This window comes from Parapedobacter brassicae, assembly GCF_051400755.1.
GTDB lineage: Bacteria > Bacteroidota > Bacteroidia > Sphingobacteriales > Sphingobacteriaceae > Parapedobacter.
Window position 1 is genome coordinate 576,714 of the sequence record NZ_JBLFFL010000001.1, and the last position, 57,671, is coordinate 634,384.

Annotated in this window: 46 protein-coding genes and 1 tRNA gene (1 of these 47 only partly in view); 24 read left to right on the top strand and 23 right to left on the bottom strand. The window is 50.5% G+C overall.

Annotated elements, in window-relative coordinates:
- Positions 1–385: 385 nt before the first annotated feature.
- Positions 386–1,105, bottom strand: coding sequence for a hypothetical protein (locus ACMGDE_RS02320; RefSeq protein WP_436831142.1), 720 nt, complete (start codon positions 1,103–1,105; stop codon positions 386–388).
- 172 nt (positions 1,106–1,277) lie between these two features.
- Here ACMGDE_RS02320 and ACMGDE_RS02325 point away from each other — a divergent pair, with 172 nt between their 5' ends.
- Genes ACMGDE_RS02325 through bcp form a run of 3 tightly spaced genes read left to right on the top strand, consistent with a single transcriptional unit; the run spans position 1,278 to position 4,084 of the window.
- Positions 1,278–1,889, top strand: a complete 612-nt coding sequence (locus ACMGDE_RS02325; protein WP_436831143.1) for a fumarylacetoacetate hydrolase family protein — start codon at positions 1,278–1,280, stop codon at positions 1,887–1,889.
- A 7-nt stretch (positions 1,890–1,896) separates the two neighbouring features.
- A complete protein-coding gene (locus tag ACMGDE_RS02330; RefSeq protein WP_436831144.1) occupies positions 1,897–3,597 on the top strand; it encodes a M23 family metallopeptidase in 1,701 nt (566 codons plus the stop codon).
- A 19-nt stretch (positions 3,598–3,616) separates the two neighbouring features.
- On the top strand, positions 3,617–4,084 hold the full coding sequence (bcp, locus tag ACMGDE_RS02335) for a thioredoxin-dependent thiol peroxidase (protein ID WP_436831145.1): 468 nt from the start codon (positions 3,617–3,619) through the stop codon (positions 4,082–4,084).
- Here the strand turns inward: bcp and ACMGDE_RS02340 are convergent.
- Positions 4,071–4,709 (bottom strand): 4'-phosphopantetheinyl transferase family protein, encoded by a 639-nt coding sequence (locus ACMGDE_RS02340; protein ID WP_436831146.1) that lies wholly within the window; start codon positions 4,707–4,709, stop codon positions 4,071–4,073. The genes bcp and ACMGDE_RS02340 overlap by 14 nt on opposite strands.
- Before the next feature lie 141 nt (positions 4,710–4,850).
- On the opposite strand from ACMGDE_RS02340, the gene dcd reads away from it, so the two are divergent.
- Entirely contained in the window at positions 4,851–5,387 is a 537-nt protein-coding gene (dcd, locus tag ACMGDE_RS02345) for a dCTP deaminase (protein WP_436831147.1), read from the top strand.
- Here the strand turns inward: dcd and prfB are convergent.
- Positions 5,384–6,470, bottom strand: a protein-coding gene (prfB, locus tag ACMGDE_RS02350; RefSeq protein ID WP_436831148.1) for a peptide chain release factor 2 whose coding sequence is annotated in 2 segments (ribosomal slippage) — positions 5,384–6,409 and positions 6,411–6,470 — 1,086 coding nt in all. Because the reading frame shifts where the segments join, the coding sequence is not laid out codon by codon here. The genes dcd and prfB overlap by 4 nt on opposite strands.
- A gap of 71 nt (positions 6,471–6,541) precedes the next feature.
- Between prfB and pgi the strand changes: the two genes are divergently transcribed.
- Positions 6,542–8,188, top strand: a complete 1,647-nt coding sequence (pgi, locus tag ACMGDE_RS02355; RefSeq protein WP_436831149.1) for a glucose-6-phosphate isomerase — start codon at positions 6,542–6,544, stop codon at positions 8,186–8,188.
- A 51-nt stretch (positions 8,189–8,239) separates the two neighbouring features.
- On the opposite strand, the gene tpx is transcribed toward pgi, so the two are convergent.
- The 9 genes from tpx to ACMGDE_RS02400 all read right to left on the bottom strand — a co-directional run bounded on the left by tpx (position 8,240) and on the right by ACMGDE_RS02400 (position 24,770).
- Positions 8,240–8,740 carry a thiol peroxidase gene (gene tpx, locus ACMGDE_RS02360; RefSeq protein ID WP_436831150.1) on the bottom strand — a complete coding sequence of 167 codons (501 nt, stop codon included), beginning with the start codon at positions 8,738–8,740 and terminating at the stop codon, positions 8,240–8,242.
- Positions 8,741–8,820: 80 nt separating this feature from the next.
- A complete protein-coding gene (locus tag ACMGDE_RS02365; protein WP_436831151.1) occupies positions 8,821–10,473 on the bottom strand; it encodes a sodium:solute symporter family protein in 1,653 nt (550 codons plus the stop codon).
- Positions 10,470–12,761 (bottom strand): FAD-dependent oxidoreductase, encoded by a 2,292-nt coding sequence (locus tag ACMGDE_RS02370; RefSeq protein WP_436831152.1) that lies wholly within the window; start codon positions 12,759–12,761, stop codon positions 10,470–10,472. The genes ACMGDE_RS02365 and ACMGDE_RS02370 overlap by 4 nt, the downstream gene beginning before the upstream one ends.
- 32 nt (positions 12,762–12,793) lie before the next feature.
- A complete protein-coding gene (locus tag ACMGDE_RS02375) occupies positions 12,794–14,821 on the bottom strand; it encodes a glycoside hydrolase family 2 protein (RefSeq protein WP_436831153.1) in 2,028 nt (675 codons plus the stop codon).
- A gap of 28 nt (positions 14,822–14,849) precedes the next feature.
- Positions 14,850–17,441 (bottom strand): GIY-YIG nuclease family protein, encoded by a 2,592-nt coding sequence (locus tag ACMGDE_RS02380; protein WP_436831154.1) that lies wholly within the window; start codon positions 17,439–17,441, stop codon positions 14,850–14,852.
- Between the two features lie 36 nt (positions 17,442–17,477).
- Complete coding sequence (locus tag ACMGDE_RS02385; RefSeq protein ID WP_436831155.1) at positions 17,478–19,280, bottom strand: FAD-dependent oxidoreductase; 1,803 nt, start codon at positions 19,278–19,280, stop codon at positions 17,478–17,480.
- A complete protein-coding gene (locus ACMGDE_RS02390; protein WP_436831156.1) occupies positions 19,277–20,230 on the bottom strand; it encodes a hypothetical protein in 954 nt (317 codons plus the stop codon). The genes ACMGDE_RS02385 and ACMGDE_RS02390 overlap by 4 nt, the downstream gene beginning before the upstream one ends.
- Positions 20,231–20,233: 3 nt before the next feature.
- Positions 20,234–21,727 carry a RagB/SusD family nutrient uptake outer membrane protein gene (locus ACMGDE_RS02395; RefSeq protein ID WP_436831157.1) on the bottom strand — a complete coding sequence of 498 codons (1,494 nt, stop codon included), beginning with the start codon at positions 21,725–21,727 and terminating at the stop codon, positions 20,234–20,236.
- 28 nt (positions 21,728–21,755) lie between these two features.
- The gene (locus tag ACMGDE_RS02400) at positions 21,756–24,770 is read right to left on the bottom strand and encodes a SusC/RagA family TonB-linked outer membrane protein (RefSeq protein ID WP_436831158.1); all 3,015 of its coding nucleotides are present in this window, start codon (positions 24,768–24,770) and stop codon (positions 21,756–21,758) included.
- A gap of 291 nt (positions 24,771–25,061) precedes the next feature.
- Here ACMGDE_RS02400 and ACMGDE_RS02405 point away from each other — a divergent pair, with 291 nt between their 5' ends.
- Entirely contained in the window at positions 25,062–26,036 is a 975-nt protein-coding gene (locus ACMGDE_RS02405) for a GntR family transcriptional regulator (RefSeq protein ID WP_436831159.1), read from the top strand.
- 8 nt (positions 26,037–26,044) lie between these two features.
- On the opposite strand, the gene ACMGDE_RS02410 is transcribed toward ACMGDE_RS02405, so the two are convergent.
- Both ACMGDE_RS02410 and ACMGDE_RS02415 read right to left on the bottom strand, forming a co-directional pair.
- The gene (locus tag ACMGDE_RS02410; RefSeq protein WP_436831160.1) at positions 26,045–28,180 is read right to left on the bottom strand and encodes a carboxy terminal-processing peptidase; all 2,136 of its coding nucleotides are present in this window, start codon (positions 28,178–28,180) and stop codon (positions 26,045–26,047) included.
- Positions 28,181–28,330: 150 nt separating this feature from the next.
- Positions 28,331–29,467, bottom strand: a complete 1,137-nt coding sequence (locus ACMGDE_RS02415; protein ID WP_436831161.1) for a tetratricopeptide repeat protein — start codon at positions 29,465–29,467, stop codon at positions 28,331–28,333.
- A gap of 88 nt (positions 29,468–29,555) precedes the next feature.
- Here ACMGDE_RS02415 and ACMGDE_RS02420 point away from each other — a divergent pair, with 88 nt between their 5' ends.
- A complete protein-coding gene (locus ACMGDE_RS02420) occupies positions 29,556–30,836 on the top strand; it encodes a replication-associated recombination protein A (protein WP_436831162.1) in 1,281 nt (426 codons plus the stop codon).
- Between the two features lie 32 nt (positions 30,837–30,868).
- On the opposite strand, the gene ACMGDE_RS02425 is transcribed toward ACMGDE_RS02420, so the two are convergent.
- From ACMGDE_RS02425 to ACMGDE_RS02435, 3 genes are all read right to left on the bottom strand, one after another.
- On the bottom strand, positions 30,869–31,714 hold the full coding sequence (locus ACMGDE_RS02425) for a glutamate--tRNA ligase family protein (protein ID WP_436831163.1): 846 nt from the start codon (positions 31,712–31,714) through the stop codon (positions 30,869–30,871).
- Positions 31,715–32,000: 286 nt separating this feature from the next.
- The gene (locus ACMGDE_RS02430; RefSeq protein ID WP_436831164.1) at positions 32,001–32,912 is read right to left on the bottom strand and encodes an alpha/beta hydrolase; all 912 of its coding nucleotides are present in this window, start codon (positions 32,910–32,912) and stop codon (positions 32,001–32,003) included.
- A 14-nt stretch (positions 32,913–32,926) separates the two neighbouring features.
- Positions 32,927–34,138, bottom strand: coding sequence for an alanine dehydrogenase (locus ACMGDE_RS02435; RefSeq protein ID WP_436831165.1), 1,212 nt, complete (start codon positions 34,136–34,138; stop codon positions 32,927–32,929).
- Between the two features lie 225 nt (positions 34,139–34,363).
- On the opposite strand from ACMGDE_RS02435, the gene ACMGDE_RS02440 reads away from it, so the two are divergent.
- From ACMGDE_RS02440 to ACMGDE_RS02455, 4 genes are all read left to right on the top strand, one after another.
- Positions 34,364–36,271 carry a polysaccharide biosynthesis protein gene (locus ACMGDE_RS02440; RefSeq protein ID WP_436831166.1) on the top strand — a complete coding sequence of 636 codons (1,908 nt, stop codon included), beginning with the start codon at positions 34,364–34,366 and terminating at the stop codon, positions 36,269–36,271.
- A gap of 76 nt (positions 36,272–36,347) precedes the next feature.
- Complete coding sequence (locus tag ACMGDE_RS02445; RefSeq protein ID WP_436831167.1) at positions 36,348–37,028, top strand: tetratricopeptide repeat protein; 681 nt, start codon at positions 36,348–36,350, stop codon at positions 37,026–37,028.
- Positions 37,029–37,090: 62 nt separating this feature from the next.
- On the top strand, positions 37,091–37,585 hold the full coding sequence (ribH, locus tag ACMGDE_RS02450; protein ID WP_436831168.1) for a 6,7-dimethyl-8-ribityllumazine synthase: 495 nt from the start codon (positions 37,091–37,093) through the stop codon (positions 37,583–37,585).
- Positions 37,586–37,874: 289 nt separating this feature from the next.
- On the top strand, positions 37,875–38,624 hold the full coding sequence (locus tag ACMGDE_RS02455) for a hypothetical protein (RefSeq protein WP_436831169.1): 750 nt from the start codon (positions 37,875–37,877) through the stop codon (positions 38,622–38,624).
- On the opposite strand, the gene ACMGDE_RS02460 is transcribed toward ACMGDE_RS02455, so the two are convergent.
- Positions 38,621–39,025: an RNA-binding S4 domain-containing protein gene (locus ACMGDE_RS02460; protein ID WP_436831170.1), complete on the bottom strand. Its 405-nt coding sequence runs from the start codon at positions 39,023–39,025 to the stop codon at positions 38,621–38,623. The genes ACMGDE_RS02455 and ACMGDE_RS02460 overlap by 4 nt on opposite strands.
- A 92-nt stretch (positions 39,026–39,117) precedes the next feature.
- Between ACMGDE_RS02460 and ACMGDE_RS02465 the strand changes: the two genes are divergently transcribed.
- The 4 genes from ACMGDE_RS02465 (at position 39,118) to folP (ending at position 41,914) form a co-directional block, all read left to right on the top strand.
- A complete protein-coding gene (locus ACMGDE_RS02465; RefSeq protein ID WP_436831171.1) occupies positions 39,118–39,936 on the top strand; it encodes a 2,3,4,5-tetrahydropyridine-2,6-dicarboxylate N-succinyltransferase in 819 nt (272 codons plus the stop codon).
- Positions 39,937–39,948: 12 nt separating this feature from the next.
- On the top strand, positions 39,949–40,545 hold the full coding sequence (locus ACMGDE_RS02470) for an L-threonylcarbamoyladenylate synthase (RefSeq protein ID WP_436831172.1): 597 nt from the start codon (positions 39,949–39,951) through the stop codon (positions 40,543–40,545).
- 81 nt (positions 40,546–40,626) lie between these two features.
- Positions 40,627–41,106, top strand: a complete 480-nt coding sequence (locus ACMGDE_RS02475; protein ID WP_436831173.1) for a DUF4920 domain-containing protein — start codon at positions 40,627–40,629, stop codon at positions 41,104–41,106.
- Position 41,107: 1 nt separating this feature from the next.
- A complete protein-coding gene (gene folP, locus ACMGDE_RS02480; RefSeq protein WP_436831174.1) occupies positions 41,108–41,914 on the top strand; it encodes a dihydropteroate synthase in 807 nt (268 codons plus the stop codon).
- A gap of 19 nt (positions 41,915–41,933) precedes the next feature.
- On the opposite strand, the gene metG is transcribed toward folP, so the two are convergent.
- Positions 41,934–44,015 carry a methionine--tRNA ligase gene (gene metG / locus ACMGDE_RS02485; protein ID WP_436831175.1) on the bottom strand — a complete coding sequence of 694 codons (2,082 nt, stop codon included), beginning with the start codon at positions 44,013–44,015 and terminating at the stop codon, positions 41,934–41,936.
- Positions 44,016–44,127: 112 nt separating this feature from the next.
- Here metG and ACMGDE_RS02490 point away from each other — a divergent pair, with 112 nt between their 5' ends.
- Both ACMGDE_RS02490 and ACMGDE_RS02495 read left to right on the top strand, forming a co-directional pair.
- Entirely contained in the window at positions 44,128–44,535 is a 408-nt protein-coding gene (locus ACMGDE_RS02490; protein ID WP_436831176.1) for a DoxX family protein, read from the top strand.
- A 102-nt stretch (positions 44,536–44,637) separates the two neighbouring features.
- Positions 44,638–44,709: transfer RNA gene (locus ACMGDE_RS02495), tRNA-Glu, on the top strand.
- Between the two features lie 114 nt (positions 44,710–44,823).
- Here ACMGDE_RS02495 and ACMGDE_RS02500 read toward each other — a convergent pair.
- Genes ACMGDE_RS02500 through ACMGDE_RS02510 form a run of 3 tightly spaced genes read right to left on the bottom strand, consistent with a single transcriptional unit; the run spans position 44,824 to position 46,626 of the window.
- Positions 44,824–45,480, bottom strand: a complete 657-nt coding sequence (locus tag ACMGDE_RS02500; RefSeq protein ID WP_436831177.1) for a hypothetical protein — start codon at positions 45,478–45,480, stop codon at positions 44,824–44,826.
- A gap of 13 nt (positions 45,481–45,493) precedes the next feature.
- Positions 45,494–46,147 carry a GIN domain-containing protein gene (locus ACMGDE_RS02505; protein ID WP_436831178.1) on the bottom strand — a complete coding sequence of 218 codons (654 nt, stop codon included), beginning with the start codon at positions 46,145–46,147 and terminating at the stop codon, positions 45,494–45,496.
- Between the two features lie 11 nt (positions 46,148–46,158).
- On the bottom strand, positions 46,159–46,626 hold the full coding sequence (locus ACMGDE_RS02510) for a hypothetical protein (RefSeq protein ID WP_436831179.1): 468 nt from the start codon (positions 46,624–46,626) through the stop codon (positions 46,159–46,161).
- Between the two features lie 171 nt (positions 46,627–46,797).
- Here ACMGDE_RS02510 and ACMGDE_RS02515 point away from each other — a divergent pair, with 171 nt between their 5' ends.
- Entirely contained in the window at positions 46,798–47,220 is a 423-nt protein-coding gene (locus ACMGDE_RS02515; RefSeq protein WP_436831180.1) for a helix-turn-helix transcriptional regulator, read from the top strand.
- 477 nt (positions 47,221–47,697) lie between these two features.
- A complete protein-coding gene (locus ACMGDE_RS02520) occupies positions 47,698–47,880 on the top strand; it encodes a hypothetical protein (protein WP_436831181.1) in 183 nt (60 codons plus the stop codon).
- Positions 47,881–48,054: 174 nt separating this feature from the next.
- On the opposite strand, the gene ACMGDE_RS02525 is transcribed toward ACMGDE_RS02520, so the two are convergent.
- Positions 48,055–48,219 (bottom strand): hypothetical protein, encoded by a 165-nt coding sequence (locus tag ACMGDE_RS02525; protein WP_436831182.1) that lies wholly within the window; start codon positions 48,217–48,219, stop codon positions 48,055–48,057.
- Between the two features lie 326 nt (positions 48,220–48,545).
- On the opposite strand from ACMGDE_RS02525, the gene ACMGDE_RS02530 reads away from it, so the two are divergent.
- The 5 genes from ACMGDE_RS02530 to ACMGDE_RS02550 form a co-directional block, all read left to right on the top strand.
- Positions 48,546–49,373 (top strand): sugar phosphate isomerase/epimerase family protein, encoded by an 828-nt coding sequence (locus tag ACMGDE_RS02530; protein WP_436831183.1) that lies wholly within the window; start codon positions 48,546–48,548, stop codon positions 49,371–49,373.
- Between the two features lie 125 nt (positions 49,374–49,498).
- The gene (locus tag ACMGDE_RS02535; RefSeq protein ID WP_436831184.1) at positions 49,499–50,674 is read left to right on the top strand and encodes a FecR family protein; all 1,176 of its coding nucleotides are present in this window, start codon (positions 49,499–49,501) and stop codon (positions 50,672–50,674) included.
- Positions 50,675–50,805: 131 nt separating this feature from the next.
- Positions 50,806–54,276: a TonB-dependent receptor gene (locus tag ACMGDE_RS02540; protein ID WP_436831185.1), complete on the top strand. Its 3,471-nt coding sequence runs from the start codon at positions 50,806–50,808 to the stop codon at positions 54,274–54,276.
- 25 nt (positions 54,277–54,301) lie between these two features.
- Positions 54,302–56,092 carry a RagB/SusD family nutrient uptake outer membrane protein gene (locus ACMGDE_RS02545; RefSeq protein WP_436831186.1) on the top strand — a complete coding sequence of 597 codons (1,791 nt, stop codon included), beginning with the start codon at positions 54,302–54,304 and terminating at the stop codon, positions 56,090–56,092.
- Between the two features lie 67 nt (positions 56,093–56,159).
- Positions 56,160–57,671: the 5' portion of a glycerophosphodiester phosphodiesterase gene (locus tag ACMGDE_RS02550; protein ID WP_436831187.1), read on the top strand. The gene runs 117 nt beyond the window's last position; 1,512 of the gene's 1,629 nt are visible here — the first part of the coding sequence; its start codon is at positions 56,160–56,162; its stop codon lies beyond the right edge, outside the window.

Consider the following 57,671-nt stretch of genomic DNA (forward strand, 5'->3'; position numbering starts at 1 on the left):
TAATCCTTAGCTCGTAATCAGTTCTTTGGTAATCGGCTTCTAAAATGTCAAACGCGTACCTCGGCAAAGCGGGTCGGAGTCGTCAACTCAAACCGCTCTCCCAATGACCGGCGATAGTCAATATTGGAGCCGAATCAATAATAAAATGTGAATACTAAATCATTTTAGCTAACAGCCGATGGCTTTGTGTTCTTGGGCATAATTGTGTGTGTTTTAACAGGTGAATAAATATTAGCTTGCTTTAACTTTTGGTTTGTTTATAAAGCACAACTAAGTGATTAACGGGGCTAAGGTATATAATAATTGATTTAGTTGCAAACAAAAATCCCCCGATCACCCCATCGGATGAGCTCATTTAAGCAAAATACTTCTGAATTCCGCTCCGTCAATTCACCGCTGAGATGGCTCTGATCAGCGTTTTCTTAGCCAGCGGCAGCAACGTGTTTTCCAGCGGGAAGGTGATGTCACTTTCTACTTGATAAACCGCGGGGTTGGGCAATTCCCGGCGGGTATGGATGAGATCCTTCCGGATCGCCTCGGGCGTGTTGTAGACAAAATGACGTTCATATTTGGTGATATACGTGGTGTGGATACCCCGATATTTCTCCTGGTGACTTTCAAAAAGGGTCACTTGATACTCATACACGCGTACGCCTTTTTCATCGCCGTTGCGCAGCAAAAGATAACCCTGAAAGGGATACAGCGGGCGCATACCGACTTCGGAAATGGCCAGGTGGCGCGTCACAAAATCATGGATCTCCTGCCCCTCTTTAATGGCGGGTTTGATCTTGCCTGCGGCATAGGCGATAATCTGTTCGATTTCCTGCATCATGGCATCGTCATTCAAGATCTTCTCATACGTGACTTTCACGGCCGCGACATCCAGGTTGCTCAGCCGCACGGGAAAGCCGGATTCCAGCATGGTTTTGTCCTGCTTGAATTTTTTTAGGTTATTGTAATGGAAAATCAAATCGTTGAGGTTGGGATAAAGCCGCCTCTTGTTAAAATGGACGTTGATCTGCTGCAAATAAGCCAGCAACTGATATTGTTTGTGTTCGAAATCGATGGGGCCTTCAATAAACCAATTGGCATTTAACGTCTGCATAGCCTATCTCCTTATTTTACCTTAGGGTGAATATAACGAAAAATCTATCGGCTTACCGTAAACTGGTATGTAAAAAATTTTAAACATTCCACAATTACTCCCTTGCATATGATGATTATCCTTCCTTACCCGGTTAATCTTTCTATTTTTGTGCGTACAAGTACGTTAAACCATGAAGATCATCGCCATCGGCCGCAATTATGTCGAACACGCCAAAGAACTGCATAATCCCGTGCCTGAAAAGCCTGTTATTTTCCTCAAACCCGATACGGCCGTATTGAAAGACAACCGTGACTTTTATTATCCGGAGTTTTCGAAGAATATCCACTACGAAGTGGAAGTCGTGCTCCGGATCTGCAAAGAGGGCAAACACATCGGCGCGAAATTTGCACATTCCTATTACGATGCCATTGGCCTGGGGGTGGATTTCACGGCGCGGGATATCCAGCAGCTGCACAAGGAGAAGTCCCTGCCGTGGGAATTGGCGAAGGCATTCGACGGCTCGGCTCCGGTGAGCGAGCTGCGCCCGAAAGCGGCTTTCGATGATGTATATAACATCGCATTCCGGTTGGATAAAAACGGCGAGACCGTACAATCGGGTAATACCAAGGACCTGATATTTTCGTTTGAGGATATCCTGGTCTTCGTGTCCCAATACATCACCCTGCGCAAGGGCGACCTGATTTTTACGGGTACCCCGGCAGGCGTTGGACCGGTAGCCATCGGCGATTACTTAGCAGGCTTTATCGGCGACCAGCAGATGTTTCATTTTTATGTGAAATAGTAGGTATATGAAGTTTATCCACATTTCTATTGTTTTTATTAGCTGTTTCTTTACCACCCACTACCTCAAGGCACAAAACCCGGTCATCAAAAAGAGGGAATATCCCCGGGGCTATTTCAGGAGTCCGTTGGCTATTCCTTCGCAGGCCTCCGGCACGTTTGGGGAGCTGCGTTCCACGCATTTCCACGCTGGCGACGACTATCGCACACAGCAACGGGTAGGGCTGCCCCTCTTTGCGGTCGCCGACGGCTATGTCTCCCGCGTACGGGTGCAAATCGGCGGAGGGGGAAATTCGGTCTATATCAACCATCCCAACGGGTTCACAAGCGTCTACCTGCATATGCTCGAATTCAACCCACAGCTGGCGGCCATCGTGAAAGCCAAGCAATACGAGCTGAAGCGCTTCGATGTGGATATTGCACTCGGCAACGCTACGGTGCCTATCAAGAAAAGTGACCGGATAGGGTTGACAGGCAATACAGGCAGCTCCCAAGGGCCTCACCTGCACTTTGAAATCCGTGATACCAAGACCGAAACCCCGTTGAACCCGCAACTGTTCGGCGTGGTGTTTCCGGACAACCTGGCTCCGCTGATTCGGGGCATCACCGTGTATGACCTGGCACAAGAGCCCTTCAGCGAGCATACGCCAAGAAGACACCTGGCGCTAAACGATGCGCAAATCATCCCGGTCAACGGCCGTTTCGGCGTGGGCATTAACACGGTCGATCGGCATAATGGCACCTCCTTCAACACCGGGGTGTATTCCATTGAACTATCGCTCGACAATAAACCCATCAGCACGGTCTTGTTCGAGGCATTATCATTCGAAACATCGGGGGCTATTCATTCCTACATCGACTACCCGTATTATGTGCTCAAAAAGGTAAGGGTCCAGAAGAGTTTTAAGGACCCGAACAACCCCATCAACATCTTCCATTTCCTTAGCGGCGACGGAAGCATCACCTTGCCTGATAATCAAGTGCATACACTCACGTACCGCGTGCGCGACGTGCATGGCAACACCAGCACGCATGCTTTGAAGGTCAGGAATACCTCCGCTTATACGCCCGCTTGGCCCCAGATAAGCAGCACCATCATGTTTCGCTACGACCGCGAAAACCGGTTTGCAGCCGAAAACATCGAAGTGACCGTGCCTACAGGCGCCTTATACGACCACCTGCACTTCAACTACAGGCAAAGCGCACGCCCCGATGGCGGGTATTCGATGGTGCAGCATGTGCATAACCGCTTCATCCCGCTCTTTAAGAGTTATGAACTGAAAATCAAGCCCGATGCAACACTGCCGGAGCAGCTAACATCCAAAGCCATCATCGTGGATGCCGAAGGCGATTCTCACGGGGGAAGCTTCGATAGTGGCTGGGTACGCACGGAAACCCGTTCGTTTGGCAGCTTCCATATCCGGGTAGATACCATCGCCCCGACGATACAGCCGCAGAACATCAGCCCCGGGAAGGACATGGGCGCTACCAGCCGCATGAACCTCAAGATTTTTGATGACCTATCCGGCATACAATCATTCAATGGGTATATGGATGACAAGTGGGTGCTCATGGAGTACGACTCCAAATCCCGTTCGCTGTGGCATGTGTTTGACAGCGATCTGCCGAAAGGCAAACACCGTTTGCGGCTGGAGGTGGTCGACTGGAAAGACAACAAACGCGTGTACGACGTGAATTTCATCAGGTAATCAGGAACAATTACGTTATATGGCAACATTGAAAGTGGGTGACCAAGCTCCGGCAATCACCGCGAAAAACCAGCACGGCGAAACCGTATCGCTTAGTGACTTCAAGGGCAAAAACGTCATCCTTTATTTTTATCCCAACGACAACACACCCGGCTGCACGACAGAAGCCTGTAATTTCCGCGACAACTACCAGTCGCTCCGGGCCGAGGGGTTCGAGGTCGTCGGCGTTAGCGTAAACACCGAGCGCTCCCACCGCAATTTCGCCAAGAAATTCAGCCTTCCGTTCAACCTATTGGTGGATACCGACCATACCATCGTAAACGATTATGGCGTGTGGGGAGAGAAAATGTTGTTCGGAAGAAACTATATGGGCACACTGCGTACTACCTTTGTAATCGATGAGCAGGGCACGATCACCCATATTATCGACAAGGTGGATAACGAGCAGGCCTCACAGCAAGTGCGGGAATTGCTCAGTTCTCCATGACATATGCCAGCATGTATTCCTGAAATTTCTCGTAATATACCTTGAATGGTTGTTGGCAGTGCGGAGCGTCCAACGCCAGGAATAACACGCCCTGATCTTGGAAATCAAACGGCCGGATCGTCATGTTGTCCTTGAATGACACACCTCTGTTTCCTTGCAATTTGTATACGGCTTCCTTGGCAGACCAACAGGCGTAAAGCTTTTCAATATTGTTCTTACCGATCGATTCCAGTTCGTCCGGTTTCATGAACTTGTCCGCTATACGCAGGATCTTCGGTTTCACCAGTTCCAGATCGATGCCCACTTCGCCATTGTCGCTCATCATTACTGCGGCGTAGTCAAAGGAATGGGTCAGTGAAATCCGCTGAGGAAAATTCGCCAAATAAGGCTTACCATTTTCATCCGATGGGCAATCGATGAAACCGTCTGTATTCAGCATTTTACGGAGCAACACCCGCGTGGCCAGCCAGTGCAGGGTCCGTTTGCCTTTGTTGAGGCGGCCTAAGGTGGCTCGTTCACGCGCGTTGAGCTGCAATCGGCTGATCAGCTCCTCGGCTGATTCTTCGATACGCCAGATGGCAAACCGTACGTTATTATCCAACTCGCGCAAATATGCTAACGCCATACAGCCAAACTTAGCTATTTGCTTTTTATATACAAAGCAATTTCACTGATTTCTCATCGCTGCGGGCCTATTTAATAAGGTGGAAAATAACAATTATTACCCTATCTTTGGCGGCATAGTTTTTAAAATCGCATATACATCATGATCCTATCCGACAAGCGCATACTGGAAGAAATTGAACGCGGATCTATCATTATCGAACCGTTCCGGCGGGAATGCTTGGGCACCAACTCATATGATGTCCACTTAGGCAAGTACCTAGCCACCTATCAGGATCGGGTGCTGGATGCCAAAAAACACAACGAGATCATTCACTTTGAAATTCCCCAAACGGGGTTCGTGCTGGAGCCCAATACCTTATACCTCGGCGTAACGCTCGAATATACCGAAACACATAACCATGTCCCCTTCCTCGAGGGTAAGTCAAGCACCGGCCGCCTCGGTATCGACATCCACGCGACCGCAGGCAAAGGCGATGTAGGATTCTGCAATACCTGGACACTGGAGATATCGGTGGCCCAGCCTGTAAAAATATACGCCGGCATGCCCATCGGACAGTTGATCTACTTTGCCGTTGAAGGCGAGATTGAGACGTTCTACAACAGTAAATCCAATGCCAAGTACAACAACAAGACCACGCGGCCGGTAGAAAGCATGATGTGGAAGAATGAGTTTTAGTTTCCTCCGAACTCCATCAAATACGCTTTCAAAAATTCGTCGATTTCTCCATCGAGCACCGCCTGGGTATTGGAGGTTTCCACGTTGGTGCGCAGATCCTTCACCAATTTGTACGGGTGCAGCACATAGTTGCGGATCTGCGAGCCCCATTCGATTTTCTTCTTATTGCCTTCTATGGCCGCCGATGCTTCCTGCCGCTTTCGCATTTCGATTTCATACAGCTGCGATTTCAACAGGCGCAACGCGTTTTCCTTGTTTTGCAGTTGCGAGCGTGATTCCTGGTTTTTGATCACAATGCCTGTGGGCTTGTGGTGCAGGCGCACGGCCGTTTCCACCTTGTTCACATTTTGTCCGCCGGCACCGCCTGAGCGGAAGGTATCCCATTCCAATTCAGCGTCCTTTACGTCGATCTCGATATTGTCATCCACCAACGGATACACGTATACCGAGGCAAAGGACGTATGGCGCTTGGCGTTGGAATCGAACGGCGATATCCGCACCAACCGGTGCACACCGTTTTCCCCTTTGAGGTAACCATAGGCAAAGTCGCCCGAAAATTGTAACGTCACGCTCTTGATGCCGGCCACATCGCCTTCCTGATAATCCTGCTCGGTCACCTTATAGCCATTGCTTTCGCCCCACATGATGTACATCCGCATCAGCATGCCGGCCCAGTCGCAGCTTTCGGTGCCCCCTGCACCGGCTGTAATCTGCAATACGGCATCCAGCTGGTCTTCTTCGGCGCTGAGCATGTTCTTGAACTCCAACGCCTCCACCTTGGTCAATGCCGCCTCATACTGTTCTTTCAGGTCCGTGTCGGACGCATCGCCCGCTTGGAAAAACTCATACATCACCACCGCATCATCCACAGCAGCGGCTACCTCATCGAAGTGGTCTGTCCACACTTTCTTGCTTTTGATGGATTGCAGCATCTTTTCAGCCGCTTTGGAATCCTCCCAGAAATCGGGTTGTAGGGTAGTCGCTTGTTCTTTTTCTATCTCTTCTTTGCGCGCATCGATGTCAAAGATGCCTCCTTAGGGAAGTTGTTCTATCCCTCAAGTCTTGTATCTGTTCTTTGGTCATGGGACAAAGGTAATGATTTTTATGTTGGTCTTTTTTCTTAAATTAGCCCACGCAATTTAATACGCTACACCATGCTACCCCGTACAGATTTTACCAAAACACCCGCATACAACTACCTCAGCAACCACTATATCGATCTGGCTCCGAAGCATCTCCGGGAATTGTTTGCGGCAGACCCCGACCGGTTCGGGAAATTCTCCATCACATTCGGGGATATGCTGTTCGATTATTCCAAAAACCGCATCGACGAAACGACCAAGGCGCTGCTGATCCAGCTGGCCCGGGAGTGCAAACTGGAAGATGCGATCAGCGCCATGTTTTCCGGAGCGCCCATCAATGAAACGGAAGACCGGGCGGTACTGCACACCGCACTGCGCAACCAACGCGATGAGCCGGTACACGTAGAGGGCAACGATGTGATGCCCGATGTACGGGGTGTGCTGGCTAAGATGAAAAGCTTTTCGGAGCGCGTGATCAGCGGGGCGTGGAAGGGCTATACCGGGAAACCCATCGCGGACGTGGTCAATATCGGTATCGGCGGGTCCGACTTGGGACCGGTGATGGTCACCGAAGCACTGAAGCCTTACAAAAATCACCTCAATGTACACTTTGTATCCAATGTAGACGGCACCCATATCGCCGAAACACTCAAGAAGCTCAATCCCGAGACCACGCTGTTTCTAATCGCTTCCAAGACGTTTACCACGCAGGAAACCATGGCCAATGCCCATACGGCCCGGCAGTGGTTTTTGGCGGGCGGGGCCGCCGAGGATGATGTGGCCAAGCATTTTGCCGCATTATCGACCAATGGCAAGGCCGTGGCCGCTTTCGGTATTGACACGCAGAACATGTTTGAATTTTGGGATTGGGTCGGCGGACGTTACTCCTTGTGGAGCGCGATCGGATTGTCCATCGTGCTGAGCGTCGGCTTCGAAAACTTCGAGCAATTGCTACAGGGAGCGTATGCGACCGATGAGCATTTCCGCCATACCCCTTTTGAAGACAACGTACCCGTAATCATGGCATTGCTCGGCATCTGGTACAATAACTTCTTCGATGCGGAGACACAGGCTATCCTGCCGTATGACCAATACCTCCACCGGTTTGCTGCCTACTTCCAGCAGGGCGACATGGAAAGCAACGGCAAATATGTCGACCGCGACGGCCAGCCCGTGGAATATGAGACGGGGCCAATTATTTGGGGCGAGCCGGGTACCAACGGCCAGCACGCTTTTTATCAGCTCATCCATCAAGGGACTAAACTCATTCCCTGCGATTTCATTGCCCCTGCCCAAACGCATAATCCCATCGGCGAGCACCATACGCTGCTGCTGTCGAATTTCTTTGCACAGACCGAAGCGCTCATGAACGGCAAGGATGAAGCAGCAGTCGTCGCCGAGCTGAAAGCGGCCGGCAAATCCGACACCGAGATCGATCGGCTGAAGACCTTCAAGGTATTTGAGGGCAACCGGCCGAGTAACTCTTTCCTGATCAAGAAAATCACACCCTATACCCTCGGGTCGCTCATCGCGCTTTATGAGCACAAGATATTCGTGCAGGGGGTCATTTGGAACATCTTTAGCTTCGACCAATGGGGTGTGGAACTCGGCAAGCAGCTGGCTGGAAAGATCCTTCCCGAGTTGCGGAATGACGAGCCGGTCGCCACGCATGATGCGTCGACCAACGGCCTCATCAACCAATATAAGGCATGGCGATAAAAGCGCTTAGGGGTCGGCGATGATGCCGACTCCTAAGCTTACACGATCGTGTTATGCCAGCGCCGCCAGGGCGTTATCGTAATTCGGCTCATTTGCAATTTCGGAAACCTGCTCGGTATAGTTGACCGTGCCGTCTTCGTCAACCACCACTACTGCCCGACTCAACAGGCCCGCCAACGGACCATCGGCAATTTTTAATTGGTAGGCATCGGAAAAATTGTTGTCTTTGTATTCTGACAAGGTTTCCACGTTGCTAATGCCTTCAGCGGCACAGAACCGTCCTTGCGCAAAGGGCAGATCCTTGGAAATGCAAAGCACTACCGTGTTATCCAGTCCCGCCGCTTTCTCATTGAACGCTCTCACGGAAGCTGCGCAGGTACCCGTATCAATACTCGGGAAAATATTGAGGATTACCTTTTTGCCTTTGTAGTCGGCCAGGGTCTTATCAGAAAGGTTGCCAGCTGTCAATTTGAAATCGGGCGCTTGGCTTCCCACAGCCGGCAGTGTTCCTCCGGTATGTATTTCGGTTCCTTTGAATGTGATTGTTGCCATAACTTGTTTATTTGGGGTAATGATAACAAATTATGATGGTATGTAAAAGGATTTATGCAATTGATGACAACTGGGTGATATTAACTTTTGTGCCGCTTTTTACGTATCATGACCAGTAAACCAATACCCAATGTGATAATCAACAGGGAAATTACCAATACCGATGTCCGGCCGTGCCCCGCCATTAACCCCAACACAAAAATCATCAACCCAACCCCCAGCAACGCGAACGCCACCGTCTTGACGGCCATGGCACTTTGCTGTTTACCGTGTGAGCGCACAGCTGTTGCGGCCGTCTCGTCCGGCACGGTGTTTATAGGTACCCGGTAAGGGTTATTTCGGTACAATATTTCGAATATAGCCAGCAGCACAATGGGTAACGACACCCCTAGCACCGTCTCCTGCATCCTCGTCAAGGTCATATCCAGCAGTGAGGGTGCAAGAAACTTGAAGGACACGTTTACGGCCAAACTGGCAATCGTGGTAAACAGAATTGAAAAAGCCGTCTGGCGCCGAGAAAACAGCGCCCACACCGCAGGACCATATAGCGGCACGCCCGTAAGTGCCCCGATGCTGAGGACCACCGCAACAATCCCGCCCATAGTCGGCACCATCAAGGCCACCAATACCGTGACCACGCCAAACGCCAGGGTGGAAAGCCGTGCCACCCACATCAGCGAGCGGTTGGTTGCATTCGGGTAGAGTCGCTTATATACATCATTGGTAAAAACAGCAGACGACACATTCAGCGAGGCATTTACGGAATCGGTCGTCGCGAAGATCATCCCCGTGATCATCAGGCCCATGATACCCGCAGGCAGTACTTCCTTGCACATCATGAGATACGCCCCTTCGTTCTCGAGGCCTGCCAAATCAGCGTTGAGCATACGATAGAGCATGGGTGGCAGCATCCACACCACCGGACTGAGCAAGTAAAGCCATCCGAATAGGTAGCCCACTTTTTTGGCATCTCGCTTGGTTGGCACGCTGGTATACCGTTGCACATACGCCCAGTTTCCGCCGATGAACACCATGTTATAGAAACCGAACGCCACCATGAACCAGATGGTGTACTCGCCACCCGTGAGGCTGAAGAAACCCTCGGGTGCGGCTTGTGCAAATTGGCTGATGCCGCCCACCTGGTCAAATGCCAGCGGTACGACGATCAGCACAGCGGCGGTGAGCACCACGAATTGCAGCACGTTGGTGACAATAACCGCCCAGAGGCCGCCCGATGTGGTATATAATACCGCCATCAACCCAAACAGCATGATCGCGTAGTGCGAAGGCAGCCCAGTGGATACATTCACCAACTTGGCGACAGGATACAAGAATGCGCCGTTGTAAGCAAAGCTCATCAACAGAAAAATGTAGGTATAAAATTTATGAACGCCACTGCCGAAGCGTTGTTGCATGAATTCGGCTGCGGTGAGCACGCCCGTTTGCCGCCAGCGAGGCGCAATAAACCGGCCAATCAGAAAACCAGCGGTGGCCATGGTCCATTGGATGGTGACCGCCACCCATCCCTGTTCATACGCGATGGCGCCCCATACCACAAAGGTACCGGCCGAGAAAAAGCCCATGTACAACGATAGGCCACTCATCCACCAAGGCAGCGCACCGCTGGCCCCGAAGTACGATTTCATGTCCGCCTTGCGGTCGCTCATCGACAGTCCCGCAGCGAGGATGCCGACGGAGAAGATCGCAATTACCCAATAATCAAGTGTAGTCATCGATCCCCTCCGTAACACCTGATGGCAAACAACGCCGCCGGGACATGATGGGATGGATGTTCCGCATAAACGGTCAACCGATCTGTCCGCAACGGTGGGTCAAACGTAATGGTATTGAGGGTTTGATAGTTGCCTTCTTTCTGATAGATTACTCGGCCCGAAGCATCTTCAATCCGGTAGTTGCGCACACAAAAAGGCATCACCCGCTCCGGATGGGTCATCAGCACGGATTCCATGGCGTGGTCGCTATCTGTATCGAATATGAGTTGGATACGGTCTATGGATTGGGGGGCGGGCCAACTCAACGTCACGTGCGGATCGGTATCCGCCGGGTCGGCCACCCACGCGTTGGGCTGCAGCACGGGCCTGTCGATCCCATTGCATAGGTTTTCCGGCCCGAATTGCCGTAGCGGCTCGGATAGTTTCAAGGCGATGTTTTGTCCCTCCGGCCGTCGTTGCGGACACCAAAATTCGAAATCATCTACCCCTAATCCTGCCGGGGGCTGTTGTCGGCCATTGTTCGATACCTTCTTATTTACCCCATTGTAAACCGAAAGCAACCCCGTAATCCGCTGCTGCGTAAACGGAAGACTTATCCGAGCGTTTTTGAGAAACGTCAGGAATACGTACTGCGTTTCTTCCAGCGACACCTTAAAATCAAGTTTGATGTCATGCATACCTGTCGAAAGAGAAAGCGTTTGCCGCGCAAGCAACGTATCTGGCGTGAATCCCCCTTTGCGGGCGCTGCAACGGAGTTCCACGTCTAACACCGTATCTGCTGAGGCGTGTATGGATAATGCGAACACGGGTACCTGGCCACTGTTAAGCGGCAACAGTTGTGCGGCGGAGATGTCGAGCGGCTTCCAAATGGTTTCGCTAACATCAAACTCCCGAAAGTGGAGTACACTGGATGCCGCTAAACTGGCTTGGCCCGCCAGGTCACGCTCGTCATCCGCCGCCACCTCCGGAATATAATGTCCCGATTTAAGCAGTTCGCGTTGAAGCAGGTCCATATGCCCTTGCTCACAAATATCGCGGGGCAGAAGCCCTTTCGCTTTGCATACCGAGGCGGCCATGGCCACTGCCTGCCCGGTGTAAGCGCTGGTTGCCATCACGCGCGTAGCCCCAAAGGCCACGTGGCTCACACTGACGATGCGCCCCGCCAGAAACAGGTTCTTGATATTCCGGCTGTATAGGCACCGGTAAGGGATCTGGAATATCCCTTTGCTATGCCATTGATTACACGGTTGGAGTTCGCTGAATACCCCGTCGGCTGGATGGAGGTCGATGGACCAGCCCCCATATGCCACCGCATCGGGGTGGGTGCGCTGCTCGATGAGGTCACGCTGCGATAGCATGTAATCCCCTTCAAAACGGCGACTTTCCCGTTTACCCGGGATCATCCCTACCCACTCCAGCGTCATCGTCTCCGCTTCCGGGAATTTTCCGGAGTTCTTGATGTAATCCCAGATGCCATATACCACCCGCCAAAGCTCCCATTTGATGCGCTCCGTATCGTGCACCGTATCCAGCCTTCCGCCATGCTCCACCCACCAAAGCTGGCAGCCGTGTTCATTCGCCTTGAAATTGCGGAACCGCGGAATCTCCTTAGAGACATCCAATGCAAATGAGGGGGCCGTAAACTTCACCGGCACCCCCGTATCCTTGCTATAAAAATAGAGCGAGTGCCCCAGCAGCTCGCCATAATCAGTATCCGGCGCCATGGGTTCATCAAATTCCGCCGCGTGCTCTGCCCCCATCCGGAACGCCGCTCCGGCCAGGAACCCAACAATGCCATCGCCAGAAGCATCGCAAAATAGGGGCGCTTCGAGGTGATATGCCGTCGAGTTCTGGCTGCAGAATGCTTTCAGTCTACGGATGCTGTCCGGTCCATTTTTTTCCACCTCGTATACCGCCGTATTGAGCAACAAAGTGATGTTCGTTTCGCTGGTTACCTTATCCAACAGGATCATGTCCAAAATGATCGGGTTCCCTTCCGGATTCTGGTACATATTTTCCACAAGCAGTTCGTCGATGACACCCCCCTCCCGGCTCCACCGGTTATTGTTGCCCATGTGGGAGGTCGCGCCCAGCACCCATAGGCGCACCTCGCTGGACGCGTTACCGCCCAACACCGGGCGGTCCTGTACCAGTACCACCTTCAGTCCCTGCCGGGCGGCGGTGATGGCAGCACAGGTGCCGGAGAGCCCGCCGCCCGTAATGATGAGGTCTGCTGTTAAGGCTACTGTCCGGGGATATCTTCTATCGGTGTCGTTTTCTTGAATCATGTTTTTGCAAAGGTCGTATAAAATCTATTCGTTTAGTTGAGTGCTATGGTTTGTTCTAAGGTTATATAACCAGTAGGTTTTACGATCTTCAATGCAAGGTCTTTCCCGAATCCGCTGACGGGCACGGAAATTTCTTTGCTTTCGCCGGGCCGCAAATCTGGCAGGGTTATTTTAGCATCAGGCGTTTCCAGCACGTATCCCTTCACTATATAAGCCGGAAAATCCTCCCGGGCAGTTACCTTCAGCCGGAGCGCATGCACGCCTTGTCCACCCAACTGGTAATGAACTTTTTCTACGGTTACAGGAGACATTTCCCGTTGATAAACTGCATAAGCCGGGCGCACCGAGCGGTCGGGACCGACCAACCCCCACGGCCGGTAACCATCGGCATTGCTGCCGTAGTAGCGGCTTTGGTAATCGTTGTAGGTCCACCAGGCCGCCCCGATCACGTAGGGCCGCTTCCGGATTTCGCTTATTACCTCGGTGATGTGCGCTGCTTGTCCGGCATCGCCTTTGTCGTTGTCCGCCCGCACACCCCATTCGCTGATCAGGATGGGTTTATCAGGGTAGAGTTTGTGAATGTGGTCCAGGGCTTTCGCGTGGTTGCCGTAGATGTTGGCACACACAAAATCCACGTATTGGCTGGCTTCATCTTCCGGTTTTTCGGGCATTGCATTGAGCCGCATGGTTGCGAATGTATACATCCGGGTAGGATCTAGCTCCCGAGCATAAGCGATCATGTCTTTGGTCCAGCGCTGACCCTCGGGCTGATCAGATAGGTACTCATTGCCCACGCTATAGGCAATCACGCTGGGATGATTCCAGTCACGCTCCACCATTTCCTGGAATTGCTGCTTGAACTTCGTCCGGATCGTATCGTTATCAAGCTGTTTCGGCGTAAGCTGCCAGTTGCCTGCTTCCGTAATGATCAGCATGCCATATCGGTCGGCCAAATCGTAGAAGTACGCTGACGGCGTGTAGTGTGTCAAGCGCTGAAATTCCATCCCGGCTTCCTTCATGCGCTTGAAATCTTGTTCAATGAGCCAGTCAGGCTCCATTGAACCCAAACCCGGGTAGTCTAGTACACGGTTGCCCCCTCCCATCCGCAGGGGCTGTCCGTTAAGTAAAAGCTGGGCATCACGGACTTCCACTTTCCGAATTCCAAAATGCGTGGCCAGCGTATCGTCCCCTACTGCCACTTTCAGTTCATAGCGCGTAGGCGAATCCACTCCCCAGAGCGTGGTCTGTGCCGCTGTCAGGTCACTTTCGGACTCCAGTATCCTCGTCTGGCCGGCCGGTATGCTGACCGATGTAGTTTTCCAACTTAACGACAGTATTTGTTCTCCCAGCTGCACCACGTAGTTGGCGCTGGGCGACGCAGCCTGCTTAGCGGCGTTGCGTACGCGTACTTTGGTTTTCAATACCGAAGTACCTGTCGCCAAATCGGGCATTGCCTCCACCTTCAGATTCTCTATGTATACTTCGGGCTCGATGGTGAGGTACACCGGTCTAACCAATCCGCCGTAGTTAATCCAAGCCGGGTATGAACCGTTGATGTCGTTGTTATCCTTCACTGCCGGCACGGTAGTCAGTTTCCAGGTATCGTTGTTTACTGACACCGCCAACAGATTATCTCCTTCTCGCAAATAGTCGGTAACATCAAAATGAAATGGCGTGTAGCCACCTTCGTGGGTACCCACCGGCTCGCCATTTAGCCAAACCTGCGTCAGGTAATAGGCGGCGTCAAAGTGCAGAATCACCCGTTTACCCGACACGGGCTTCCAGGCAAACGACTTGCGATACCAGGCCGTACCCGTATAGAATAGGTAACGGGGGTCGGCAGAGAAGCAGTGTGGTACCGTTACCTTATCCTGCCTGCCAGCTCGGGTTATGCTATCAAGGTACCACTCCCCGCTTATCCCTTGATCGGCCAAATCAAGCGCAAATGTCCACTCGCCGTGCAACGGGATTGCATCCGGATGCTGAATAGTATATTGAGCTGACACGCTGTTTGAAAAAACGCCAGCAAACACCACAATGGCTAATCTTATTCCGTTCATTTTAAAGCGAAGTTATGTCCTGAATCCCTTAGTTACCTAATTTCACTACCCTCAGCCCCAATGCTGGGATATCCACCCGAAAAACCCCTTCTTCCAATGGCAGCGCTTGGAGCTTATCTCCTTTTTCATCCAGCAATGCTGCCTGCGAAGACAGCTCCCGTGCCTGAAGACCCCCAAGCGAAACCGAACTTTGCTGATCCCGGGTACTGTTATTTAATAAAATAAGGTACACATCCTTTCTATGTGTTGCTTTTGCCGCCATAAAATCAACCCGCGGGTTACTGACTGACACCAAGTCTTCTGGCAAATACAAATCTGCCGATGCACCGAAGATTTCCCCCGCGGCAAACCCATAAGGCTGATGGGGGCCTACTTTTGGTGTGATAAAACCCTTCGGGAAACTTATCTGTCCGTTGGATCTGGAAGTAATTTCTGCCATCAGGTAATCGGTGATCCACCCTACCTGCCACCATGCATGATGAGGAAACGGCCCCGGGCCTTCGTCCATACGCGTCCAGTAATACGATGCCACATGCGTGGCCGAATCCACAAAAGCATCCCGCCCCCAAGCGGCCGCACGGGCCATATCCAAAAAGAGTTTTTCTCCAGTCAAATCAGCCATCCGTACGAAAAGTCCGGCATGGCTCGCCAACGGTATCGGGCCGCCACCGTTCGCCGATCCCAAGGTGCCCCCATGTTCAAAACTAAGGCCGACCTGGGTAATTTCCCAATCCTCTTTCTGTTTTCCATTTACTTCCTTCAACCGTTGTGACGTGATGGGGTGCGTATAGATGGAACCCGTGTAGATCTTAGCGGCATCAATCGCCGCTTGAAGATAGGTCTTGTCAGTGGTCAATTCATATAGGTCGAGCAACGCCTGTGCACTTTGCGCGGTAGCAAAATCCGGCACAAACCGGACATCACCGCATACACCGAGAAAATGCCCCTGATCTACGGCGTTCTCAACATACCAATTTGCCCCTTTGATAGCGCCTTGAAGGTATTTTTCATCCCCTAATAGACGGTAGGCCACCAGCAACCCGTAGAACGTGGGGCGCAGATCCAGTTGATCAGTAAATACAGGTTGCTCGGTATGCCGGTCATAGGCTACCACCCAGCTTCCGTCCGTTTGCTGCCAATCCAGCAATTTGTCCGCCCCGCTCCGTAAGCGGTCTTTCAGTTCCTCATCATCCGGCTCAAAAAGCAGGATGTTGCCGATGTCAAGCATGGTGTAATAGGTGAGCGCTATGGGTTCCACATGGTCGCCCCATTCTTCGGTAAAGCGTTCGCTTTTCCACAGGTAATACTGCCCCATGGCGGCCCCCTTAAAGAAACCCCCTTCCGTTTGCTGCTGCGTCAGCTTAAAATTTCTTGCGGGCAATAACCGCGTTGCGTTCAACAGGGAATCCCCGGTAAGCCGCGCCAACATCCACATCGCACCGTAATCTGCATTTTTCATGGCGTCTTTGTCGGCCCCCACCACACCGCCCAAATACGACTGTGCACCGATTTGCAATCCTTGGTAATTCCGCACATTCCATAACGAGGTACTGTCATCTTTAAGATATTTCAACATCGAAAGGATACGATTAGAGAGTGATTCGCGTGTGTTCTTCAGTTTAACCGCTTTCTCAAATTCATAAACGTCGTAAATGGCATGCTTGTACACATTAAACCATTCATTGCGTTGCAGCGAATACCGGAATCGGAAGATGCGTTCGTCGCCTGCATTCATGTAGGAATCCACCTCGCCCAATACGGGATAGTAAAGCGTGGGGGAAAGCTGTCCTTGCCGGTTCATCAGGGAGAGCCCGAGTCGCCATTCTGCCCGCGAGTCCTTACTGGCCGACCAAGGATCGGTAGCGATGCCTGGCGCTGGGATCACCGCCAGCGTCACACCCCGTTTGTTCTGGATGAGCGGGGCGAGCGTACTCGCCGCACGTTCGCGCACCACCACCGGGAGGCTTGGCACGCCTTGCCCATAGGCATAGGCACGCAGCAAATCCGGCTGGATACGCCGGCCCTGAAAATAACCGGGCAGCATCGCCCATTCCAGATCATCGTGCCCGATATTGAAAAGCGTGGGCGTCGCAAACGAAAAATAACCGGCCTTCTTCGCTTTAACACGCATCTCGACCACGACATCGTGGGTATGCAAACGGTCCAATGTCCAGGTGATCTCCGCAGTGAACCGATCATCCTGCTGAATAAACTCAACGCCCTGCGAAGTGGCTTTTGCTTGCGCGGGGAAAAACCAGATTGACGCCCCCGCGGTATTAAGCGGCACGGGACGGAAATTGTCCCTCCACCGTTTCACGATGTATTTATAGTCGTCAAAAACGTGTCCTTGCGCTTCCTTCATGACCTTGGTGTTTACGGTGGTGTCAGGCTTGTCCTGCGAATACAGCCCTACATAGCCCCCTTGTGGATGATCCAATGTTAAGGGTTCGTTCTTTGGGTTTATCGTAATTTCCGCGAGGACATAACCATCCGGCGTGCGTTCCCACTGGAGGCGGAGGTGTTGGTTTTCTAATCGCACATCCGATTGCGCGTGGAGGGAGGCAGAGATCGACTGCATGAAGATAATAAACACGAATGCTATCGTACAAAAATGCTGCATAATACTTACTGTTGGCTTTTACAGAATATCGTCGTTTCAATCTTTGATCATGCCCATGAGCTCATCCAAGTGCGCTTCATATACCCCCCTTGGGTCGGTGTGGTGTTTCTTGGCAATAGAAGCCGCCATACCAACCACTTCGCCCATCATACCACAGGTACGCATCACCCGGGTACTTCCAAAGGCCACATGGGTGGTGCTGATGTTCCGGCCGGCCATGAACAGGTTCGGGATATTACGACTGTATAAACAACGGTAGGGTATCGTGTATGGCGCTACCTTAATGTGTTTTGTACCCGCAAAAAATTCCTCTCCGGGAAAATATAGACTGTTTTCCTGCTGCGGAAAATGGAGATCAATGGTCCAAGTAGCCGTCACCGTAGCATCGGGATATAGCTTCCCTTCCTGAATATCCATTTGGGTGAGAATATGATCGCCCATTAGTCGCCGCGACTCACGCTTACCGCCGATGTAGGCCACCCACGCCAATTCTCGCTTGCCGTATTTTTCGGATTTGTTGTTTTTGAGATATGACCAATTACCGTACACCGCGCGGAGGTTATGATCCCGGATTTTTTCGGCCTCGGTGATGGTGTTCATATTGCCAAAGCCCGTTTCCCATTGCCAATCGGACTGCACCTCATCGATGTGGTATTCATCCGAAAACGGCAAGGCCCAGGGCGTTTCCGGAAAACTGGTCACCGAGTCCACCGGCAGCGAGGCCCATAGGTTGGATGTCCCTAGCGTAAAATCATCGGCTTTCTCCGGGGCCAGCGATTCGCCCGTTTCCGTCCGGCTTTCTCGCCCCATCCGGTAGTCCGCTCCGGCGAGGTGGCCCAGGGTACCATCGCCCGTGCAATCAGAAAAATAAGTGCCCGCAAACCGGGTTTCTTTATTCGTTTTGATATCACGGCCAATGACTGCCACGATCTTGCCTTTATCCATTTCTACCTGATACACATGGGTATTCAGGTACAACTTGATGTTTTTTTCATACTTAATGATGTCGAGCTTCCGTTGGTCCCCGTACTCACCGCCGTCCGGGTTGCCATTTCCTGGGTCGCCGTTGTCGAGTTCACGTACGATTCTGCCCAGTTTGGGGTGATGGTTTTTGTCGATATCTCCTCGCAGGTGCACACGCACTTCCGAGCTGTTATTGCCTCCGAGTATGGGGCGATCCTGTATGAGCGCAACCGTGAGCCCCAATCGGGCGGCAGCGATCGCCGCGCACGTACCTGCCACACCTCCGCCCACGACCACAAGGTCGAACTGGCCGGCGTCTTCTCTTGTACCAGCCAGGTCAAGAAGCTCGTGCCTTAAGCTAGACATGCCTGCAAAATCCTGCGGCGGTTCGGCGTCGGAGGTACTAAACAATAACGCATCGCAGCGCCCGTTAAACCCGGTAAGGTCTTTCAAACGGATTTCTGTATCGGGCTGATCAATATTAACTTCGCCACCATAATACCATTTCCAATCTACCGAGCCACTCTCGCCAAAAACACCGCCCTGCTGCTTTCCGTTTACCCACACTTCAAACCTCCCCGGTCCTTTCGGGAATGGTGCCCAATCTTTCGTTCGTACCCATAAATGATAGTTGCCGCGCTGCTCAAACCGCACCGTCGTTGACGCATCTTTCACGGGCCGTCCCATACCATGGGCCATCAGGTAAGATGATTGGATCACTGGAAACGATTGCTGATCGATGACCCAACCACCGGGATCATCGAATGATTCCGTTTCAACTAAGAGCTGGGTTTGTGCCTTGGCTTGCAGCGATACCACCACAAGCAGGATGAGGAAAAAAAAGTAACGAACGGCTAGTTTCATATGCGTCATCATGATTGTTTGTTTAGTAAATGTTCAATCCGTTGGGCGATATCCTCGTTGAAACTGCGTCTATGCGTTTTCAATAGGTCTCGCAAACCTTCGGTCAGGGATAGCTGGTTCAATTTTTCCAATACCCCGAGTTTCAGTCTATAGCTCCCGGTCTGGAATGTCTCCCATAGCCAGTATTGCCCCTCAGCGTCGGAAAAATAGCCAGACGAAAGTCGTTTTAAGACATGGGTGGCCAAGAACACATTGGGGCTTCGGATCAGGTCGACGACCTTTTGTTCATAAGCGGTCTCCACCTTCCCTTCCGCATCCACTACTCGATCCAATGCATAGTACTGATAATGGTGATTCTTGCTTGTCAGAAAGTGAGACAGCAACTGAGTATCCATGATGGAATCGGTGATGTTGGCGATGGTATCAACCACGCTGCCGTGCACGATGTGCCACAGGGTATAGCACGTGTACAGTGCCCCGGGTATCACCACTGCCTGCAGGGACTTGGTCGTGGCTCCTGTAACAGCGTCTACCTCCCCCGGTACGGTGCGGGTCGTCGATTCAACCAGCTCTTCCATCTTATAATCGTTGAGCAACGACTTAGGGTCAGCCAGGATCTGATGCAGCTTCTCGTATTCCGCTGGATGGAATTCCGCATGATCCATTTTGGTCAATGGTTCCTCGGGCGGGATGGCATAGCGGACATAGTTGCCCAGTAAATCCCAATAGAGATTGATATAGACCGGCTTACAGATATCGTCATCGCATACCGGCGTGAAGATGTAGGCATGGTAATATTCGGGAATACCTGCGCTATCACGGATGAGCTGTAGATCATAGCTCACCCCGTTGAATGCTTCCACGGGGTGAGCCAACGAATCTTGAGCATTTGCCGTGAGTCCGCATCCGTTCGTCGCACCTACCATAGCGATCAATATGATCAATACCTGTTTACGCATCATCCATCAATTCCAATCGGGATTCTGAGTCAGTTCCGGGTTAGCATTTATCTCATCTTGGGGAATGGGGAAATACCTGTTCTTCGGTTGTACGTTTCGCACCGGGTACACATCGTTAACCGCATTGGGGATCACCTCCAGGAATTTCCCGGTGCGGGTCAGGTCATACCAGCGGTCGCCCTCAGCAAAAAACTCCCAAGCCCGTTCCTGGATCACCGCATCCACAAAACCTTCCTGGCTCAATCCCGGGTCCAGGTCGCCAAGTCCCGCCCTGTTCCTAATGGTATTGACATAACCGTACGCCTTGGCGGTGGGGCCGTTCAAGCGAGCTTCCGCTTCGGCTGCGATGAGATAAATGTCGGCTAGCCGGAAAATTGGAATGTTCCGGGTCGAACTCGTTGTCGAAACAGGGTCCTGATATTTTTTTATCAATACGCCCTCGGGCGTGATCGGTGTAATAGCTCGCTGGGGTACCCAATTGCCTGACTTGTCCAGATAGGTGGTATCCAGCAACAATCTCCGTTCATCTGCTTCGTCGAAGGAGTTGAAGAAAGCCATGTAGGCAAACATGGAACCATACGTGGTACGGCCATATTCCACCCCACCGCTTCCAGACGGTCCCATTAGGCCCACCAACTGGTGCCCGTTGCCCGGTGAAATGGCATCCACTTCAAACGCCCAGATCACTTCCTTCCTCGCTTCCTCTTCATTCGCATAATGGAAAAGGCTAACCGCGTCATCGATTAATGTATACGCCCCCGAAGTTAACACCAATTCGGCCTTTTGCAAGGCAGTGTCCCAATCTTCATGATACAATGCCGCCTTTGCATACAATGCGTTGACCGTCTCCCGTGATGGTCTCCCCGGCTCTACTGCCGGAAACGAAGGTAACCCTGCGTTATAAGCCATATCCAAATCTACGTAGATTTGTGCATATACCTCATCCAGTGTACTTTTCGGCGTATAGGCCTGTTCTTCCGTGGCACTAGGTACGATTTTCACTGGGATTTCTCCGAAATTTTTGGCCAGCATCCAGTGATAAAATGCGCGCATGAAATGTGCTTCACCGATAATCTGTTGCTTACGTGTTTCGTCCATTTGGGTCTCAGGCACTTTAGCGATAATCCAATTGGCCCGTTCGATACCTTGGTAAGCGGAGGTCCATATCTGTTCCGGAGATTCGCTGATCCTCCCCTGGCTCCGTTGTGTCGTGTACGTTGGTTCAATTGTAAAAAGCGTGAGCGTATTACGCCCCACCACCGCACGCGGGTAGGTCTGGTCATCGCTGAAATCCGGAACCAACAAGGCTGCTGGCCCACCATAAAGCCCACCCATAGAACCGTACACAGCAACGAGTGCTTTTTCGGCATCAGAAGCGGTTTGGTAATAAGCTTCTGTAAAAATAGACGAGTAAATGGTTTCATCCAGTTTGCAAGACGATATTCCTGTGCTGATGAACAGGAAAAGAATGGCTTTATATAGTGTATTAAGCGTTTTCATGATATTCTTTCTTTTTATAACCTAACCATTAAAAACTGACCTGTATGCCTCCCAGGATTGATTTCGCCTGCGGGTAGACCAGGTTGTCAATACCGAAGGTCGTGTTGGAACCGGCATAGGTATTCACTTCGGGGTCAAAACTGGAGTAATTGGTAAACGTGAAAAGATTGTTGGCGCTCACGTATAACCTGATGCGGTCAATTTTCCCAGCGGAGCGAATGGTATAACCCAAGTTGATGTTTCTTACGCGCAAGTAAGAACCGTCTTCCATGGCATAATCTGTTATAGGCAACCTGCCTGCTACAAACGGGCTGACATATTGGTTGCTGGGGTTTTCCGGAGTCCAGCGGTTCACCATCCCCTTCAGCAGATTCCGCTGTCCGAGCGGATTCTCGAATGACAACCGGCTGATGTTGTAAATATCATTGCCATAGCTGCCTGAAAGGAATATGCCTAAGTCGACGTTTTTGTAGTTGAGGTTGGTCGAAAACCCGAAGATGAAATCCGGATTGGGGTCGCCGGTAATAATCTGGTCTTCTGTATCGATGGCCCCGTCTTCATTGATGTCGCGTACCTTATGGCCTCCCAAGCGCCCGTCGTAACCCGAAATGATGGCCTCTCCGGTTTGGTTGATGCCATCAAACACATACGTTTTAAAAAGGCCCAGGGGCTCTCCCACCTTCAGTATGGTATAGTTCGTTATAAAACGTTCATCGGTAGTACCTCCATCCAAATCGAGCACTTTGTTCCTGTTGGCCGTTAGGTTCGCTGAAACCGACCATTGTACATCGGAATCCAGAATAACGGCGTTGGTTGCTACTTCAAACCCTTTGTTTTCCAGGGAAGCATAGTTTCCCGTAATGGTGTTATAACCAGAAGAAAAGGGCAGTGCCTTTACGAACAGGAGATCATCTGTACGCTTATGGTAGTAATCCGCCACGATAGACCACCTATTGTTGAATAAACTGATATCAAGCCCGACATTCGTCTGTGTGGACTTTTCCCAACGCAGATCCGGGTTGGCGATGCCTGTTGTGGCAATGCCGGTTTCCCAGCCATGATTAAAATTATAACCTCCGCTTGCTGCCACCATCGCCAGTGATTGATAAGGCGATATGCCCGCTGCGTTGCCCGTGGTGCCGTAGCTTGCGCGCAATTTCAAGTCGGTAAGCTGCGGTATGTTTTGGAGGAAAGGTTCTTCGATAATTCGATAAGCTGCCGAAATAGCCGGGAAGAACCCATACTTGTTGTTTGCCCCGAATTTACTCGAGCCATCGACACGTCCGGTAATGTCCAGGAAGAACTTATCCTTATACCCATAATTGATACGTGCCATATACGAATCCAACCGTTGCAGCGTACGTTCGCTCGATACGTTGCGGTTCAACGCCAATTGCAGTGCCTCATTCTTGGTGGCATCGTTCGGAAACCCGGTAGCCTCTATCAAGTTGCGTTTGTAGCTTTCAGACTGTGTTGCAAACAATCCCGTCAGTTTCAACGAATGGTTGTCAGCGATTTGCGTTGTGTATGTAACCAAGCTTTCGTGTAACAGGTTGAGGAAATCGCGATTGTCTTTGGATGCCGAGCCCGAATTTTCATTGATATCCTGCTGGGCAATGATGGATAAGGGAGAGTACGTATCGTGCAACCGGTCATCAATATCGACATTAAAGGAAGCCCTGTAGACCAAACCCGGTATAATCTCGTATTCGCCATAAAGGTTTGCCAGTGTTCGTTTGATCGCCCGTTGCTGCAGGATTTCCGTAAAGTTAAGTGGATTAACAACCTCCCGGTACCTGCCCCCGCGCTGTTCAGCGAACGGATATAGGCTGCCGTCTGCACGGTAAGCTTCTAAGGTTGGCGGGGCACCCACAGCGGCACCCAGCACACTGGCTGTCACCACGCCCGCATTCCCAAGATCGGTGGAGCCGGCACTGATGCCCTGATTCACCGAGTAGGTTCCCAAAATGCTGCTTCCAAGTTTCAGGCGGTCGTTAATGCGGTGGTCCATATTTAGCCGGAGGGAATAACGTTCGAATCCCGAATTGATGATGATCCCTTCCTGGTTGAAATAATTGAGAGACAGTGCCAGTTGGGTTTTTTCGCTTCCGCCGTTTACCGTGAGCTGGTGGTTCTGGATGGGGGCATCCTGAAAGATGAGGTCCTGCCAATTGACGCCCTCGCCCAGCGATGCCGGGTCTGCATACAAATTATCGTTGAACACTTCATTTTCCAGCTGCCCAAATTCCGCTGCGTTCAATACGTCAAGGGTTTTGGAAACGTTTTGGATGCCATAGTAACTCTCGAAATCAACCCGCGTCGTTCCCGCTTTACCTCTTTTAGTGGTAATCAGCACCACGCCATTGGCCGCCCGTGCCCCGTAGATGGCGGCGGCCGAAGCATCTTTGAGCACCTCCACAGACTCGATGTCATTGGGATTAATAGTAGACAGCGGACTCACCTCGTTGATGCCCCCGCCGTTTGAAATCTGGATACCATCTACCACATATAGGGGTTCCGAGCTACCGTTGATCGAGTTGATACCCCGTATCCGCACGCTGATATTCCCACCCGGCGAGCCGGAGTTTTGGTTGATCTGTACGCCGGCCACCCGTGCCTGTAACCCCTGCGCCACATTGGTTACCGGCATCTGGGTCAACTCCTCCGCTTTTACCGAGGCAATGGAACCCGTCGTCTCAATCTTGCGTTGCGTGCCGTATCCCACCACGACCACCTCATCCAATCCCTGCTCCTCGGGCGTCAGGGCAATGTCAATCACGGAGCGTGTCGCGATCGCCTCCTCTGCGCGCGCATAGCCAAGCAGCGAAAACACCAGCCGCTTGGATCCGCTTTGTGCGGCAATCCGATACCTCCCTTGTTCGTCTGTGACGGTCGTTTGATTGGTCTCCGGGATGGAAACCGTAACGTCTTGTAGCGGCGACCCGTCATTGCCATCGGTAACAGTCCCCGTAATGGTCTGCTGTGCATCGACCGCAGTCGCCCAACAGCAGAGGCCAAGTAAAATACACGTAAATCTATTCATAATCGATCATAATTGGTTAATTCTTTCCTCCGTATAACTGGTCTGGTGTGGTCTGGTAATAAACCACAATGCAAGTATAACCAGTTTCCTTATTACCGCCAAATAATTTTAATTATAATTCATATATCACTGATAAATAATGAATAAAGTAAAAAATCGCAAGCATTCTTTGCTGGTTTGGTTTGATAGGGTATTTGTTTACCTTTGCCTACTTAATTTCCGGTTCGTTCAATGCAATCACAGAAAACAAGTAACCGCACGGCAAGCAAAGCGGCAAAATCAGATTCCCGTATGAAATACCTCCAGCTGGTGGATCACATCAATGGGCTTATCGAATCTGACCAGCTGCATATTGGCGACCGGCTACCGTCCCTCAAGCAATTCGAACGTCAACTCGGCATGAGCAAGGAAACGTTGCTGAAAGGTTTGAACCATTTATTGGCAAAAGGCATCATCGAATCCATCTACCGCAAGGGCTACTATGTCAGGAAAAAATCGGTAGATCACACGTTCCGCGTATTCTTGCTGTTGGACAAGATGAACGTCATGCGGGATAAATTCTATCATACGCTGTTCGACCAGCTTAAGGATGTGGCCGATGTGGATGTGTACTTCCACCATCACAACTTCAGGGTATTCGAAAACCTCATCCGCGAGAACCTCGCCAGCTATACCCATTTTGTTGTCGTTACGTTCCTCCGAGAAGATCCCAGGGAGGCGCTCAACTTAATCCCCGCCCAAAAACGCATCATCATTGACTATAACCAGCCGGGGTTGGATGGCGAGTACACGTGTGTATACCAAGATTTCGAGCATGATATTTACGATGGCTTAAGCCAATTGGAAACACGTTTATCCAAATACAAAAAGCTTGTACTGATCGCGCCAGCGGAAGCCACCCATGCCCGCAATGTCGTAGATGGCTTCCTAAAATTCTGTGTGGAACAAGATTTCCCTTACGCTATTCAGCATGAAGTAGAGGCGGAAAATTTCAAAAAGGGAAACGCCTACATCACCTTCAGCCGCTATGACACGGACGATGTGGCACTCATCAAACTAGCGCGTGCTAAGGGTTATAAACTCGGCAAAGACATCGGCCTCATCTCCTATAATGATACGGCCGTCAAGGAAATCCTTGAGGATGGCATTACGGTGATTTCAACGGATTTTGAAGCCATGGGGAAGGCGGTGAGCGATGCTATCCTCCGCCGCAAAACCGTCGTCGCGCGAAATCCCACGAATGTGCTGATACGAAATTCCCTTTAATACCGCTCTTATTTCTTCATCAACCCTACATAATCCGCCATTACAGCCAGGCTCTCTTCCTGGATAAAATCGAGCCCTTCATCAGCATTGTTGCTTGCCACGAATCCTCCCATAGAGGTGATTTTCATCTGTTCAAGCGCTTCTGTACGGCTTTTGCTTTTCAAACGGCCTTCCTCCCGCTCCTTTTTTAACTTATCTTCCTGCAAGGTGACACTGGTTTTGGACTCTTCTTGCTGCATCAGTTCGATATCTTCGAGCAGGAATTTGTACGCCGGAGAATCATTCATGCGAGCGCGATGCCGCTTGTCTAGTTGAGCGACAAAAGGTTTCAAATCTGCCACCGCTGCAAAATCCGATGCATTGATCTGATCCCAGGGTAAGGCTGAGGGTTCCGAGGCTTCGCCGTATTTCTCTGCCGAGTATAACGACGGGAATATGATATCCGGCTCTACGCCTTTATGCTGAGTACTGCTGCCGTTGATGCGATAAAACTTGGCCAAGGTAAGGTTGATTTGGCCGAACTGCGGAGCACCTACCGGAATAGCACCCTCTTTGTTTGCCGATGACTGTGCTCTCAGCAATAACCGATCAGTTGGGCTGATCACCCGGCTCATGTCAATGGCCGACTGGACGGTCCCTTTACCATAGGATTGCGAGCCCAGGATGATCCCTCTGCCGTAATCTTGAATGGCCGCCGCAAAAATTTCGGATGCCGAGGCGCTGAATCGATTGATGATCACACCCATCGGGCCATCCCACGCCACGCTCCCGTCGCTGTCGCTATTGACCTCGATCTGGTCGTGGGTATCCCGTACCTGTACCACGGGGCCTTTGTCAATAAATAAGCCGGTCAGCTCGATCGATTCCTGCAAGGAGCCGCCGCCGTTGAAGCGCAGGTCCATTACGACAGCGTCTACGCCCTCTTGTTTCAGTGTATCGAGCAATAGGCGCACATCCCTTGTGGTACTCTTATAATTGGGATCATTCTTGCGGTATGCTTCAAAATCGATGTAAAATTTGGGCAAACTGATCACGCCCACGCGATAGGTCTTTCCATCATCTCCCACCACTTCTTTGATCTCCCGCTTGGCCGACTCGTCTTCAATGACTACCCGTTCGCGCGTCAGTGATACGATTTTCGGCTCAGCGCTGAGCTCCTGTCCCGCAGGGATCACTTTCAAGCGTACAACCGTACCTTTGGGGCCCTTGATTTTGGCAACCGCATGATCCAGCTTCCAGCCGATAATTTCCTCAAATTCTCCGTCTTTGCCTTGCGCTACGGCGATAATACGATCATCGATCTGCAGCGCTTTTTCCTTATATACCGGTCCGCCTACGATGATATCCGCCACTTTGACCATCTCGTTTTCCGTGGTAAGCCGCGCGCCGATTCCCTCGAAGGTGTTCGCCATCTCCTCGTTAAACCGCTGAGCGAAGTACGGGTTGAAATAACTGGTATGGGGGTCAATGGCATCAGTCAATGCGGTCATGATGACCTGAAAGGCCTCATTGTTGTCGGTCTTTTTGGCCATCGACACCAAATTCTTATACCGGTTTGTCAAGGTCTCTTTTTGCTTTACAGCCGCCGAATCGCTCCCGTTTCCGCTAAGCCGCAAATTGAGCAGATCATATTTTACGCGCTTCCGCCATTGATCGTTGGCTTCCGATTCTGAAGCGAACCACCCTTCGTTTTCCCGGTTGTAGACATACTGCTCGTCTACCGAAAAGTCGTGGGCAGCGTCGACCTGCGTCAAGGCATAATTCAACCGATCGAGGTAACGCTTCATATAGACATTGAAAACATGGTATGCTGCGCTCAGGTCCCCATCGCGGAAATCCTGTCCCAATGTATTACGATATTGCTCAAACTCATCCAGGTCCGACTGCATGAGGTAATTCTTGCCCTGGTCCATGGCTTCGATCAGGTTATCGAAGATGATGGACGAAATGGAATCATTAAATGGGACCTTCTTATAGCTTACCGATTCAAATAAACTCACCACGTCTTTGGCGATCACCGCATGCTGAGCCGTTGGCTTCAATGCCTCCGCCTCCGTTTCCAGATTGACGCGCGGTTTAGACCCACACGCTGCTATGGCTACCACAAACAACACAAAAAACACTTTCTTCAACATATTCTCCATACTTTCTATTGTATTCCTTAATCCGATTGCGGTTAACCACAATCTCATCTTTCTATTTTAGCCGTTAAATTTAATCAAAAAAAAGCTTATTATAATTACCCGATCACTATTGGATTTGTTTGCGTTTTATTTGTTACAAACGCCATCGGGTCAGTTGTCTACGGGTGCTTCTCCCTTGAACAACATGTTTTTGAGGGTATCATATCGGTTGAGCGCAAGGGCTGCCCCATCATAATCGCCCGCTTGGTGATACAGATTGCCCAGGGCGTCCTGTATCGCCAGCTGCATGCCCACCATGTGATCCTTTCGGGCCAGTCCGTCCGCCGCCTTATACTCTTCGATTGCCACACGTGGGTTCCCCGCATGCATCTTCGTTTCGGCCAGGTTGAATATGATCTCCGGCAATTGGTCGGGCAGCCCCTCCCGGTCGACGATCGATTTGGCCTGTACCAAGAACCATTGGGCCTCGGGGTACTTATGCTGCAGTGTGTAAATATCGGCCAACATGCGGAATGCCTCCGCACGGCCGGCCTCATTCCGTGCACGCCGGAACAAGGGAACTGCCTTGCGGATGATGTCCCGTTCGGCCTCTGCGGTAAGTCCCTGTTTCGCCTTTATCAAGGCCAACTCCATCAAGGCTTCGGCTTGGCGGCTATTATTCCGTGCTTTTACGGCCCTGTCATATAATTGCTGGCGCAAGCCGTTGGCCTTGTCTAACTGTCCGAGGTATTCGTAGGTAACCGACAGGTTATGGGCAACGACTTCCCAGTCGGCTACATTGCCCAGCGTCTGCTTTGCCTGCATCGCCTTTTCGAAAAATTCAACCGCCAGATCAACCGCCCCCAATGCCACATATTCCATGGCCAAACGATTTTCGACATCGGCCAGTAGATTACGCTCTTGCGGCGAATTAGCCTGGTCTGCTGCCATTAGTAGCTTACCTTCTACACTTGATAATTGCGCTTCCGCAATGGGGATATACTTCGCCGCTACCTGACCGCCCCCGGTTATGGCAAACCGGTGATAATACCTCATCCTGTTGACATAGTCTTCCACCAACGCGGAGTCAATTTCTTTCTCGGCATAACGATCGTCCAGCAATTCTTCGACGGTTTTTGGTGGCGGTAGAAAATAAACTTCGGGACCTATCCCGCTAAAAGTAGTATCGTATTTTGCAATCCGGCCCGAAAAATCAACATGCTGCTGCGCAAAACCATTGCCCAAAAAGGCGCAAAAAGAGAAGCAAAAGCATGCTGCATGGGCTGACAGCCTCTGTTTAACCTTCATATAATTATTCCAATCTGCCACTAAGATACAAAAATTGTTCCTTATATTTTTCGATTGTCCGGCAATCCTGCTATTTTTGCTAAAAAACATGGCAACTCGGATTCCATTGGCGGAGCGTATGCGCCCCACAACGATCGACGATTATGTGGGCCAGCGGCATATTATAGGCGAAGGAGCCGTGCTGCGCAACGCCATTCTTCAGCAAAACATCCCTTCCATGATTTTATGGGGACCGCCGGGCGTGGGCAAAACCACCCTTGCCTTCATCATTTCCAAACAGCTGAACCGTCCATTTTTCAGCCTGAGTGCCATCAATTCGGGCGTCAAGGACGTACGGGAGGTCATCGAAAAAGCCGAACAGCTTCGCCGTTTCCAGCAAGAGCAACCCATTCTGTTTATCGATGAAATCCATCGGTTTTCCAAGTCGCAACAGGATTCGCTTTTGGGCGCTGTGGAGCGGGGAGTGGTCACGCTGATCGGCGCCACCACTGAAAACCCTTCTTTCGAGGTGATCTCGGCCCTGCTTTCCCGTTGCCAGGTATATGTATTGGAGCACCTGTCTGAAAATGAGCTGCGCAGCATTATCGACAAGGCGATCCACGAAGATGAATACCTCAGCAAACAGCAGATCACGGTGCGCGAACATGAGGCCCTGCTCCGGCTTTCGGGCGGGGATGCCCGCAAGCTGTTGAACATACTCGATTTAATCGTCGGCGCGGCGGGCGGGCAACCGCTCGAAATCACCAATGACTTCGTCCTCCGGCAGGTCCAGCAAAACATGGCCATCTACGATAAAGCCGGCGAGCAGCATTATGACATCATATCGGCCTTTATCAAGTCCATCCGTGGCAGCGACCCCAACGCAGCCGTCTATTGGCTGGCCCGCATGATCGAAGGTGGCGAAGATCCGCTGTTCATCGCTCGCAGGCTGCTTATTCTGGCCTCGGAGGATATCGGCAATGCCAATCCAAATGCGCTGCTCTTAGCCAATAATTGCTTTCAAGCGGTAAACGTGATCGGCTGGCCGGAGTCGCGCATCGTACTCTCACAGACCGTCACGTACCTTGCCTCGTCACCGAAAAGCAACGCTGCTTATGAAGCCATCAACAAAGCCCAGGCATTGGTCAAGCAAACCGGCGATTTGTCTGTCCCCCTTCATATCCGCAATGCACCCACCAAGCTGATGAAACAACTGAATTACGGCAAAGCTTACCAATATGCACACGCATACGAGGGCAATTTTGTAAACCAGGAATTTATGCCCGAAGGTTTGAGCGGCACGAAGTTGTATGATCCCGGAAAAAACCCCGCCGAAGAGAAGTTGCGGGAGAAGCTGCGCCGCGATTGGAAGGATAAGTATGGGTATTGACGGTAACCGTCGGGTTATCGGTGGGGTCTTCCTCAAGGAAGCATGGCTTCGCCCAGCGCCTGCCAACTGGCTATCGGATGATCCAACCCGAGCATTGCACCGAGCATCCCGTACACGTCTTCTTTGGGCTTACCCTGCTTGCGGAGGTATTGAATGGAAGTGGCTCCCGTCGATTTAGACAGTTTTTCATCCTGACCGGCCATCAGCAAGGCATGGTGATGCACCGTAGCGTTGAGAAAGGTGTCGTATCCAAGTACCTTCGCGAGGTGGGTCTGTGCCTGGGTCGACTCGAACAGGTCTTCGCCTCTGACGATCAGATCTACGCCGAAATGTACATCATCCACTAACGATGTGAGCTGATAAGCCGGGAATCCATCTTTTTTCCGAACGACGAAATCATGCATCGCCGGTGGAAGCGGCGCATCAGCCGTGTGGATACGCCAATTGTACCCCGGGCCGTCCAGCGGCAATCCCTTGTCCCTGCAGGTGCCCGTATAAAAGCCTTGCGGATGGTGTTCAAATAACGTAGTCCGTGAGCACTCGCAGGCGAACACCACGCCTTGTCTCCGCAATTGTCCCAGCGCATCCTGATACAAGGGCATGCGATGCCGCTGCGAATAGGTAGTCTCATATTGCCCGTAGTCGCTCGGGCCCTCGTCCCAGGGCAGCTCCAGGTAGTTCAACGTCTCAAAGATGTCTTCCACATAGGCCCGCCTCACCCGCGATCGATCCAGGTCGTCTATCCGCAGCAAAATACGTGCGCCCGATTGCCGGGCCAGCGACGCCGTGAGCGCAAACGAGCATACATTCCCCAAATGGAGGTACCCGCTGGGTGTCGGGGCAATGCGCGTACGCCGAAATGATAAGTGCTGGTTCATCGTTATTGTCCGCTTTTGGACACCTGTTGTTCGATTCCGAACAGTCGGGAAACCGAGTCAAAATCTATTACACTGATCTACTGCATATTACAACTTAGGCACGTTCTTTATATTTTTTTGGTATCGCGTGCAACGTTTTGCGTGCAGCTACGTCTAATAAACGTGAGCATAAAAGAAAAGCCTACTATGGGCGAAACGATATAATGTGTGTTTGTGAATCACTGGCAAGCTGGCTTCGCTCCCCGCGAATGCTCAGCTTCCAGCTGGTTCGATTGATGCGTTCAACTCACATGCCGTTAAGCCATTCCAAAAAATGATCAAACCATTTGTCCGTCGTGGTTTTGTTGTGCAAACCAAATCCATGTCCGCCTGCCGGATAAGTGATCAGCTTGGCGCTGACGTTATGCTTTTCCAAAGCGGCAACATACCGCTCGCTATTGCCAATGGGTACTGCCTTGTCATCTTCCGCGTGCACCAAGAATGCCGGGGGTGTATCGGCCGTCACCTGCAATTCATTGGAAAACCGGATGATATCTTCCTGCTCCGGATCGCTGCCTAACAGGTTATTCCGCGACCCCCCATGGGTCATCCCTTCCTGCATACTGATAACGGGATACAACAGCAACGAAAAATCGGGGCGCAGCGATGTACCCTTGGGGTTGGCGATGAGCGCCTCCGCATAGTGGGTGGAGAGCGTCGACGCCAAATGCCCCCCGGCCGAAAAGCCTGCAATACCGATCTTGTCCTTGGCGATCCCCCATTCATCTGCCCGCTCCCGGACCAACTGGATGGCGCGCTGGGCATCCTGCAGCGGACCAATACGCTGGTCTACCATGATTTCTGCTTTGGGCAGCCGGTACTTCAGTACAAATGCGGCTATGCCATTGGCAGCAAGCGATTTTGCCACATCGTGGCCCTCATGGCTGATGGCCAAAATGCTGTAGCCGCCACCCGGACAGATGATCACCGCCTTGCCTGTATTCTTCACATCTGCCGGAGGCAAATAAAGGGTAAGCGTGGGCACCGTCACGCCCGACACACGGGTGATCCCATTGTCATCCGTGGCCGTGGTCTCTTCCAATGGGAACGGTTTACTGTTGGGTACTTCTTCCGTATATAAATTCAAGACGGTCTGTCCCTTGGACACGGTTCCTGCGAGCAGGATACTGCTACATAATAACATGCTTAAGCGCTTCATCGGTCAACGGTTTGTTAGTGATTAGACACAACCAGCAAATCCAAATCCTTAGGGGTAAGATTAAATCTGTTTGCCATATCTTTATTCGTGAGGTGTCCTTGATAGAGGTAAATCGCGTTTCGGACACCGGGCCTTGCCCAAATCAGGTTCATCATACTTCCCATCTCACCGATATCCAAGAGAATGGGTGTGAAAATGTTGGTCAGCGCGTAGGTAGCCGTGCGCGCCACCCGCGAGGCAATGTTGGGTACGCAGTAATGGATGACATCGTATTTCCGGAATACCGGTTGCTCATGGTTCGTGATCTCAGAGGTCTCAAAACACCCTCCCTGGTCGATACTGATGTCGATCAATACCGAATTGGGCTTCATCTTCGAGACGGTCTCCTCACTGATGATGCACGGACTTCGTCCATTGGAGGCCCGGATGGCTCCGATGACCACATCGCAACCGATGACTGCCTTGCGCAGCACGATGGGCTGGATGACCGAGGTAAACACCCGGCTGCCTACGTTGTTCTGTAAACGCCTAAGCCGATAGATCGAACTGTCGAACACCTTGACCTGTGCACCCAATGCAATGGCTGTCCGTGCGGCAAACTCGCCGACCGTGCCCGCGCCCAAGATCACCATCTCCGTCGGCGGCACGCCGGTCACCCCGCCCAGCATCAGTCCCTTGCCATTAAATACGTTGCTCAGGTATTCCGCCGCGATCAGGACCGATGTGGCACCCACGATTTCACTCATGGCGCGCACCACGGTGAGCGTGTTGCCCTCGTCGCGCAGGTATTCATAAGAAAGCGCGGTGACCTTCTTTTTCATGAGCGCCTGAAGGTGTTCGAGCGTCATCAATGTAGGTTGCTGCGAAGAAAGCAGCACCTGACCACTACGCATCATGCCGATCTCCTCCATCGTAGGCGGCGCGATCTTGATGATGATATTGGCTTTATATACTTCTTCCTTTTGATGTACGATGAGCGCGCCCTGCTCACTGTAATGGTGGTCGAGAAAATTGGCCCCTTCCCCCGCACCGCTTTCCAATACCACCTCATGGCCATTCTCAATGAGCAGCGCTACCGAAAGCGGCGTCAGTGGCACACGGTTTTCCTGAAAACTGATCTCCTTGGGTATCCCGATGTAGAGGCTGTTCTTCTTGTTCCCTGTCTCCAGCATGGCTTCCTGCGGCTGCAATAATGCCTGGTGCGCCAATTTTGATAGCTCGCTCATGTTGCGGTCACTTTCTCAATAAAATTTGGGTTCAACATGCGAAAATAATCAAAGTTTTGTTAAAACCCTGCTAAATTATGCACGAATGGGTCAGTTCATTTCTCCAATGCGCTTGCCACTAACCCTTTAAAAAATATTGAAACACTTGTTTGCTTTTGAAAAATCTGTATATTTGGGCACATTTACGGTATGCAGAATCTATATTTCTGTTTTTAATCGTGCTGGATGTTTGATAGATTTAACATCGTTCCTCGCTGGATCATTTTCACGCTCGATTTGTGCTGTAGTGCATTTGCGCTGTTTTTCGCTTATTTGCTGCTCAACAGCTTCTCCTATGAAACCATCAATTCCGCTGATTTTAGCCGCAAACTGTTGGTGGTGCTGGCCGTCAATACGGTGGTTTTCTATAGACTGCGCATGTATGCCGGCATCGTACGTTACACCAGCGCGCTGGATTCCGTTCGCATCTTATCGTCGGTGGCCCTATGTGCGCTTATCCTTTTTTTGCTCAATACCATCCTGATCGCATTCAACCGTTCGCCTTTACTATCGAACAGTGAGCTCATTGCCTTCGGATTGATGAGTTTCCTGCTGTTATTTACCTACCGTTCTACCGTAAAGCTCTTCTTTTTATCCATTAAAAACATCCGTGTCAACCGTCGGCAGATCGTGATCTACGGCGCTGGAGATATCGGTATCGCCGCCAAGCGGACGTTGGACCACGATCGCAACGCGAACAATGTATTGGTCGGATTCATCGATGATAATATTCAGAAAGTAGGCAAGATCATTGATGGCGTGCGCATCTATCACACGGATTATTTCGAGCAACTCATCATCCAAGGCAAAGTAGATGAATTGATCATCTCGTCGCACAATATCCCCGTAGAAAAAAAGGCAAGCATCGTAGATCTCTGTTTGGAGCGCAATGTCAAGGTACTCACCATGCCTCCCGTGCACCGCCTCATCAACGGTGAAGTGATGCCTAATCAAATCCAAAAGATGCGGATAGAGGATTTGCTGGAAAGAGAACCCATCAAAATCAGTAACCAATCGATACGCCATCAGCTGTCCGGCAAACGCATATTGGTTACCGGCGCGGCAGGATCCATTGGCAGCGAAATCGCCAGACAACTGGGCAATTTTTCGCCGCAAATGATCATCCTGAGCGACCAAGCCGAGACACCGCTGCATGAATTACAGCTTGAACTGGAAGAATCGCAAAAAAACCAGGTATACCATGCGTTCATCGGGGATATCCGCGATGAGGAGCGCATGGAATCGCTTTTCCGGACGTTCAAGCCCCATTATGTCTATCACGCGGCCGCGTATAAGCACGTACCCATGATGGAAAACCACCCGGTGGAAGCCGTGCGTACCAATATCATGGGCACGCGGCTCATTGCCCGACTAGCGGTCAGGTATGGGGTAGAAAAGTTTGTGATGATCTCCACAGATAAGGCGGTGAATCCGACCAACGTCATGGGCGCCTCCAAACGGATAGCCGAAATTTATGTACAAACGTACTTCAACCACCTGACACAGCAAGATACCGCTCATACACGCTTTATCACCACCCGCTTCGGCAACGTGCTCGGGTCGAATGGTTCGGTCATCCCCCGTTTCAAGGCACAGATTGAACGAGGCGGACCGGTAACGGTCACCCATCCGGAAATCTGCCGGTATTTTATGACCATACCCGAAGCTTGCCAGTTGGTATTGGAAGCCGGATCCATGGGCAAAGGTGGGGAGATCTATGTCTTCGATATGGGCAAGTCTGTGAAGATCGTCGAACTGGCCACCAAGATGATCAAACTGTCTGGGCTGATCCCCAATAAAGATATCAATATCGAATACTCGGGATTGAGACCGGGCGAGAAGTTATACGAAGAGCTGCTCAATGACCTGGAAAATACCCTGCCTACCCACCACCGCAAAATCATGGTTGCCAAAGTCAGGATGTACGACTTCGACTACGTAGAACAGCAAATAACCCACCTCATCAGCATCGCTAAAAACCAAAGTGAACGGGAGATCGTATTGAAAATGAAAGAATTGGTGCCCGAATTCAAAAGCAACAATTCCATCTATGAGGAATTGGATGAGCGCCAAAAAAACAGCCTCGACGTCTGAACCAAGTCTTGCAAAAAAACCCCTTGCATATCATTTGTAAAAGTGTATTTTTGCAATCCGAATTTTAGTATTAGAAATGTCAGATAATCAAAAACATCATACCCCTGCGGCGTCCTCAAAAAAACCTGGAAACCGCAGTTTCATTTTAGAAAATCAGAAAAGCCTGGTTTTCATCGTCGGCGGGATTGTCGTACTGATTTTACTGTATATCGGATACCAACGATTCTATTTGGCTCCACGGGCCGAGACGGCGGCCGACCAGCTCTACAAAGCAGAGGCATATGCCACCGTTGACTCGTTGCAGCAACGGGCTATCGACGGTGACGGATCCTATCCCGGATTTAAAGAAATTGCTGACGAATACGAAAATACCAAGTCGGCCAACGTCGCCAATGCGTACTTAGGCGGCCTATATCTGCGTCAGGGCAAATACCAAGAGGCAGTAGATGCGTTGGAAAAATACAGCAGCACCGGCAGCGCGATATTGGATCCCTTGGTCATCGGACTTCTGGGCGACGCCTATTCCGAACTCAAGGACTATAAGAAAGCCGCTTCTTATTATAAAAAGGCCGCCGAGAAAAACACCAATACCTTTACATCTCCGTTGCTGCTCAAAAAATTGGGGTTGGTATACGAGGCGCAGAATGATTTCAAACAGGCGCTCGAGGCCTATAAACAGATCCAATCGGATTTTCCATCCAGCCACGAGGCCACGTCCATTGAAAGCTATATCGCGCGGGCAGAAGCACAATTATAGTTTTTTGCGACAGCTGAATGTCTAGCGGCTGCCAATGAAGGCGGCCTTTGTTATTGACGAACATGGCAAGTCACCACAAAAATTTATCAGATTTCTCCCACATGGAGATTGCTTCAGCGGCCTCCTATCGATTCGGAATCGTGGTATCGCAATGGAATGCCGAGGTGACAGGGCGTCTGTTGAACGGTGCTTATGCGGCCTTGGAAAAACACGGCGCGCTTCCCCATCACATCAACGTGATGCAGGTGCCGGGCAGTTATGAATTGACGAGCGGAGCCGACATCATGCTGCGGGACACCGCGTTGGATACCGTGATCTGCTTAGGTTGTGTCATTCAAGGAGAGACCAAACACTTCGACTTTATCTGTAGCGCGGTTGCCCATGGGATCACCCAAGTGGCCTTGAAGTACAATAAACCGGTTATCTTTGGCGTTTTAACGACAGATAACCTGCAGCAGGCGTTGGATAGAGCCGGTGGTAAGCATGGCAACAAAGGAGAAGAGGCAGCGGTGACCGCCATCCAGATGGCAGCATGGAGCACCGGAGCAATGAAGTAATTGCTCGCGGATTTGGAAGATTGGCTGTTCAACGTTAACTTTACGACTTGATAACGATCTATCGCATGAAAAGGACATTAATCATTGGCACCATACTCATCCTGTTTGCCTCGCTAACGATGCAGTCCTGCTCAAGAAAGACCTGCCCCGCCTATAACACGTATCCAAAAACAAAACGACTTCGCTAGTTGTTATTATCAATCAAAAGCGTTAATTCCGGTGGCGATCATTTGTGTGTCGCACGTTCAATATAGCTGAATTGGCTTATTGAGGGGAAAGAATCATAGAGATGAAGTATACATTAGTCCATTTCAAGCTAAGCCTTCTCGTTGCGTTGTTGATTTGCATTAAAACTGTCCAAAGTCAAGATACCGATATACAAGTCGAGACCAAAGTATGGGAGGCCATGGGCGGAAAGGCGAATTGGCAGCTTGCCCGCTATTTTATGTTCAGCTGCGTAGGCGGCGACGACCATTCGTTCATCCGGGGCGAACGCACCTATTTATGGGATAGGCAAACGGGAAATTGCCGTTTTGAGGGCGTCACCACAGTGGATGAGGCACTGATTGTGCTATTCAACATCAAAACCGCCAAAGGCACAGTATACGTCAACGGCGCACCATCCAGCAGTCCGCAGACTGCAGCAGATATCATCAAAGAAGTGACCGCCGAATTTGAGCGGGATGCCTACCTGTTATTCCTCCCCACCGTGCTGGAGGGCGATAACGTTACGTATGCTGTAGAAGGCGAAAAGCTGATCGGCTCAAACCAGTTCACTGTTATCAACGTCAAAAACAATAGAACCGCCTTCGAAGCGGCCGTAGAGGGGCAATTGTTCATCGACACGCAAACCGGCAAAATCCAGGAGTGGAAATCGAATCCAGACAGTGCCCATTTTTCGGTCAGTGGATTTAAGGATATCGGCGGCGGACTGGTATTGCCGACCCGCTTTGTCGGCAGCGATACGACCCAGAGCATCACTTATCCCCTGGCAGCAGCGTTGGTCAACATCGAAGCGCAAAAGTTCAACAAACCCTAGTGCTCTTCTTCCTGCCAATCCTGCTGTAACCCGTCGATTTCCCGGCGCTCTTTTTTGGTGGGGCGCCCGGCTCCCCGATCCCGTTTGAGCAGCGGAGCGTGGTACTTCGCTTTGTAACCATAGGTCTCTTCTATGGGCGTGAGGTCTTCATAAAAGCCTACCGCCGTTTTGGCGTCTACCCGCTTATCCAATAGCGCGGTCACCTTGACCACTTTCCGCTCCGCGCCCTTTTGAATATGATAGGTGTCGCCCACCTTTACCAGGGCGGATGGTTTCAGGTTCTGTCCATTGAGTTTCACCCGTCCGGCTTTACAGGCCTCCGTCGCCAGACTTCGCGTTTTGAACAGCCGGATAGCCCACAGGTATTTATCGATACGTAGTTTTTCGCCTTCATTGGCCATATCACAAATTTAGCGAAAATGCCCGGTTTTGGGGCGTAAGTCAGAAGAATTTGTTTTCTTTGCGCCTATAAATAACGCTATATACGATCGATATGATTAAAGAATTGCAGAAGTTGGTGGACGACGCCTGGGAAAATCGGCAGTTTCTGGAATACAAGGAATACCGGGAGGCCATCGAGACGGTCATCCAACAGCTGGACAAAGGTGAACTGCGGGTAGCCGAACCCATCGGCTCGCGTTGGCATGTAAACGATTGGATCAAAAAAGCCGTCATTCTATATTTTCCCATCCGCCAGATGGAGGTCATCGAAACCGGCCCCTTCGTCTTTCACGATAAGATGAAGCTCAAGACCAACTATAAGGAACTGGGCGTCCGCGTGGTACCCCATGGCATTGCCCGATACGGTGCGTACCTTGCCAAAGGCGTGATCATGATGCCCTCGTACGTCAATATCGGTGCCTACGTAGATGAGGGCACGATGGTCGATACCTGGGCGACCGTGGGCTCGTGCGCACAGATCGGCAAGCATGTGCACCTCAGCGGCGGTGTGGGCATCGGCGGCGTACTGGAACCCATACAGGCAGCCCCCGTGATCATCGAAGACAACGTATTCGTCGGGTCGCGCGCCATCGTCGTAGAAGGCGTACACGTCGAAAGCGAAGCCGTGCTCGGCGCAAATGTCGTGCTGACCGCATCGACCAAAATCATCGATGTCAGCGGTCCCGAACCCATTGAATACAAAAGCATCGTGCCTGCGCGCTCGGTGGTCATACCCGGGTCTTATACCAAGCGCTTCGCCGCCGGCGAATACCAGGTCCCCTGTGCGCTCATCATTGGCAAGCGCAAGGAGTCGACCGACAAGAAAACGTCGCTCAACGATGCACTGCGCGAACACGACGTCGCTGTGTAACTTGACCTGATCATGCGGATGAAACGGATGGATACGGATCACGTGCAGCCTTCGGATATCAGTAAGGCCCTCGACACCTTGCGTGCCGGGGGGCTTATCCTCTACCCTACCGACACGATATGGGGCATCGGTTGCGATGCGACCAATCCCGACGCCGTAGCGCGGGTATACCGGCTCAAGGGGCGCGATCAGGGCAAGAGCCTCATCATCCTGCTTGACAACGAGCATCAGCTGCAAAGCTATGTAGGTGAGGTGCCGGAAATCGCGTATCAGCTCATCGAATACACCGAGCGGCCCCTTACCATCGTCTATTCCGGTGCCAAGAACCTAGCCCCAAATCTACTTGCCGAAGATGGCAGCATCGGTATCCGGGTGGTGCAGCATCCCTTTTGCACGGCGCTGCTCCAACGCTTCCGCAAACCCATCGTATCCACTTCGGCCAACCTGAGCGGACAGCCCGCGCCCAAGCGTTTTATGGATATCGCACCGGAGATCCTCGAGGGTGTGGATTACGTGGCAGCATACGCGCAAGACGATACCCAAGAAGGCGTGGCATCCGTCGTGATGAAACTGGAACCGGGCGGGAAGTTCTCATTTCTCCGAAAATAACTTCATCCGTCCGTTTTCGTTCACGTGTTATTCGTAAATATGAAGCAAATTCACTACGTTTGATCATTAAAATAAAAGACCATGAAGCGATTGATCGTATTGTTCACGGCATTGATCTGCCTGGCAGCCATTACACACGCACAGGAAACCATCCCTTCGGCCAAACCCGGCGTACAATATGGAAAGGCCATCAGTAAAAGCGATGCCATCGGTGTGCAGGCGCTGGAAGCAAAGCTCGCCGTCGATTCTACCTACACCGGCAAGGTACAGGGTAAGGTCGTAGAAGTATGCAAAAAGAAAGGCTGTTTTATCCGCGTACAGCGCGAGGGCGAAGGAGATCCGATTCTCGTCCGATTCAAGGATTACGGGTTTTTCATGCCACAGGACATCGTGGGTAAAACCGTCGTTCTCGAAGGCCTGGCCAAGGTGAAAGAAGTCTCCGTTGCGCAACAGCAGCATTTTGCCGAAGATGCCGGCAAAAACGCCGATGAGATTGCCAGCATAACGAAGCCCAAGGTAGACATCAACATCGTAGCCGACGGCGTGGTCGTGGTCAACTAGCATGAATGCAGGCGGCCGGCTGATCGATCTCACCGCACCGAAAGTGATGGGCATCCTCAACATCACGCCGGACTCCTTCTATGATGGCGGACGCTACAATACCGTAGACGCGGCGCTCTTCCATGCCGAAAAACTATTGGCAGAAGGTGCCGACATCTTAGATATCGGCGCCTATTCGTCGCGCCCGGGGGCAGCAGATGTGAGCGCAGATGCCGAACAAGCCCGCCTGCTTCCCGTGATTATTGCCCTCACCTCACGATTTCCGGAAGCCATCTTATCCATCGATACCTTCCGTGCCAGCGTAGCCCGCGCGAGCATCGCCGCCGGGGCCCATATCATCAACGACATTTCCGGGGGGACGCTGGATGATCAGCTGTTTGCCACCGTCGCCGAATTGGGTGCGCCCTACATCCTCATGCACATGCGGGGCACCCCCAACACCATGCAGCGGTTGACAACCTATGACGATGTCGTGCAGGATGTAAGCTTATTTTTCGGACGTCAGGTGGCTACCCTGCGTCAGCTGGGGGTCAAAGACATCATCCTCGACCCCGGTTTCGGTTTTGCCAAAACATTGGAGCAGAACTACACGCTTCTCCGGCGCATCGACGAGCTGCACGTCCACGGCCTGCCCATTCTGGGCGCACTATCCCGCAAGTCGATGATTTACAAAAAACTGGGCACCAGGCCCGAGGAAGCCTTGAACGGCACTACCGTGCTCAACACCGTGCTGCTGATGAAAGGGGTACAGTTGCTCCGCGTACACGATGTAAGGGCCGCCAGAGAAGCCATCGCGCTGCTCCAATAAGCCATAACGCTTACCCGTGCTACCGGATGACACTACCGGCCTGTACGTCCGTCTGCGGCGCCACAAAGTCCAGCCGCCCATCACCGTCTTCCGCCATCAGGATCATGCCCTGCGAGACAATACCCTTGATTTCCCGTGGCTCCAGGTTGACCAGTATAGACACCTGCCTGCCCACGATTTCCTCCGGACTGAAAAATTCGGCTATCCCCGATACTACCGTCCGCCGGTCGATACCCGTATCAATGGTGAGTTTAAGTAATTTTTTGGTTTTAGCTACCTTTTCAGCCGCCAGGATGCGCCCTGCACGGATATCCATCTTCACAAATTCTTCAAAACTCACATTCCCCTTCGCCTCATCAACTTCCTTATTCGCCGTCGTCTGCGCATTGGTTTCCTTTGCCGCGGCAAGTTTAGCCAGCTGGACATCAACCTGCTCGTCTGTGATCTTTTCAAACAGCAGCTGCGCCTCCCCCAGCTGATGCCCTGCGGGCAGCAACGCGCTGCCTCCGGCCTGCGGCCAATCGAGAACATCGAGGTTGAGCATATCAAACATGCGCTTCGCCGTGCGCGGCAGAAAAGGCTGCGCCATGATCGCCAGGTTGGCCGCAATCTGTAGGCTCACGTTCAAGACCGCCTTTACCCGCTCCTCATCCGTTTTGATCACTTTCCACGGTTCAGCATCCGCCAGGTACTTGTTGCCCAACCGAGCCACATTCACGAATTGCGCCAGCGCCTCCCTGAACCTGTATTGGGTGATCGATGCCGCAATATGTCTGGGATACCGCTCCAATTCCGAAAAGATAAACCGATCCGTATCGGTGAGCTCGTTCGCCGGCATCACCTTACCCTCAAAGTACTTATGAGAGAGCACCAGCACCCGGTTCACGAAGTTGCCAAAAATGGCCACCAGCTCATTGTTAATACGGGCCTGAAAATCCTTCCACGTAAATTCACTGTCTGATGTCTCCGGCAATATCGATGTCAGCACATAGCGCAGTTCATCTTCCTTACCCGGAAACGCCTCCAGGTACTCATGCAACCACACCGCATGGTTGCGGGAGGTCGACAGCTTATCCCCTTCCAGATTCAGAAACTCGTTGGCCGGCACATTCTCCGGCAAGATATATTCACCATGCGCGTGCAGAATACTCGGGAAGGTGATACAATGGAACACAATGTTGTCCTTGCCGATAAAATGAATCAGGCAAGCATCGTCGGCCGGATCAGCCTGCTTTTTCCAGTATTTTTCCCAGTCGTGCCCCGTATCCAGCGCCCATTGCTTCGTCGCCGAAATATAACCGATCGGCGCATCCAGCCATACGTACAATTTTTTTCCCTCCGCCTCCTTCAGCGGCACATCTACCCCCCAGTCCAGGTCGCGCGTCATCGACCGCGGCTGCAGGCCCGATTTCAGCCAAGAGCGGCACTGTCCATAGACATTGGACTTCAGCACATCCTTCTTCCCCTCCAGCAGCCATTTTTCCAGCCAAGGCTGGTATTTATCCAACGGCAGGTACCAATGCTTCGTCTCGCGAAGCACCGGCGGTTTTCCGCTCAACGTCGAAATCGGATTAATCAAGTCCGTAGGATTGAGCGATGTGCCACATTTTTCACACTGATCGCCATACGCCCCCTCACTTTTACAGTTGGGGCACGTACCCGTAATATAGCGGTCCGCCAGAAACTGCTGATATTCCTCATCATAATACTGCTCGGTCACCTGCTCGATGAACTCCCCCTTTTCGTACAGATTAAGGAAAAACTCCTGCGAAAGCTCATGGTGTATCCGTTCCGACGTGCGATGGTAGATATCAAACGAAATCCCAAACCGTTCAAAGCTATCCTTGATCTGCGCATGATATTGATCAATGATGGCCCGGGGAGTCGTTCCCTCCTTCTTTGCCTTGATCGTGATCGCCGCACCATGCTCATCCGAGCCGCAGACATACACGACATCCTTGGCATTGAGGCGCAAGAAACGCACAAAGATATCCGCCGGAATATACGCCCCCGCCAGGTGCCCGATGTGCAAGGGACCGTTGGCATAAGGCAAAGCCGAGGTAATGGTATAACGTTTGAAAGGTAAAGCAGTATTACTCAAAATATTACAGTTATTTATGGGGTAAAAAATTCAATTTTACAGAAAAATGAATCCCGTTGTTTGCAATTATCGGCAAAGATAAGTCAATTTGCGGTATAAACTATACATTGAAATGGCTTCATTATCATCATTAAGCAAATTCAAAAACACCGGCCTATTGCTCATCCGCATCGGTCTGGGCATCATGTTCATCATGCACGGTTACCCGAAGCTACTAGGCGGTCCCAAGATGTGGGAAGGTGTCGGCGGTGCCATGGGCGAAGTAGGCATCACCTTCTTTCCGGTAGCCTGGGGATTACTGGCCGCCATCGTCGAAACCTTCGGTGGGTTCCTCTTCCTGATCGGGTTGTTTTTTCGGCCAGCCTCGTTGCTCCTGGCGTTCACCATGCTGATCGCTTCCCTCCATCATCTAGGCGCCGGTGATGGCCTCAAGGGTGCATCGCACGCCATCGAAATCGGGGTCGTCTTTTTAGGCCTCGCATTCGTGGGCCCGGGCAGATACAGCGTCGACAAGCGATAACATGATGCCTTCCGAAAAATTCCATATTTTTTTTGGAAGGAACGGAATTACTTCTATCTTTGCGGACCGAAAACCCTGAGAGGGTTAGGAAGTAACAAAAAAGGCCCGTTCGTCTAGGGGTTAGGACGCAAGATTTTCATTCTTGAAACAGGGGTTCGATTCCCCTACGGGCTACACATCTTGAAGTCAAAACATACGAAAAGCCTGCAAATTAAACGTTTGCAGGCTTTTTGTTTTCATTCGGGTTAACTGCTGCAATGTTTTCATGTCGGGGCAATACATGTGAATCTAAATTGATCTGGTGTAATGGATATTACCATTTATCGTTTTTATTTGAAGACATTTTTCCGCTATTAATCGGTATAGGACTTCTTTCAGATATCGGGGGCGTAAAATAGGGCTATGGTGGGTGAGCCTTATGCGTTCATAGATTTGCAGTGGCGATTGTGGGTATTGGAAAAAAGAAATCCGCAATAACCAATTGACAGCCTCATCAAACAAAGCTAACGCTTCCTGTTCCCGCTGGGCTTCCAGCTGGAATGGTAGTTCCTTGTATGTAATTACGAAATTCTTTTTTATTATGTTATCCCCTTTCTCAATACGTATCAACCACGGATGGTGGAGCGTGTAATGGTAAACACCCTGCTTTTCTTCACGTTCGCCTTTTATGATGCGTTTGTAATCATATCCGAATTCATCGCGTTCGAAATTGATTGGGCTACTCAATTGCGTTTTGAAAACCGAACAGAGCAGCGTTTTCTCGGATTCGGCTAACTTGGTTCCGCCCCGCATCTCTTCATATTCGCCATAGAAGTAAGGATGCTTGCCCATCAGGAAAGATGCTTCCTCTTGTGTATATCCGATGGCTACCCTCGATTGGCAGAACCCGAAGCGCAGGTTGAAGTCATCCTGTGTGACCAAGCCTTTATAAGTGTATTTTTCCATTGCCATATATCCCTTACATTGCTGGTTTTTCTTCCGCTGTTTCCTGTAAAGGCTCGACCCGACTGCCCTCGTCCACACTAAGCCAAGAAAACCTCGGTGTACCGCGATACGAAAACCTGCTTCTTCCCAATATGCGTGCTTCCATTTCCCCGTCTATCCAAACGGATGCTCGGGCATTATTGGTGAGATATACCATCCCCGTTGAGGCTTGGAGCGATGCGCCATCATACCAACCGTCGTGGTAGGCATGCAGGAATACTTCAATGGTTTCCCCTGCAACCTTTACATGACCACGTTTGAGTATGGTGCAATCCACACGCAATGCATCCACATTCAACTCCACCATTCCTTCCTGCCGGATAATGACACCAAGTTTTTCCACCCGAAGTTCTTCCGGCGTAGTGATATTCGCCCTGTCAAAAAGCTGGATACCGTTTAGGTGGGTACACGTAAGCTGTATTTTGGGACAGCTGTTGCTTAATAACAGAAAACCATAGTGCATGGGCTTGGTTTGGATGATTAATTCACCGTTATCCACGTGGTAATCAATCCATTCGGCAACGTCATCCGGTTCATCCACATGGAAGGCGCTTGAAGTATCCTGATATAAATAGACCTCGCATCTGGTAAGGATGCGGACGGTGTGAAAAGGCGATAAACTGTTCATGGTTTTATGAATTAGTATTTTTCAAGTACGGATATATCGTCCTGCCGCCTGTTCTTTTCAAACCAGCGTTTGAACCAGTATTCTGTATACATGTGATTATTTTTCCAAAACAGTTCCATGTCGCCCTCATCCATTCCATCAGTGGTGTCATAGATTTTTCGGATTGCCTTCAATTCGCTGAACATTTGGTTTACCTGCTTTTTCGAATATTGAGGTCGTCCAAACTTGCATGAGAGGAAGAATTTTCGGGCGGCACTCCGCTGCTTATCCGTTGCATGCTTCAGTACAGAATAACTCACCATCCACATAAAATTTCGGAGCACATCCTCTAACTTGACGCCGAGAATGGCGCATAGCATCCTGAAATTGCTTGGGATTAACAGGTCGACCTTTTTCCATTTGGACGAATACATTTTGCCGATTTCGGCATACTTCTTATACTTGTCCACCGTCCTAACCTTAGATTTTTGCTTTTTCATGTCTTGTAGTGTTTGGTTATACTATCAAAGTTCCCCAAGCGGAAAGGCATATACAAACCTATGGGCGGCATAAATTATCCCGTTATCGGGATATGTTATCCGTGAAATATTCCGTATTTTCGTCATCGGTAGCGGCTTGTGATGCTACCTTTGTCGCATTATTTTATAATTATGGAAAGAACACAACAAATACACGAGGGGCGCAATATTAAACGGTTCAGGGAAATGCTCGGCATGAAGCAGGAAACCCTTGCCTATGAATTGGGTGAGGACTGGACACAAAAGAAAATATCCCAACTAGAAGCCAAGGAAAAAATCGAAGTGGATATATTGGAACAGGTGGCCAAGATTTTAAAAGTAAGCCCGGAGGCTATTCAACGGTTTGACGAAGAGAATGCTTTAAATATTATTTCCAATACATTTACCAGCCACGACACCTCAACCCTCAACGCCATTAACCATAACTGCACATTCAACCCCCTCGACAAGCTTGTCGAAGCTTACGAAGAAAATAAAAAGCTGTATGAGCGATTGATTGAGGCGGAAAAGGAGAAAGTTGCGTATTTGGAGCGATTATCGAAAGCTATAGAGTAGTCACAGGGATTACGCGAATAGCCTGAAGCAACTATTTGATAATTTGGTTTTGGAGCAAAGTGAACCCAATGTCATTCAAGCAATACTTTTTTGAAAGCATACGAACAAGAAGAAAAGCTGCACGTTCCAGCAAACGGGACCGGGTCTACAATGAGATGCCATGGAGGGCGGCGCTACTTTGCCACCGTAGAGCCGATAAACGTCCCTTTCCGTGTTTTATTTACGTTCAAAATTCCGTGTCTTTACATTAGTTAAATCTGCGAGAATTCATGAAAAAAAGGAAGATGGCCATGGTGTCCAACCAAGTCAAAATAGACGAAGAAGACCTCCAAGACGTCCAGTTTTGGTTAGACGTCCGGTTTCCGAGCGGATAGCCGAAGCTACACGCCTGCGCAGGGCGTATTACAGTTGGTTGCTCGGAACATACCCCGAACAGATGGAGAAAACAGTTACCCAGCGCAGCCATGGTATCCCCCCTTGCGTATAGATATCCTCAATGCCATATCCGGTGTTGAGTTCGACGAAGCATACAGTGCCCGTATGGAAACCAAAATAGACGGACTGGAAATATCGTTTATCAGTGCAAATGACCTCATCCGTAATAAACGGTCCGTGGGAAGGGCCAAAGACCTCGGGATGTCGAAGCGTTGGAAAAACTGAAAAAGAAACTGTCGGACGAAGACCAACCAAAAGGAAAAGAGGGTTAAGAGGATAGTCTACCCCAGCTCACATATACCGAAAGAATATCTTGGCCACATATGGCATCCCCGTTGAGCAGATTGCTAAATTCACCAAGCTGTCCATCAAGGAAATCGAAAAGCTCCGATAGAGTTCTTACAATATAAGGCAAGCCATCCCGAAACGGATGGCTTTTTTTGTACCCCTCCCCTTACTTACACATACAACTAACACGTCGGTATCGTCGATGCCCATCCGCACCTCATGCGGCTTGATGTCATTGGCCGCCCCGTTGAACCAACGCTCCGGTTTACTTTCCATCCCGTCTTGACCTTGCGCTGGTGATGTAAGCGCATGATTTCTGCTGGCTCCTGTTCAACTTTTTTTCATTTTCATGAAAGATTTTGCGCAGGGCGGTGTTTCTAAGCATAGTAAGCTATCGCGAAGCTGTGCACGATATCGATCATATAGTTCAGCTTCTCAGAGAATACGCGAGCGGAAATCTGCATCCCGGCACGGCATATTGAATCCAGTAAATGCACAACTTATTTGTCCTGCTATCAACCATGACTCACTTAAACCGCACTGCGGGTTAAGGAATTTATTAGGTACTAACTAAATTGACGGCCAAACATAAAATAAATAAGATGAAAAGATTAGGCAAGCTATTGCTGGTGCTGACTGCACTATGTTTCAGCGCCTTTGTTTACAAAGGCGAAACGGTTAAAAAGGAAGAATGGAAAACAGGTGTCGCACTGTATTCGTTTCATCAGCATCCATTAGAAGCCGCCTTAACAATGGCCCAGAAAAGCGGCGTGAAATATGTAGAAGGTTTTTCATTCTATAAACTAGGGGCAGCTTTCGATAATAAATCTTTGGGAGAACTCGATACCAAAGACACTGAAAGAGTGAAAAGCATGCTAAAGCAAAAGGGGCTTGAGATGACATCCCTTTATGTTGCAGATGCATACAATGAAGTAGAATGGAAAAAATATTTCGACCTGGGAAAGCAGTATGGCGTAAAATACCTCGTTTGTGAACCCCGTAAAGAACAATGGGATCTGATTGATCGATTGGCCGGTTTGTATAATATAAAAGTTGCTATTCATGAACATAAAAAAGGCAGTAGTTACTATTGGCATCCTGATTCTGTACTGAAAGCAATTAAAGGACACCCGAACATTGGGGCATGTGCAGACATTGGCCATTGGGTAAGAAGCGGACTTGATCCTGTACAATGTCTTAAAATGCTTGACGGGCATGTGTTGGGATTGCACTTAAAGGATGTAGATAAAAACGGAAACGATGTCGATCTTGGCGCTGGTGCTGTCAATTTCCCTGAACTGATAAAGGAATTGAAGAGGCAGCAATTTGACGGCTATGTGCAAGTGGAGTGTGAGCATAATGCGGAAAATAACTTGGAAGACGTAAAAGAAGCAATACAATATTTCAATATTGCAACAAAAAATAAGTAATACCCATTGTGCGATTTAAACCAGGAACAGCGTGCTGCCCGATCGGGCAGCAGCTCTTTTTTCATTTTTCATGAAAGATTTTGCGCAGGGCGGTGTTTCTATACATGGTAAGACACGGTAAACCTATGCGCGATATCGATCATATAGTTCAGCTGCTCCAGGCGTACATAAGCGGAAGCCTGCACCCCTATTCGGATGACGAGTTAGGGTCTTTGTTTGACCGCTACCCCGGTCTGCGGGAGCTGGCCCAAGAGGTGAGGGATGAGCAGGGGCTGAGGGCAGCCCTGGCCGAATACGAGACGCTGTATTCGGAAGCGCACCTGGAGGGCGAAGAGCGCGTATTGCAGCGCATCCTGACAGAAATACGGGAAGATGAACATGCGGTGCGCACCCCGCGTCGCATGTGGATATACGGTTTGGTAGCTTCAGTAGCGCTGCTGGTCGTCGTTGGTCTGGCCGTGTTCCAGAACCACAGCCAGATAGGGGCTTCGGACACCCCGGCGCTCGGTGCCAACCTACTGCCGGGTACAAACAAGGCACAGCTCTCCTTTTCCGATGGCAGGCAGGTCGATCTGAGCTCAGCATATGGCGGTATCGTGGTGGGAGACCGCATCGCCTACGATGACGGAACGGCCGTGCTGGAGGAGGAGCTGCCCAGCGGCAATACCCTGCTGACCCTAGCCACTCCAAAGGGAGGGCAATACCAGATCGTACTGCCCGATGGCACCAAGGTGTGGCTCAATGCAGACAGCAGGCTGGAGTATCCCGTGATGTTCTCTGGCGACACCCGCAATGTGCAGCTGGAGGGCGAAGCCTATTTTGAGGTGGCTGAAAATAAGGAAAAACCATTCATCGTGCATACCGCTGGCGAGCGGGTGCAAGTGCTGGGCACACATTTCAATATAAATGCGTACAGAGATGAGCAGATCTCTACGGTGGCCCTGTTGGAAGGCAAAGTAAAGGTCACCCTGCCCAACAACACCGCCAGGGTGCTGCGCCCCGGTGAGCAATCATCGGTCAGCAACGGGACCATAGAAGTGCAGCCGGTCAATGTAGATGAAGCCGTGGCCTGGAAGAACGGCGAGTTTATGTTCAACAACGAAAATCTCTCCAGCGTGATGCGCAAGCTGGCCCGATGGTATAATCTGGAGATAGAACTGGAACCCGGGCTTGAAACGATTTCCATATGGGGATCGGTCTCGCGGTACGATGATTTCAGCAAGGTGCTGCAAATCATTAAAGCCACCGATGACCGCATCCGGTTTGCTGTGAAAGGAAGGAGGGTGACGCTTATGAAATAACCTGACCCGGATATCCCGCCGCGGATTTGAAGACAAAACAAAAGCTGGAGAAGGTGGCACTTCCCCAGCCGATGGTTCAAATCCTTAAATGATCTATTGTACGATTTAAAAACTAAAACCAGTCAAAGGTAATGAAAAATTATGCCTTGTCCTCAGGGATACAGCAATTATTCCCGAACTATAAATACCTGATTGTAGCCATGAAAATGATCATCGTGCTCGTTTTGGTTGCCGTATGTCAGCTACGCGCAGAGACCTTCGCACAGACGGTGAGCATCAGCGAGGAGCACATGTCCATAGCCGATGTTTTCAGAGAAATCAAAAAGCAGACCGGCTATAACATCATCTGCAACTCGAGCATCATCCGCGAAACGCCCGCACAGCAGGTAGACCTTAAAAACGTGCCGCTGGAAACGGCGCTGAAAACGGTGCTCGCGCCCAATGGGCTCACCTACCGGATCACAGACAAAGCCATCGTGGTGCGCCGCCTGCCCGCAGAGCAGCGGGTCCAGAGCCGGGATAAGCCGGAGGTGGAGGCCGCGCAGCGTTTCGTCACGGGAAGGGTGGCGGACACACTGGGCAACCCCCTGTCCGGGGTCAATGTCAGTGTCAAAGGCGCCCAGCGTGGCGTCACAACCGATCGGCAAGGGCACTTCCAGATACCGGCCACTCAAGGAGATGTGCTGGTGTTCAGCTTGCTGGGCTACCAGCGGCATGAGGTAAGCATAGCCGGGCAGGACGCCATCGATGTGGTGCTGAGCGTTTCCGTCTCAGACCTGGACGAAGTAGTAGTGGTAGGCTATGGTACGCAGCGGAAGGAAAATCTTACGGGGGCGGTCGCCCAGATCAGCGGCGAAAAACTCCAAAACCGCTTTGTCACCAATATCGCCGCGGCGCTGCAGGGGCAGGTGGCCAACCTGAATATCACCCAACCGGGTGGTGGCGGTGCTCCCGGTGCGGTACCGGAGTTTAACATACGCGGTTATACGGGATTTGGCGGGATGGCCCGTCCTCTAGTGGTTGTTGATGGTGTACAGGTAGCAGACGGCGACCTCTACAAAATTAATGTAAGCGATGTGGAGAGCGTTTCTATCTTGAAAGATGCGGCTTCTGCTGCCATTTACGGTTCGAGCGCGCCCTATGGGGCTATCCTGATCACAACCAAAAAAGGGAAGGCCGGTGAAAAGCCGACCATTACATATAGTAACAATTTTGCCTTTGCTGAGCCTATCCATCTGCCGGAACCGATGAATTCGCTAGACTTTGCCAATTTTATGAACGAAGCGGCAGCCAATTCAGGGGCCAGTCCAATAGTTGGCGAGGAGCAATTGCAACGCATCAAAGACTACATGGATGGCAAAATAACCGAACAGACCATCGTGAATCCTGCGGCGGGCGTAGACGGCTGGATGGGAGGAAACGCCAATAACAACTGGTTTAAATTCTTTACAAAGGACTTTTCTTTCAGCCAGCAGCACAATCTGGGTGCATCTGGTAGCTTCGGTAAGTCCAACTACTATATCGGACTTGGATATTTGCAAAAGAATGGCATCTATAAATACCTGGATGATAAGCGTGATCAATACTCTGCCAGGGCCAATCTTTCTTCGGCGTTGACGAACTGGATGACATTCAATTTCCGAGGCTCTTTCTTCCGCTACAATACTACTACCGTGAGTGACAGATATAACTCATCAAGCGGGAATTTATTTAATTTTTTTGCAGCACTTCGACCTTGGGAGCCCTTCGTTTACCCGAATGGCGCCAGGAACGTCCTCCAGATCTACCTTGAAGACGGTGGAAAGTATATTAGAAATACAGACAACGGGAGATTGACAGGTGAATTCGTTTTTGATCCCCTGCCCGGCTGGGACATTACCGCCAATTATACGTATGATGGGAATTACGCGAACTACTCCGACCACTACAAAACGCTGACGAGTATCCGGCCTAGTGGCGCGGAATATACTATTTGGGGCAGTCCCAACAGCTTTGACCGTACTGCCGTTTTCAATCAGTATCATGTGGTTAATGTTTTTACGTCGTATGAGAAACAACTGGAAGGACATTATTTTAAGGCTCTGGCAGGCTACACACAAGAATTGATAAGTTACATGTCATTTGGCGGATATAGGAATAACTTGTATTCCGACAATCTGCCTTCGTTGTCGTTGTCTTACGGCACTGCGATTTCTACCAGCGAGTCCAGGTCACAGCTTGCTACCCGTGCTTGGTTCGGACGAATCAACTACAATTACGAAGAAAAATACCTGATTGAGTTCAATGGTCGGTATGACGGGACTTCCAGGTTCTTAAAAGACAGGCGTTTCAAATTTTATCCGGGTGTATCGGCAGCATGGTTACCTTCCAAAGAAGTGTTTTGGACGCCAATAGCGCCGATTGTTAATTCATTTAAACTTCGGGCTTCATACGGATTACTCGGAGACCAGTCGATTGCGGGCTATTATCCTTTTTTTCCTGGGTTGGGCTTTACGGCTCCTTCCTCCAGTAATTGGCTGTTCTCTGATGGACGGCAATCGGCCGTCAATGCACCGGGGTTAGTTAATCCGCTGTTGACCTGGGTGACGACTACAACACTGGACTTTGGCATCGATGTGGCGTTTCTGCAAAACCGCCTGAATGCCAGTTTCGACTGGTACAAGCGATCTATGGATGACTATGTAGGACCTGCCGAACCCTTGCCCGCATTGCTGGGTACCGGCGTTCCGGGCTCAAATTCTACGGCGGTAGAAACCAAAGGTTTCGAGTTGACCTTAGGTTGGCAGGATCGGATAGGTGACTTTCACTATGGCTTGAATGCCGTATGGAGTGATTTTCGCGGTTTTGTAACCAAGTATCCGAATCCGGATAAATTGATTAGTACATGGTACGAAGGCCAGGAAATGGGATCTATCTGGGGGTACGAAACTGCTGGACTGTTTCGATCGCAGGAGGAAATTGACACCGCTCCGTCGCAAAGCCAGTTGTACGGCAGGTGGACGCCCGGCGACGTTCGTTATGCAGATTTGAATGGCGACAATAAGATTGACTGGGGAGAAAACACACTTGACAATCCAGGTGACCGGAAAGTCATCGGAAACACCACACCGCGCCATTCCTACGGATTAAACCTGAATGCCGAATACAAGGGCTTTGACCTGGCTGTGTTCCTGCAAGGGATAGGTAAAAAAAGTGCCTCTTGGCTTAATGGGCAATATTTTTGGGGCATTACCGGAAACCTTGGCAGTAGTAGCTCGCCATTCGTACAACAGTATGACCGCTGGAGCGAAGACAATCCGGACGGCTATTACCCCAAATATTATGGTACCACGGGAGAAATGGCTAAAAACATCCAGGTGCAAACACGTTACCTGCAAGACGCTTCTTATCTGCGCTTAAAGAACCTACAGCTGGGATATAGTTTACCGGTCTCTTGGAGTAGGAAAATAGACATACAGAAGGTCAGGGTATTTGCGAGTGGAGAAAACCTGGCTACGCTGACCAAGATGATCGAGACCATAGACCCAGAGTTATCCGGTACAGATGGCAAAATATACCCATTGCAACGTTTCTGGACTTTAGGTGTGAATGTAACTTTTTAGTAAACTATTTCAAAGAGATATCAATATGAAAATGCATCAATATGTCGCGTTGATAGGGTTGTTCACCATACTGCTTTCCTCATGTGAGAAAGATTTCCTGGAACGAGCTCCGCTGAATAGTTTGAGCGATGCCGATTTCTGGAAAACGGAAAATGACATGAAAGTATACACGAATAGTTTCTATAATAGTCTATTGCCTACCTATTCAGGGTACACGCAGACCCCGTTTTTGGACGATGCGAACTATGGGAGTGACACGTATATACGCTTAGATTACAACAGGCGGATGAATGGTGAGGGCACCCTTCCATCCGCTGGCGGTGGGTGGTCGGCCGGTGACTGGAGTCAATTGCGCAATATCAATTATTTCCTGGACCATTGTTATTTAATCCCAGTGTCGGAGGATGTCATCAAGAAATACGCAGGAGAAGCCTTATTCTTCCGCTCCTTGTTCTATTACAGTAAAATCCGCATTTTCGGCGATGTACCCTGGGTTTCGACCACTGTGCAACTGGATTCCGAACTGCTTTACGCCCCCCGTACGCCCCGTAATGAGGTAGTTGACTCCATCATGCGCGATCTGGATCTGGCGGTGGAATACCTACCCGCACGGGGTGGTGGAAGCTGGACAGGCCGCATTACCAAGGAAGCGGCATTGGCCCTGCAGGCACGGATTGCCCTGTATGAAGGCACGTGGGAAAAGTATCACGCCTTGAAGAATACGCCGTTTAAAGTGACCGGCTCCGATGGCACGAAATTCATCCAGAAAGCGGCCGATGCGGCCGCCGCACTCATGGCAATGGCAGAGACCAACGGGTATCCTGCACTTGACAATGTGGGCGCTGAAAACGGGTACTGGTTGTTATTTAATCGAAAGGACTATAGCAATAGTAAGGAAGTGCTCTTCTGGCGCAAGTATTCCGTGGCCGATGGCCAAACCACCCACAGGGCAGAAGCAACTTTCCGCGGTGCCGGGTCCGGTCTGACCAAAGGTTTGGTTGATTCTTACCTCTGCCTGGATGGGCAACCCATCGCGGTATCACCGTTGTATCAGGGCGACGAGGACCTGAGGACTTTGGTGACTAACCGTGACCCCCGCCTGAACCAAACCGTCCAGGTGGACGATGGACAGCACTTTATATGGGAAAATCCAAGAATACTATTCACAGTGCCTGTTTTTGAAGGATCTACAGAGTTTGTATGTACCACCGGCTATCAACTGTATAAGGGGCATTCCGCCGATAATACGGAATACACAACAGCCCAGTCTACTACCGGCACCGTTTATTTCCGTTATGCCGAAACACTGTTGATTTATGCAGAAGCCAAAGCCGAACTGGGTACCATTACGCAGAGCGATATCGACCAAACGGTCAATGCCTTGCGCAGCCGGGTGGGCATGGTAGACGGATTGTTGGATATTGGCAATATTACGACAGACCCAAACTGGGAATTTTCAGGCCTTTCTCCATTACTCCAGGAAATCCGCCGCGAGCGCAAAGTAGAGCTGGCCTGCGAGGGCCTGCGGGTAGATGATATCCACCGCTGGGCGGCAGCAGATGAACTGATTGTGGGAAAACGGCCGCTCGGAGCGATCAAGAAACAATGGGATAATTACCCCGGTGCATCGGATATTTTCTTAGAAGCAGTGACTAAGCTGCCAGTTGACGCCCAGGGGTATATAGACCCGTATCAGCCATATAGTATAATGGACGCAGGCTACCAATTCAACCTGGGAAGAGATTATCTATCTCCCATTCCAACAGATCAATTGGTGCTCAATCCTAGTTTATTACCGCAAAACCCAGGGTGGTGAGCATGGTGACTCCCAATAGGCTGTCACGAAGATAGCCTATTGGGCTACATTCATGAAATCGATAAAAATGAAAGCGAAATTTAATTGTCTCAATAGGGCCTTCTTGCTGCTTTTTATGGGCGCATTGTCTTCGGCTTGCGCAGTCGGTAGCAAGGCTGTAACAAAGGCAGGCAGGCCCGTTGTGATTGGACATCGGGGCATGATGCAAAAATACCCAGAAAATACACTGATCGGTTTTGAAGCCTGTGTGTCAAAAGGAATGGGTATCGAATTGGACGTAAGGACCTCCAAAGACGGCGAATTGATCATCCTCCACGATGATGATTTCGACCGCACGACAAATGGCGGAAAGGTAAAGCCAAGGGAACTAACCTTATCCAAAATTAAAGAGCTAGATGCCGGATCATGGTATGACAAATCATTCGCAAACGAAAAAGTGCCCACGTTTGAGGAAGTCTTGCAACTGGTGAAAAGCAAACAGAGGGGCAATGTACCGCTCGCAATAGATATAAAAGATATAGACACGAAAGGCGAAATTAAGTTGGTCCATCTCTTAAACCGAAATGGCTTACTCGGTCACGCATTCTTTTTCAGTCAAAGCAGGGAAAGCAGTGTAAGGCTAAAGAAGCTGGACCCCAATGTGAAGATTGGCCAGAGTATTGTCGGAAGATCCGACCTCCAAAAGGAACTGAACGCCGATCTTGTAGATGTCTTTTTAATCGCATTTGCGCCTTCAAATGAAGAAGTTTCTTTACTCAAGCGAAATAACAAGGACGTTGTTGCGAATACATGGGGAGAGATGGTCAATGACAGCATGAAAGAATATATCACATCGGGGATAGACGGTATTTTGGTTGACTATTATGTTGAAGAGTTTCGAAGCTATATCGATAGTATATCGTCTTTAGCTCGCACCGTTGGTTCCGAAGCTATGACAAAGACAGATCGACCATTTGCCATTGGCCATAGAGGCATGATGCAAAAATACCCAGAAAACACACTGATCGGTTTTGAAGCCTGTGTGTCAAAAGGAATGGGTATCGAATTGGACATAAGAACCTCCAAAGACGGCGAATTGATCATCCTCCATGACGCCGATTTCGACCGCACTACAAATGGCGGAAAGGTAAAGCCAAGGGAACTAACCTTGTCTCAAATTAAAGAGCTGGATGCCGGATCATGGTATGATAAATCATTCGCAAACGAAAAGGTGCCCACATTTGCCGAAGTCTTACAACTGGTGAGAAAAAAGCAAAAAGGCAATGTCCCTATCCTAGTACACGTAAAGGATATTGATAGGAATGGCGAAATTAAATTGGTCAATCTCTTAAAAGAAAATGGCTTACTCGGCCAGGCATACTTTTTCGGTCAAAGCAGGGAAAGCAGTATAAGGCTAAAAAAGCTGGATCCCAATGTGAAGATCGGCCTTATAGATCTTGTTAAAAGGTCTGATCTACAAAAGGTGCTCAATGCTGGGGTTGGGGATGTTTTTTTCATCCAGTTTTTGCCTTCAAAAGAAGAGGTAGCCTTACTCAGACGCAACAAAAAAGAAATTATTGTGATGACACTTTATAGCGGA

Bases quoted from the DNA above. Each gene is read 5' to 3' on its own strand.
- ACMGDE_RS02460 (WP_436831170.1), bottom strand. From the start codon at position 39,025: ATGGCCAATGAAGGCGAAAAACTACGTATCGATAAATACCTGTGGGCT.
- ACMGDE_RS02530 (WP_436831183.1), top strand. From the start codon at position 48,546: ATGAAAAGATTAGGCAAGCTATTGCTGGTGCTGACTGCACTATGTTTC.
- ACMGDE_RS02545 (WP_436831186.1), top strand. From the start codon at position 54,302: ATGAAAATGCATCAATATGTCGCGTTGATAGGGTTGTTCACCATACTG.
- ACMGDE_RS02500 (WP_436831177.1), bottom strand. From the start codon at position 45,480: ATGGAAAAATACACTTATAAAGGCTTGGTCACACAGGATGACTTCAAC.
- ACMGDE_RS02375 (WP_436831153.1), bottom strand. From the start codon at position 14,821: ATGAACGGAATAAGATTAGCCATTGTGGTGTTTGCTGGCGTTTTTTCA.
- ACMGDE_RS02540 (WP_436831185.1), top strand. From the start codon at position 50,806: ATGAAAAATTATGCCTTGTCCTCAGGGATACAGCAATTATTCCCGAAC.
- ACMGDE_RS02380 (WP_436831154.1), bottom strand. From the start codon at position 17,441: ATGCAGCATTTTTGTACGATAGCATTCGTGTTTATTATCTTCATGCAG.
- ACMGDE_RS02415 (WP_436831161.1), bottom strand. From the start codon at position 29,467: ATGAAGGTTAAACAGAGGCTGTCAGCCCATGCAGCATGCTTTTGCTTC.
- ACMGDE_RS02400 (WP_436831158.1), bottom strand. From the start codon at position 24,770: ATGAATAGATTTACGTGTATTTTACTTGGCCTCTGCTGTTGGGCGACT.
- ACMGDE_RS02425 (WP_436831163.1), bottom strand. From the start codon at position 31,714: ATGAACCAGCACTTATCATTTCGGCGTACGCGCATTGCCCCGACACCC.
- dcd (WP_436831147.1), top strand. From the start codon at position 4,851: ATGATCCTATCCGACAAGCGCATACTGGAAGAAATTGAACGCGGATCT.
- ACMGDE_RS02340 (WP_436831146.1), bottom strand. From the start codon at position 4,709: ATGGCGTTAGCATATTTGCGCGAGTTGGATAATAACGTACGGTTTGCC.
- ribH (WP_436831168.1), top strand. From the start codon at position 37,091: ATGGCAAGTCACCACAAAAATTTATCAGATTTCTCCCACATGGAGATT.
- tpx (WP_436831150.1), bottom strand. From the start codon at position 8,740: ATGGCAACAATCACATTCAAAGGAACCGAAATACATACCGGAGGAACA.
- ACMGDE_RS02490 (WP_436831176.1), top strand. From the start codon at position 44,128: ATGGCTTCATTATCATCATTAAGCAAATTCAAAAACACCGGCCTATTG.
- pgi (WP_436831149.1), top strand. From the start codon at position 6,542: ATGCTACCCCGTACAGATTTTACCAAAACACCCGCATACAACTACCTC.
- ACMGDE_RS02330 (WP_436831144.1), top strand. From the start codon at position 1,897: ATGAAGTTTATCCACATTTCTATTGTTTTTATTAGCTGTTTCTTTACC.
- ACMGDE_RS02465 (WP_436831171.1), top strand. From the start codon at position 39,118: ATGATTAAAGAATTGCAGAAGTTGGTGGACGACGCCTGGGAAAATCGG.
- ACMGDE_RS02525 (WP_436831182.1), bottom strand. From the start codon at position 48,219: ATGGAAAGTAAACCGGAGCGTTGGTTCAACGGGGCGGCCAATGACATC.
- ACMGDE_RS02440 (WP_436831166.1), top strand. From the start codon at position 34,364: ATGTTTGATAGATTTAACATCGTTCCTCGCTGGATCATTTTCACGCTC.
- ACMGDE_RS02320 (WP_436831142.1), bottom strand. From the start codon at position 1,105: ATGCAGACGTTAAATGCCAATTGGTTTATTGAAGGCCCCATCGATTTC.
- ACMGDE_RS02410 (WP_436831160.1), bottom strand. From the start codon at position 28,180: ATGGAGAATATGTTGAAGAAAGTGTTTTTTGTGTTGTTTGTGGTAGCC.
- ACMGDE_RS02435 (WP_436831165.1), bottom strand. From the start codon at position 34,138: ATGAGCGAGCTATCAAAATTGGCGCACCAGGCATTATTGCAGCCGCAG.
- ACMGDE_RS02515 (WP_436831180.1), top strand. From the start codon at position 46,798: ATGGAAAGAACACAACAAATACACGAGGGGCGCAATATTAAACGGTTC.
- ACMGDE_RS02365 (WP_436831151.1), bottom strand. From the start codon at position 10,473: ATGACTACACTTGATTATTGGGTAATTGCGATCTTCTCCGTCGGCATC.
- ACMGDE_RS02510 (WP_436831179.1), bottom strand. From the start codon at position 46,626: ATGAAAAAGCAAAAATCTAAGGTTAGGACGGTGGACAAGTATAAGAAG.
- ACMGDE_RS02505 (WP_436831178.1), bottom strand. From the start codon at position 46,147: ATGAACAGTTTATCGCCTTTTCACACCGTCCGCATCCTTACCAGATGC.
- ACMGDE_RS02420 (WP_436831162.1), top strand. From the start codon at position 29,556: ATGGCAACTCGGATTCCATTGGCGGAGCGTATGCGCCCCACAACGATC.
- ACMGDE_RS02430 (WP_436831164.1), bottom strand. From the start codon at position 32,912: ATGAAGCGCTTAAGCATGTTATTATGTAGCAGTATCCTGCTCGCAGGA.
- ACMGDE_RS02325 (WP_436831143.1), top strand. From the start codon at position 1,278: ATGAAGATCATCGCCATCGGCCGCAATTATGTCGAACACGCCAAAGAA.
- folP (WP_436831174.1), top strand. From the start codon at position 41,108: ATGAATGCAGGCGGCCGGCTGATCGATCTCACCGCACCGAAAGTGATG.
- ACMGDE_RS02390 (WP_436831156.1), bottom strand. From the start codon at position 20,230: ATGATGCGTAAACAGGTATTGATCATATTGATCGCTATGGTAGGTGCG.
- ACMGDE_RS02405 (WP_436831159.1), top strand. From the start codon at position 25,062: ATGAAATACCTCCAGCTGGTGGATCACATCAATGGGCTTATCGAATCT.
- bcp (WP_436831145.1), top strand. From the start codon at position 3,617: ATGGCAACATTGAAAGTGGGTGACCAAGCTCCGGCAATCACCGCGAAA.
- ACMGDE_RS02385 (WP_436831155.1), bottom strand. From the start codon at position 19,280: ATGATGACGCATATGAAACTAGCCGTTCGTTACTTTTTTTTCCTCATC.
- ACMGDE_RS02475 (WP_436831173.1), top strand. From the start codon at position 40,627: ATGAAGCGATTGATCGTATTGTTCACGGCATTGATCTGCCTGGCAGCC.
- ACMGDE_RS02470 (WP_436831172.1), top strand. From the start codon at position 39,949: ATGCGGATGAAACGGATGGATACGGATCACGTGCAGCCTTCGGATATC.
- ACMGDE_RS02445 (WP_436831167.1), top strand. From the start codon at position 36,348: ATGTCAGATAATCAAAAACATCATACCCCTGCGGCGTCCTCAAAAAAA.
- ACMGDE_RS02395 (WP_436831157.1), bottom strand. From the start codon at position 21,727: ATGAAAACGCTTAATACACTATATAAAGCCATTCTTTTCCTGTTCATC.
- ACMGDE_RS02370 (WP_436831152.1), bottom strand. From the start codon at position 12,761: ATGATTCAAGAAAACGACACCGATAGAAGATATCCCCGGACAGTAGCC.
- ACMGDE_RS02455 (WP_436831169.1), top strand. From the start codon at position 37,875: ATGAAGTATACATTAGTCCATTTCAAGCTAAGCCTTCTCGTTGCGTTG.
- ACMGDE_RS02535 (WP_436831184.1), top strand. From the start codon at position 49,499: ATGCGCGATATCGATCATATAGTTCAGCTGCTCCAGGCGTACATAAGC.